The following is a 57671-nucleotide window of genomic DNA, read 5'->3' on the forward strand; positions in this document are numbered from 1 at the left end:
AGTGTGATTACAGACTTAACGTTAACTCGTAATCCAATAACTTTATCGATAGGCCCAGCTGATCCATGTGGAGTTTCTGCTGCAGAACGCCAGGCATTAATTGATTTATACAATAGTACAAATGGAGCAAATTGGACCAATACAACAGCAAATAATCAACCATGGTTGATTAATGATCCTACTTCTAAAGTATGTGATTGGTATGGAGTTACTGTTGCTAATGATGAAGTAAGAGGTTTATCACTTACTAATAATAACTTAAATGGAAGTATACCTACAAGCATTGGTAATATGCCAAATCTATCATCATTATATCTGAATTTTAATAATTTATCAGGAAACATTCCAACAAATATTGGAACTTTATCTAAGTTAAGATATTTGTATTTAAACTCTAATCAATTAACAGGAAACATACCGGCAGAACTAGGTAATCTACCAGATTTACTTGATCTGATGCTCTATAGTAATAAATTAACCGGGAGTATTCCTCCAGAATTAGGAAACTTATCAAGTTTAAGAGATTTGAATTTATTGCGAAACCAATTATCGGGTTCGATACCACCAGAACTAGGACAACTTTCTGCCAGTCTTTTTAGGATTAATATAGCAGAAAACTATAATTTGAGTGGTAAAATCCCATCTTCCCTGAAAAATTTATCAGGTTTAACAACTTTTAGATTTAATACAAATAAGTTTATTTTTTCAGATGTTGAAGCCGATTTTAATGACTTAAACGCAAAAGTGAATATATTTAATTATTCTCCTCAAGCCAAAGTAGATCAAACACAAACCTTATCGGTTATTAAAAACGGAAATATAACCTTAACCAGTACAGTATTAACCAGTACAAATAACAGTTATCAATGGTATAAAGATGGGGTTGCAATTACCGGAGCAACAAACAAAGATTTGATCATTTCTAATGCTACAGATGCAGATGCAGGAGTATATCATTTTACTGCCACCAATAGTGTAGTCACTGGATTAACATTAACTCGTAACCCAATAACCTTATCGATAAGCCCGGCAGATGGTTGTGGAGTTTCTGCAGTAGAAAAACAAGCACTAATTGATTTATACAATAGTACAAATGGAGCCAATTGGACCAATAATTCAAATTGGTTATCTGTTACAGTTCCGGTTTGTGATTGGTATGGTGTTACTGTAATAGATGGTAAAGTTATTGCGGTAGAGTTAGTTAGTAATAATTTGGTGGGTGACATTCCAGCTGGAATAAATGGGCTGGTAAACCTGATCAAGTTAAACCTGGAAACGAATCAACTTACAGGAACAATTCCTGTAGAGATGGGACAGTTAGCAAATCTTGAGTTTTTATCTCTAAATCAAAATGACTTGTATGAGGAGATTCCTACAGAATTAGAATTATTAAGTAAGTTAAGATCCCTGTATTTAGGGCACAATAAATTAACAGGAACTATTCCTGTTTCTTTATCTAAACTTAGTAACCTTAGATATTTACACCTTCAGGGAAATAAACTATCTGGAGAGATTCCCGTAGCATTGGGAATTTTATCTAACCTTACAGATTTAAACCTTTATAGCAATGCTCTTACAGGAAATATTCCGGTAGAATTAGGACAATTGTTAAATCTAAAATCACTGCATTTAGATAATAACCAACTTTCCGGGAGTATTCCGGTAACCTTTGGGGAATTACTTAATTTGGTAGATTTAAATCTATATAACAATAGTCTTTCAGGTAGTATTCCTGAAGAGTTGGGGAATCTATCAAAGTTACAATCTTTATATATTTATAATAATCAACTGTCAGGAGGTATTCCGGTTACATTCGGCCGGTTATCAAATCTAAAAGCATTGGATGCTCACAGTAATGAACTTACAGGTGGGGTTCCAGATGCTATAAGTGAATTGTCAAACCTGGAGTCTTTATGGTTACAGGATAATCAACTTTCAGGAAAAATACCTTCTACCTTAATTACATTACCTAAACTTCAATTAGTATACCTCAACGATAATCAATTTGTGTTTTCTGATCTTGAATCAGAGTTCAATGCATACAATTTAAGATTAGGATCAGGGTTCAAATATTTCCCACAGGGCAAAGTCGATTTGGAAGAAGAACAACCGGTTGTACTAGGTGATGAAATTATTTTAGGAACCAAGGCACTTACCAGTAGTAATAATAGCTATCAATGGTATAAGAATGGAGCAGCAATATCGGGAGCTATAAATAGTACATATAAAATAACAGCAGCCAAACAAAGTGATGCGGGAGTATATCATTTTGAAGCGACCAACTCTATTGTACATGACTTGATTTTAGAACGTAACCCTATTACTTTGAAAGTTACGTCGGATGTGTGCTCAGTATCTGCTCGAGAAAAGCAAGGGCTTATCGATTTTTACACACAAACCGGGGGAGCGGGTTGGACTACAAAAACGAATTGGTTAACAGATACTCCAGTATGTAATTGGTATGGAGTAACCGTAGTAAACGGAAAAGTGACAGAAGTAAAATTAGGGAATAACAATTTGACAGGAAGTTTATCAACTTCTTTGATAGAATTGACTAATTTAAAACAACTCGATCTGTCTAATAATCAATTAGAAGGAAGAATTCCTGTTGAAATTATACAGCTAACAAACTTAGAGCAGATTATATTGTCTGATAATAATTTTATAGGAAACCTACCGAAAGAATTAGGGCAGTTGACACAATTAAAAAACCTACAACTAAATAATAATCAACTTACAGGGAATATCCCGGTTGAGTATACTCAATTAACCAGTTTAGAAGAGTTAGGAATAAGTAATAATCAACTTGCCGGTGGTATCCCTTCAGGATTTGATCAACTAGTTGGATTTACAAAATTTGCTATTTTCGATAATCAATTTGTGTTCTCAGAAATAGAGCCGGCGTTTATAGCTTTACAAACGAAACTAGCAGCTAATTTTGTCTATAGTCCACAAGCCAAAGTAGATCAGGAAGAAATAATATCTGCAGCAGTAGGAGAACCTATTACCTTAACTAGCATTGCCTTGACCAGTACAAATAATACGTATCAATGGTATAAAGACAATGTAGCAATCGCAGGAGCAACAGATAAGAATTTTGTAATCGCTTCTGCCAGTGAAGCAGATGCTGGGATTTATCATTTTACATCAACAAATAGTGTAGTTGCCGGACTAACATTAACACGTCATCAAGTAAAATTAGAAGTAGGTACCTCTTCTTGTGAAATATCGGCAGCAGAACGTCAGGCTTTAATCGATATCTATAATACTACGAATGGAGCTAATTGGGCTAATACTTTGTCAAATAACAAGCCCTGGTTAATCAATGATCCTAATTCTAAAGTATGCGATTGGTATGGAGTAAAGGTGACTAATGGAAAAGTAACCTCATTAAGGTTAGTAAACAATACCCTGGCAGGTAATATTCCTTCTTCTTTGTTTCAATTGGTTGGTCTGCAAGATGTTCAGCTTTCAGATAATCAGCTTACAGGGAAGATTCCTTTAGAATTACTAACCTTAATCAAGTTACAGACATTGAATTTAAGTAACAATCAATTAGAGGGAGAAATCCCCGAAAACATTGATCAATTATCAAATTTAGAGCATTTATTATTATCCAACAATAGTTTTATAGGGGGTATACCAAAATCATTAGGACAATTAATAAAACTCGAAGATCTTCAGTTAAATTCAAATCAACTTACGGGTAGTATTCCAGAAGAGTTAGGAGGGTTGAGTAATTTAAGATCAATAGCAATATCTAATAACCAATTATCAGGTAACATTCCTGTTACATTTACTCAATTAACCAAATTAGAGATATTTAAAATAGATAATAATCTATTTTCTGGTACCATCCCTACCGGATTGGATCAATTTGTTGGATTTAGAAACTTCGCCATTTTTGATAATAAATTTATATTCTCAGAAATAGAACCTACGTTTACTGCTCTAAAAGCTAAACTAGGAGTAGGTTTTATTCATAACCCACAAGCTAAAGTTGATGAAATTGAATCTAGAACTGTTGTTGCTGGTTTGCAAGCAACTTTAACATCGAATATACTTACCAGTACGAATAATAGCTACCAATGGTATAAAGATGGTGTAGCTATTCCGGGAGCTACTAATAAAGAATTAGTATTTAATGCTATTAGTGAAAGTGATGCGGGAGTTTATCATTTTACAGCAACCAATAGTATCGTAACAGAACTAACAATAGAACGTAATTCGATAACCATATCAATAGCTCCGGCTGATTCTTGTGGAGTATCGGCAGCAGAAAAGCAAGGACTAATAGATTTTTATAATACTACAAATGGAGCAGGATGGACCAATAATACAAATTGGTTATCGGCTACAGTTTCGGTTTGTGATTGGTATGGAGTTACCGTTGTAGATGGGAAAGTAACAGCTTTGTCATTACCAAAAAATAATGTAGCAGGAGAAATCCCTGCTTCAATTTCTCAGTTAATTAATCTTACCACATTACGACTAAATGATAATAAATTATCAAGTGATATTCCATCTACTTTAGGAAAAGTATTAAGTCTGGAACATTTATATCTTTCCTGGAATCATTTAACAGGAGAAATCCCATCTGCTTTAGGAAAATTAAAAGGCTTAAAAACCTTAGAAGCAATGGGGAACCAACTTACAGGAAATATACCTGTAGAACTGGGTAATCTTACAAGTCTGGAAAGACTTAGCTTGTATCGTAATCTATTAACAGGAACAATTCCTGTTGAGCTAAGTAACTTATTAAACTTGAGGTATCTTAGTCTAAGTGATAATCAATTATCAGGAAGTATTCCTGCATCATTAGGTAACCTTACTAAATTAGAAGAACTTAGTTTATTTAGAAACCAGCTTACAGAAAGTATTCCTGTTCAATTAGGACAATTAAGCAGTTTAAAACACCTTTATTTAAATCATAATCAACTTACAGGAAGTATACCAGTGGAGTTTGGAGCATTAAGCAATCTTCAATTTTTATGGTTGAGTACTAATGAATTGACCAATACTATTCCTGCAGAATTAGGAAACCTAAGAAAATTACAAGATTTTAAAGCAAATGATAACCAACTCTCAGGAAGCATACCTATTGCTTTAGGAAATGTATCAAGCCTTAAATACCTCGAATTAGCGAGAAACCAATTGTCTGGACCAATCCCAGTTCAATTTGGGCAATTAACAAATTTACAGCAATTATATCTTAGTGATAATCAACTTTCGGGAAGAGTACCTACGGCATTAAGTCAGTTGACTAGTTTAAAACATCTGATGATTGATTCGAACAGATTTGTTTTTTGGAATGTAGAACCAGAATTTAATACTTACGTAACAAATCTTATTAGCTTTTTGTACATTCCTCAGGCAAAAGTTGATCTGGTAGAAAATCATACTATTTACACGGGTAAATCTATAACCTTTACCAGTAATGCACTTACAAGTACTAATAATAGTTATCAGTGGTATAAAAATAATATTGCAATACCAGGAGCAACAAATAAAGATTTAATAATAACCAGTGCAACTGCTGCTGACGCTGGAGTATATCATTTTACAGCTACGAATAGTGTTGTTACAGGATTAACTTTGGTACGTAATTCTATCACCCTTTCTGTACTTGTGCCTAATTGGGATTCGACTCAATCTTTTTGTAGCTCTGAGAAAATTCCAACAATAAGTGATTTAGTATCTCCGATTCCTAATACACCAACAGTTACTTGGTATGAAACGCAAACAGGAGGAACAGCTTTAGTTGGATCTACAGAATTAGAAGCTATAGTATATTGGGCTGAAGGAAATTCAAGTGACCCTAGAGTAGGCGTAAAAGTAAACTTGAATGAAGGTGCTCCGGGAGTTGAAGAAGAAGGTTATCAGGCATTTTCAATAGTATCAAACTCTAAAATAAAAGACCTTAAGATCACAGGAACAAATATTAACTGGTATAGTACACCTACTGGAGGAATGCCTCTTGACATAAATACGGTATTAGAAGACGGAAAATCATATTTTGCGCAGCAAGGCTCTGTTAGCTGTAGATTTGAAGTTGTTGTTGCTGTAAAAGTATTTGAACCAGAAGGAGACGGATGGCAATATTTCTGTAAATCAACGGGTCCTACTATAGCTGATCTTGGGGCTAGATATACAATTTTAAGTGGCCATACATTGGTATGGTACAAAGCAGCTACCGGAACAGAAACATATGTATCTACAGAAGGTTTGGTTGATAAAGGAGTATATTATTTAGTTCAGAGAGATGCATTAAATAATGAAAGTACCAGGAAAAGAATTACCGTTTCTATTTTTGATGTCCCTGCACCAATTGTAACCAATAAAAATCAGATTTTTTATACAAATGATCCAGTATATGTTTCAGATTTGGTAGCTACAGGAAATAATATCCTATGGTATGATGCAGCTTTTGGAGGAACGGCATATAATCCTACAGAAAAACTTGTTGATGGAAGAACTTATTATGCAGCCCAAACAGATATAAACTGTACACCAGGTGATATAGGTTGCTGTACAAGTACATTTAGAGAAGAAGTGACAGTAACAATAAGAGAAGAACTGCCACCTTCATTGATCGGATGCGAAAGATTTCGTCCTCAACCGGGAGAACGTTATGTAATAAGTGCGTGGGTGCGAGAAGATGGATTATTGGCAATTAACCCGGTAACCAGAAACTTTAGTGAAGTAAGTAATGTATTTACAGATTTATTAAATCATATTGTGAAAGACAAGGTTTTGGCCCCGGTAATAGCAGATAGGCATATCCCAGAAGTATATGTTCCAAAACCTGATACTCGCGAATTTGATGTATTAGTTCCTTTTATTAAAAATGCTGTGGATAAAAACTTAACCATATATGATTTTGAATATGTAAAAGAAAGACAGAATGGAGTAGGACCAGAGAGAACGGTGGGATTTGAATTTTCATTGGTTCCGGGTAAAAAACATACACCTCAATTTAAATATAGAACACCAAATGTGAAAGGGTATAACTATCCCTATCCACTTCTAAATAATCCTACTCTTACTTTAAACTTTACTGGAACTTCTGTATGTGGTACTAAATTTTGTATGAATTCGTCTTTTAAAATTGATGGAGGATCATTGTCCTATAACAGAAATAATATTGTAAATACTAGTTATAGAACATCGGGAATGTTTTCTAATATTACTAAATATACCTACACTATAGATCCCGATTATCAGGCTATGGAATATGTAAATTCATTATTGCGATTACGATATCGAAATAAAGATGGAGTTGATATTATTCCTCAAAATAGAACAGATATAGAGTTTAAACCAAAGGGAGAGATAGTAGATGGTTGGCAAAGAGTTTCGGCTGATTTCACAATCCCTATAGACGCTACAAATATGCAGATTCATTTAGAAAGCAATATTCAGGGAGATGGATTAGAGCAGCTAAACGTATATTTTGATGATGTGAGAATACATCCTTTTAAAGGTAATATGAAAACTTTTGTATATGATCCTATTACCCAAAGATTGAAATCAGAATTAGATGAAAACAATTATGCAACTTTTTATGAATATGATCAGGAAGGTGGTCTGATACGTGTCAAAAAAGAGACAGAAAGAGGAGTCTTTACCATTCAGGAAACACGTTCAGGAAACTCTAAACTTAATGGGCAGAAATAATGAGAGCGCGCAGCGATTACACGGGGTCTCAATTTTTAATTGATTGATTTCAAATAATTAAAAATATTAAACGCATGAAAAAAACATATAAATATATTATCATTTTATTATGTTGTATTGGAAGTATACAGCAAAATAATGCGCAAAATATAAACATAAAAAATCTCTTTAAAAAGGTAGCACAATCATACAATGATAAAAAGCAATATCAGATTGATGTCACCTATACTATGTATAGAGGGTTAACAGGAAATACGATTACAGAATCTTACCAGGGAAAAATGGTTAAGAACAATGAGTTTTCTCAAATGACGGTATTAAATTCAGAAATTCTTCAATTTCCAGGAGGGCAATTAAATATTGATCATACTTCAAAAACAGCAACTTACATAGGTTCAAAAGGGACTTCTTCAAAGAATCAGCTATTGGATATTAATAGTTTTCTGGATTTTTATGATAAAGTAAAAGTTACAGAAAAGAATGGAGTTTTGGTCTGCGAGATGGTATCTGCCAAACCAAATATTCAGAATCAATATGGTAAAGTAATACTATATATTAATAAAGAGAAGTATTTGATAGAAAAACAGGAATTGTTCTTCTCTACATTAATACCATTTGTAGACGGTAATACCAAAAAAATGGATTATGGGCGCTTGATAGTTCATTTAAAAAACAGAGAATTAGAGAGTTCTGCTGCACCCGTTCTCAAGGATTATATCCATGTTTTATCAAAACAGAATATCACATTAGCAGAACAATATAAAGAGTATCACTTAACCAATCAGGCACACTAAAAAGAAAATGTATTTATGAAGAATACGAACACATATCTTAAGCTTTTTATCTTATTTTTTGTTATAACTTTTGGTTATAGCCAGGATAGATCAGAATATAATCCATCAGAAATTAGTAGTGCAATTACTTCTAATACTGCACTAGTATTTAGTCCGGATCTTGGATCATTAGCGAATACTACTACAGTTTCTGCAGCTACCAGTATAATTTTGAATGTAAATTCGGATCAGCCTCCATATGGTTGGTTTCGATATACAATACAACTGAATGTAACTCCTAGGTTGGCTAACGGAAATTTTGATGATGCAAATACATATCAGGTAGAATTATCTGTAGAGCATAATGTGATTCCCGGATCAGGAAATAGTGGAGTCGATGTAAGAAAACATATTATAAAAGATAGGTATGGAGCTCGGATAGCTGTACAACAAGGTACTTATGAAGATTTGGGAGCAGGTCAGTCACCAGATATCAATGGGTATATTCCCGAAAATATACGATTAGCGGCACAGTTAGATATAGAAAACTATAAACAACTTTCAGATACAAGCCCTCTTCTTCAAGCAGTACATGATAACGTAAGAAACGAATTGACAGTAAAATGGCCTGTGATTGAAGGAGTGGATAATTATCAATTAGAATGGACATGGATCGATAGTTATGGAGATACTTTTGAAACGACACGTACTCCAGACCTTATTAGGTTTAACACCAGAGATTTTGAACAAAACAGTACACGTGTTCAAACCATAAATAACGAATACAATATTCCGTTGATTTATAGCAAAGGGTATATTATTTATAGAGTAAGAGCTGTAGGCCGCTATCAAGAGAATGTATCTAAATATAAATATGGCAGATGGAGTAGTGGGACTAATGAGAAAACCACTGTTGCGAGTTGGCCAGATGTCTATCAAGTAACAGAAGATCATGAAACTGGAAAAAACTGGCAGTTTCAGGCAAGTTATGCAGAAGAAGGCAAGAAAAAAGAAGTGGTGAGCTATTTTGATGGTACGTTACGAAACCGTCAGACCGTTACAAAAATCAATTCAGACGATAATACTATTATAGGCGAAGTGATTTATGACGCACAAGGTCGTCCTGCAATAGAAGTATTACCAGTTCCCACAACACAAAAACAAATAGGGTATGTTAGAGATTTTAATCAAAGTACCTTACAACCAGGGACACCATATGATTATAAAGATTTTGATCTGAACAGTCAAAATGTTTTGGATCAACCGACTGCAGAAAAAGCAATGGCTACTGCAAATGGAGCAAGTAAATACTATTCTGCAGCAAATGATACTAATGGTGATTTTAGAGATCGGATACCTGATGCAGAGGGACATCCATTCTCTCAGATCGAATATATGCCTGATAACACAGGACGTATACGAAGAAAAAGTGGTGTAGGAGTTACTCATCAATTGGGTAGTGGTCAGGAGATGGAGTATTATTATGGTACCCCAGAGCAGAAAGAATTAAACCGCTTGTTTGGTTATAGTGTAGGGAATAAAGCACATTATAAAAAGAATATGGTAATTGACCCTAATGGCCAGGCGAGTATTAGTTATATCGACCCTCAGGGCAGAACTATTGCTACTGCTTTATCAGGGTATTCACCGCAGAATCTGATAGGACTTCCTGATGAGGCCGATGCTAGCGGATTACATAAAGAGCTAAACGTTGATCTGTTGGGTAAGTTATCCAGAGATGCCAAAGACACTAACACCGATAATAATATAAAAACTGCTACACAAAACTATGGAGCATCAGAAGATGCCTTAGAATATGCAGGAACTAAAGTTTCTCCTTTTGAAGAAAACAGAACGTTTAACTATACAGTTGCTAATGATCCGTTTTTTGAATATGCCTGTACTACCACAAATAATGTACAATATCCGTTAGTATATGACCTGGCTATTAATGTATTAGATATAGATGGGAATTCTCTAATGACGGTGCCGGTAAAAGAAAAAATAGATTTAAGTAAAGGAACTCCAGGAACATTTGTATTACCAGAATTTGTAGCACCAGTAAAGAGAGGAAGTTACAGCATTACCAAAAGTTTGGTGGTGAGTAGAGAAGCTTTAGAAGAGTATGCAGATGCATATGTAAAAAAACTTCAGGATAAAAACGATGCTTGTTATATCAGCCCCGAAGAGGTAACGAATTTACCCGTATTAAGTTTTGAAGGTTGTTTTGTGACTTGCAAAGAATGTGAGGATGCTTTAGTTGCAGATTATGGAGGAAGAGCTTCTTATGTAACTACTCAGGTAGCCAATTATGATTATTCAAAATTGGATTACCTGTCTGCTACAGAATTAGCCAATGAAAAGATAAGATTGGGCGATGTGTTTGGTATCCAATGGGATGCTTTGGTAAGAGCTTGTAATGCACCATGTGCAGATGGTACTATTGATACAGGTGATACCACAGAGGATATCGTAGCCAATTCAATTAGTTGTGGTATAGCAGCATCAGCATTGCTTAATGATATGAAACCATTGGGACAGTATGGTGCATATACAGCAAATATATATAATAACCAAGCTTCAGGAGCATCTACTTCTGCAAATAATGCTAAGCTGAATATTTATAATGAAGCAAATGAATTGTATAGCGCCAAAACTTCTTCGGGAGTATTTAATAGCTGGCGTAATCCTCGCCATGCAAAATATGATGCCGCACCAAGCGGAACAGGAGTATACACAAAAGGACACTATTATAATGAAGAAGGTACCATAAGTTATGTAAAAATAAAACAAACGATTACTATTACCACTACTGATGCTGGAGAGGTGCAAGAAGAGATTAGCTATGCTCCAGCATTACAAGAAGGTGCTGTTATTATAGAAAAGCCAGGCGATCCAGAGTTTGTGTATGTAGAGCCGCAATACCTCGCTAATGTATCAGATTTTCTAAGTGATGACATCTGGCAAGAGCAATGGGCAGAATCATTGATTGTATATCATCCCGAATACTGCTACCTCGAATATGCAAATGCCGTTTGCGAAGTCACAGCAACAGTTAGTGGAGCTAAAATGAATTCTGATGGATTTGATATGTATCTGCAATCAGTTAAAACATTTGCAGATGCAAAAACAGCAGGTTTACTAGGAACTTTAGAAACGTTATCAAGTAGAGACCCTTATTTTTCGAGTGTTATCCCAAGAGTAGAAAACACAACCTCTCAAGGAGCACGAAAGGATATTATTAGAGAATCTCTTACCCAGAATTACAATGGCAGTGATAAGAATGTAATGGAGTTTACTTTGGGAACTCTGGTATGTAACAGTATCTCGAGTTGTGATTTGGGATTAGGAGCCAATCCAACAGCAGGGGCTATTGTAGCTAAGGTAGATACATTTACCGATGTTGCTAAAAAAGATCAGTTCTGGAATACGTATAAAGCTAATTATGCCACTGCCAAGCAAACGATCCAAAGTTTATTTGGTAATATTTATGCTATAAACAAAGGATGTTATAACGGCTGTATAGGTACACAGGCACCACCCACTACTTTGCTTACCGTACTATCCAACTATAGTACTACTGTAAATAATAAAGTAGAAGGATTAATTACAGGTACAGCTAATGGATTGTGTAAAGATGTACATGTAGCACAATATGAGAAAAAAGAAAAACGCTTTAAACCATCTGATAATTTATACAACTCGGGGGATAATTCCAGAGATATTTATGATGACCTGGCAAACTTTACCAATTATGAGTATTATGTAGCAACAGGTGTATGTCCCAAGGCCAGGGATTTAGAGATGTACCTTACCTATTATTTTAAGGAATATAGTTCAGGGATTAGTACCTCCAATGCCTATACAGGTGCTTATCTGAGTCCGGCATTATTTACTGATTTAGGAGGAGAACACCCCACAGATGTTGCTATTACTGTAAAAAATGCAAAGATAAATGGTGATAGAACGTTACAGATTCGATTTAACCAAAATAATCAGGATGTTGGCGATATTCCGATTGAAGTAAACTTACCGTCAGCATCGGTTTTTGGGAAGACATGGAATGACTATCGTGCATCCGACTGGATGATTACCAATATTAAACAAATCTATCCTAGTTATGATAGCACCGCCAAAGTATTTAAATATAGCCTGGTGGCCGAGGTGCGTATAGGTACCGGTAGTACTGCCACTACCCAGGAGATTATTTTAACAGGTACTACTCAGGCTCGAATTTCTAATTGTAGTATTACTGATGCCGATGGAATAGGGGAATATATTGGTGATGGTAGCGGTACAGATATCTCTGGGTGTAATAATACCTCTCGTTTTGAAACAGCATTACGTAACCTGTTATATGAACTCGAAACGAACAATACCATCAATAATGCTAGTGTAGCTCTGAATGGTTTAGAATCCTATACCGGGATGTATCTTGATACATTTTTTGGTGGAGGCACTGCTGTTTGGAAAACAGGCCCTGTAGGCACGTATACGATAGAAGTAGCTGGAGTAACCAAATTTACAATGGTATTGGAGAATGCTTTAGACGCAGCAACCATAAAAATTATTACAGGAGCCAATGTAAACTATACCTATACAGATACGGGAGAGATTAAGGAACAACAATTAAATATTACCTATCGCGAAGCAGATCATTTTCCTAAGGTAGTAACCGCCAAGTTGTATGAATCTTGTGATACCACAACAGGTAAATGCAGATTGATTAACCTGTTATGTTGTGGGGATATTAATGATTTGGTAGGGGATGATCTTACAGAAGTAGTTGCTTGTCCTGATCAGGCAGATGGAGAAAAGTTGTTAGAGAATCATATGTTACAAGTCCTAAATGATGGAATAACTAATGTTGCAGAGAGTACTTCTTTTACCACTTACAGTTCTGCTATCATCAATGAATTTAAAACAGCAGCAAAACTTAAGGATCGTTTTAAAGCAGATATTGCCTCATCGACGAATGCGAATGAGACTTTTGATATTTCGATTACTCAGATCAAACACACGTCTTCTAGTGCAGGAAAATTTGAAATTAGATTCTCTGGTAGCGAAGATGTGTTTGCCAAAGCGGCTATTATTGCAGTTGATTTTTCAACATTTGATACTACATCTTCAGCAATTACAGAAATAGTATCGTTCGATATTCGTGAGTTTAAGGAGATAGGCGGTGGTGGATTAGATCTCCCTACTCCTGTGGCTTTAGTTCGAATAACCTATAAAAATGAGTTAGGTATCATACAAACTAGAGATGTAAGCCTTTCTATTAGATATATAACTCCAGGTTTAGAATTACCAGAATATACCAGAGATTATTGCAAATTCTTTGAAGAACCTCCTGTGGGTCCAGTTTGTATAGATACCGATTCAACTCTACAGCAGTTTATTAAAGATTTCCTTCCATTGGTTAATGAGTTTTTTGCAGAAAACACAGTTTTAGAGAATACCCAAGAACTACTTGTTTCTGCGAAGACTTTACAAAATTACAATCAATTTCTTCAGGAATTCTTTACATTAAATAGTGGAAAATCCTGTTACCATAATAGAAGTTGTATTGATAATGCTGCTGTAGATTTTGCGAATTTGGATCAAATTAAAATTGGTGTTATAAGATCATATAGTTCAGGCAGGATATATCATAGATTTGTTGTGCAGTTTTCTGATATTCATTTCTTTATGTTTAATCTTCTTGATGCTAATGTCATTAATGGTTTGGAAAGAATGATTTCAATGGATCCTATAAAATATAATAATAATAATACCCATCCATTGTATTATTTTTCTACAAAATATATAGTTAACGGTAACGAAGTTACAAGTGATATGTATAATATTCAATCTAGATGGAATATTCATAATTATCAGGGTTCCCCTTACACATATGGTTTACTTTTTAAGTGTTCATTATATGATAATTATGGTAATCTTCCTATACAAGAAAACCCAGAAATGATTGATAATAATGATGCTGATGCCTGTTCGGAAAATATTATTGAAGAGAATACATTTGAAAATCAATTAAAAATTATTTTTAATAGAGCAGTCAGTCAAGTAAAAAATGATGGGATTACTGATGATGTTTTTGAAATAGATTTTAACAATCAAGAAATAACAAACAATTTTGAGATTCAAACTGGTTTTAATAGAAAAATGAAACTATTAAACAGTACTTCAAATACTGATAATTCTTATGGAATTTTTAATGGAAAATTAAAAATCAGTTATAGGAGAGTTCTTGCAACTCAAACCGCGTTTTGGAACCAAAATTTTGGAAACTTTTATTTTGAGTTTATTACGGAAGATACTAACGGTATTGAGACCGGAAGAAATCAAATTCGGATAAGGTTTGAAGATGATTTTCCTTCAATTTTCGAAATTGGATCAATTTCTGAAATAATGATTCTGAGAAATCAATTTATGACTGTTAGATACATCGATAATTTGGGTAATTCGAAAATCGCTAAAAATATTCCAATTCAATTCTTTAGAACAGGTTTTTCAGGAGATGGATTGAGTGAAGATTTTTGTACATTATTTGGATCAGGTGTAGTATCTACTTTGACAAATCAATCAAGAAATACTTTGTTTGCAGAAAAATCCGCCACTGTTATCGCAGACGAAACCATACCTTGTGGTCCTAGCGTTTGTATCCCACCAGTGGTGCCTCCTGTAAGTTGTACAGAGAAGTATACTACCTATACCACAGTAATGAACGGTATCGCAGATAAAGAAGAAGGAGATGTGGTATCAGAAGAGGAATTTTGTAAAAACTCTTTGCAATACCTGGTTGATGATTATAAGTATTACCTCACCAAATTCGGAATTACCTCGACCTTAGATCTGCATTATATGTCTATGGCTCGTTTTGGAGCTACCGAGTTTAATTTTGGATATCCTGGTATGCGACAAGCGTACAAAGGTAAGCCAGCTATTATCGATTTGTATTTTACACATACGAGTGGTAGTGGTACAATAAAAACCTGGGCGGCATTTACCACAGATTATCTTAATCAACCGGGGAACGAAGATATCTGCGTACCTAGAGCATTCCCTACAGATTTTAGTGATGTTACTATAGAGGTGCCAGACGATACAGATTGCGAACAATTTGTAAAAAGTGTACGCGCAGCATATACCAGAGATGCTTACGAAAGTTTTATCACGATCAAACGAGAAGAATTTGTTAAAGGATATATCAAAAAAGCAATCGATGATGCCGTAGAGACCTTTGATATGAAGTATTTTGATAAAGAATATCAATATACCTTGTATTATTACGATCAGTCGGGGAACCTGTTACAAACCGTTCCTCCAGAAGGTGTCGACCGTTTTACCAATGCAGAACTAATGGCAACGAATACATCGGGGATAACACTTAATGATCAGATCAATCAACATCGGGCAAATAACATTGCCACAGAAAGTACAAACCTCTTGCCAAATCATGAGTTGCTTACGCAATATCGTTACAATTCTCTTAACCAGCTGGTATGGCAAAAAACACCAGATGGGGGCATTACACGCTTTGCTTATGATAAATTGGGTAGGATTATAGCTTCTCAAAATGCAAAACAACGTATTAATAACAGATTTAGCTATACTACCTATGATGAGTTGGGTAGAATCACTGAAGCGGGAGAACTCATACCAGATACTGCGATCAGTATTAATGATACTACGGGTAAATTAGTATATACTAGTGGTGGTAACGAAGTTCCTGCACGGGTAGAGGATAATTACCCCGTTAATATAGCTGCAAATCGAGTAGAAGTAACCCGTACACGATATAATGATTTACAAATCGCAGCAACAGAGATTTTTGAGACGGTGCTGGATGCAGATAATTATGCAAGCACGACTCGTAATCGTGTATCTGCAATTTATTACTACGATACCTATGGTTCTGGTACCATAGAGCGCCAATATAACCATGCGATTTTCTATACCTACGATATCCACGGTAATGTAAAAGAACTGGTACAGCATAATAAGCAAATGGCATTAACGCTAGATGATCCTACCTCGGGTATGAAACGCACCCGGTATGCCTATGACTTGATTAGTGGTAACGTAAATACAGTAACCTATCAAAAAGGGAAGCCAGATCAGTTTATCCATAAGTATCAATATGATGCAGATAACCGTATTGTTAATGTACAAACTTCTGATCAAGGAATGATCTGGGAACAGGATGCCAGCTATCAATACTTTGCGCATGGCCCACTGGCCAGGACAGTACTTGGGGATAAGAAAGTACAGGGGATGGATTATGCATACACCTTACAAGGATGGCTAAAAGGAGTGAACTCAGAAAACCTAAGCCCGGATACCGATATGGGAGGAGATGGAGCCAATGGTGCTACCGTAGCCAAAGATGCTATGGGGTATTCTCTAAGTTACTATACCGGTGATTATAAATCTGTAGGTACGACCAATGCGACCTCTTTTGCGTATAGCAATACCTCTGGACTACAAAGCAGTAAAAACCTATATAATGGTAATATCAAGCAGATGGTGACCAGCCTGATTGATAATAATGAGTCTATGCTCGCATCACAGAGCAACCATTATGAGTATGACCAGCTTAACCGTATTAAGGCTATGCAAAGTAATAAGGTGGTTGGTACTACGGCTAGTCCTACCTATAATACCAGTTATAGTTATGACAATAATGGTAATTTAAAAACCTTACAACGATCTGCAGTAAATAGCCAGGGTACGGTAGTAAATATGGATGACCTTACCTATACGTATAAAAAGGTTACTGATCCCGATACGGGGTTACAAAAACGCTCTAACCAGTTAGGGCATGTAGATGATGCCATTACAGGTAGTTCGTTTAATGACCTCGAAGATCAGAATCCTAATAACTATGAGTATGATGCTATAGGACAACTGATTTCTGATAAAAAAGAAGGAATTACCAATATCGAGTGGCGCGTAGATGGCAAAGTAAAACAGATTACTAAAAGTAATGGTACGACCATAAGCTTTGCTTATGATGGTCTGGGAAATCGTATTTCTAAAACAGTACTACCAGAAAACAAAACCACGTTGTATGCACGCGATGCACAGGGGAATACAATGGGCGTATACGAAGCCAATACCAGTGGATCTGTCGCTACCGATATGCGTTTACGCGAGCATCATATCTATGGTAGTAGTCGATTAGGGTTAGAAGAAAAAAACATACTGCTCACAACTACAGATACACCAGCTACCATTACTTTTAGTAATACTGTAGGAGATAAGCGATATGAGTTAAGTAACCATTTAGGTAATATAATGAGTGTAGTAAGCGACCGTAAGAATGCAGTTACTACAGGAAATTTAACTACCTTTACCCCAGACGTTCTTACATTTAGTGATTACTATCCTTTTGGGATGTTATTACCTAATAGGCATGGGAACTCTGGAGATTACAGATATGGTTTCCAGGGACAGGAAATGGATAACGAAGTTAAAGGAGAAGGGAATTCTGTAAACTACAAATATAGAATGCATGATCCAAGGGTTGGTAGGTTCTTTGTGGTGGATCCTTTATTTAAAGAATATCCTTGGAACTCTGTTTATGCCTTTAGCGAGAATAGGGTGATACACATGGTAGAATTAGAAGGTTTAGAATCTGTTTTTTCTGAAGAGTTTTGGTGGAAGGTTGGTACAAAACTTTCAATAATTGATGTTAATCATCCTAAAAATAATCCTCATAGCTTTAGAGCAAGAGATCCTTTGGGGTGGGAACTTGAAAATGCTCCAAGCCACACAGCTAATAGGCCGACAAAAAATATAACAGGTAATTATCTTTTTGATGCAGCTTTGATGTTAGGAGGGTATGATACATTCAGACGAGCATACAAAGGTGACCGTAAAGCTCAAGCACAAGTTATAATGGGAACAATTTTATCTTTTGATGGTATCCCTGAACAGAGTTTTCTTGCTAATGGATTTAGACGTGGTGGTATCAGAAATCGAATAGGGGGAAATCTTGAAAAATACCTTACAAGATCAGAATTCGCATTATCTACTAAAAGAGCTCAAACGTTGAGTAGACAAATAAATAAACTTGGAGGTAAGAGTAACTGTTTGCTTTGCGCTTCAGAAGCCCATGCTTCTGCTTTAGGAGAATTTTTTGAATCCGCCAAAATAGTAAAAAATCCAGCAGGATTAACTTTTGAAGAGGCAAATTCATTCTTGAAAACTAGATTTAAAAATGTGTCAAGTGAAGTAATGAATTTGGGGTCTATGATTAATGATTTGAATAGTTTTATACCAGAGAGTCGAGGAGCTGCAATAATTATTGGAAAATTTAATACACCTTTGCCTGATGGGGCGACTCATCATGCTCTTAATGCAGTTAAAAGAGATGGAAAATGGTATTTTGAAGATTATCAGTCAGGTAAATCTTATACTCAATATTACATTAAAAAGACATTTTCTTCTATGAAGATGATTGATGCACACAATTAATATTAAAAAATGGAAAGAATTAATAATGATTTTTATAGTAAACTTATAAAAAAAGAGTTTCCAGATGAAAACTTTAAATATTATAAAATTTATACTTTAGATGACTCTATATACGTATTCTTCTGTTATCATAAATTATTTTATCCATTAGGTCATGATTTGTTTTGGCATGTTCTTAATCGAGGGCCTATATTGATTGATGATATTAGTACACCAAAATATAAACTTTTAACATATCAGGAATTTATGTCTGATCATTTTGAAATACTCAAGCAAGAATTAGATAATGAGTTTATTTTTTTAGAAAGCTTTGATTTTTCAGATAAAACCTATGAATTTGTTGTTGATGTGATTAAGGAAAGAAGATATATAGATATATCAGATGTTAAACCTATTGCTGTTTTTAACAATTTGGATGAATCTAAAATTAGATTTAACAGTCCAAATTTTAATAAAGAACTCCCTCGCACTTCTGATGATGAATTAACACTGTATCTTTATGATGAGCTTTCGTTGGAATGCTATTTGAAATTAGCAAAAGATGTTGGATTAAGGTATCAGATAGAAAAAAAAGATTTTATTATCTTAAGAATAGATAGACATTTAGAAGATGTAAATCCAGATAATTGCCTTAGCTCATCCTAGTATGCCGTAAAAGCTAGTGCTAGTTTGTGCCTTAAATCGTGCCGTATCAGCTGTCTCGTCTTAAAAAAAGTTTACATATTTATACTTAACCCGATAGCGCGGATTTATAATCCGTGCGGTTAATAAAATCAGAGACATAGATAATGTAAGATAAAAGCTACTTTTTATAGTAGCTTTTGTTGTTTTAAGCAAAGGAGTGATAATGCTCCCGATACATCTTTGGCAAGTAGATTCTGGTATACTAAGAAAATGCTATCCATATCATAGATAAGTGCATACCCTCAAAATACATAATTATTGTAAAAAAATATTTCCCAGTTCCGAAAAATGAAACTGAGAGCTACTATTATTGCATCAGCAATTGTAATAACACGAATTTATAATCGTGCTATTATAATTCGAAGGATATCCACTGTTAGCGCTCGTCTGTGACGGGTGCCATATCAGATTGGTTTATGAGTAAGAGTAATAAAATAGGTAATATAATATAAGAGCTTCCTTATACCATGTGAAAATAAAAAGAAGGAAATATTGAAAACATAAGAAACAAAAGATTCAGGCTAATTATTAGCAAGTTCATGTTAATGTAGTTTCATAAAAATCAGAATAATAATAAAACATGGTCTTTTTTAGGATTATATAAGATAAATATTGTAAAATTTTAAACAACAAATAAGAATAAAAGATGAGTAGAGTATTAAAGTACATAGGAGCAGTATTGATTCAGGTTTTAGTATTTCAATCCTGTAGTAAGGATGATAGCAGTAATGAGCTTGAAAATCAGGACGTACCAACGCTAAGTGTTAAAGATTTTACATTGACGCGTGGGGAGGCCAATTATAGCCCTTCGATAGGTAAGATAGAAACGATCTCTAACCAAAAAGATATAGTGTATAAATTAATATCTCAAGAACCAGAAGGAGCATTGAGTATCGATACAGAAAGTGGAGATTTAAAAGTAGGAGATATATCTTATTTTGATTATGAGTTTTTTCCAGTACTAACAGGAGAAGTTGAAGTGTCCGCAGGGGGTCTTACAAAAAAGGTTTCAGTAACGATTACTTTAACAGACGAAGAGGAATCAGGATCTAAGGTTTTTAGATATCAAAATGAGTCTTATAGTTTAAAAACGTATAAAGAGAGAACTTTTGGAAGAATAGAAATACTGTCTTCAGGTGTTGAATATGGCTCAGGAAGTCAAGGTCTTAGAGGTAAGGGTAATGTATTGCGTTTTTCTATTATTGATAAGCTAAATAATATATCAGAAGGAGTAGTGCATACTTTTACTAAGAAAGATATTGATAATGATTATGTTGGTATTGCAATTGATCACGATTTTGATGCAGATAGTAGTATGCCGAGTTCAGGTACCAAAAACATCACAGAAGCAAAGATACTTTATAAGAAGAAGCATAATGATTTTTATGATCCGAATGCCAATTATTATATATTCAATGTGCATTTTATGTTCAAGTTTTCAGATAATACCACGCTAACAGGAACATATAATGGAGGAGGAAGTGAGGCTCGTTAAAAAGTTGCTTTCAGCTCAGCGAAGAGTGATCACTACTGCTAGTTTGTGCCTAAAATCCGAGAGGAAATAAAAGAAGATAATAAGATAAAAGCTACTGTAACAAGTAGCTTTTGTTGTTTTAATAAAAGTAATGATGATGAGATTTCTTACTACTATCAAGAATCTCAAATTATTCTGTGGCATGATATATGTTATGTTAAAAACAGTAGTCCTATTAAGTCAACTTTTAAAATAATAGCAAATCAATATTGTTAGAGTTTTGAAAACAGCTTATGAAATTATAAATTTGAACACCTAAAATAATTTGCCATGATCTACAAAATAAACATACAGAACCTAAAGAAAATAGTACTTATGCTAGTGATGTCTTGCTTTTTTATGCAAGCGAATGCACAAAATGAACTCATTTCTATACAACCTATTAGTGATCAGGAGTTTGAAGTAAGAAGCCTTAATGGTATACCTTTTACGATAGTTTTGGAAGAAAGTAATAATGATGGACAATTTCATTTAGGAATTAATAACAGTCTTACTTTTAAGACTGGTGATCTGATTGGTAAAAGAAGTACCCTTAGGATTGTATTCGAGGATGAATTATATCACTCTTTAGAGAATAAATTGATTAAGCAATACCAAACAGATTTGCAATGGATTGAAAACTTACTCGGAGTTAAAGAAGGAGAATTTAAAAAATTACCTTCCCGCCCTGTCTTTACTGATAATGGTTTAGAGAAATTAAAAGGGACAGTATTTGAGTATGTTAACACTGATAAAAAAGAAGAAGACTTCTATAAATGGATAGAAAAAATAAACTATTCTGTTGGCGCAGTGAAATATTTTAGAGATTTATATGCTGCATCTAATGGTGAAAATAATGAGCAGAGACGTCATTTTTTACCAATTAATATATACGACGCACTTCAATAAAATAGATAGAGTTATCATACTTATCTAAAAGAGAATCGATACTTTAAAATAAATAAGGTATCGATTTTTTTTGCTTTTTAGTGGCCTCTACATCAAGCTAAAAGGAGAGGTTTGGTTAGAAAGCGAAATAGGCAAGGGTACTACATTCTATTTTACGATTAGCAAATAGATAATCCATTAAAAAAATGGGGCATGTTTAGGTCATTAGTAGGTAAAATAGTAGTACAAATCATCGTGATTTCCTTTAATCAGATCTATGCTATCTATTAAGATATTCTTAACAAAGAGAACCTGCACAACACTTATTTAACTTTATAAGCCCTCCAAACCCACTTGTTATAGTGGGAGGGGAGACTTATATAAGTACCCTGTCTAATAGTTCATGTCAAGTAGGGGTACTTAGTGTAGTAGGGGTGTTATGGTAAATACCTGGCTAGGGGGTACTTCAAATGTAGGGAGGGGGTACTTCAAACAGAGGTAGCACCTGTGTCGAACAGAAGTGTGCCCTGTGTTTAACACAGGGCACACTAGTCTTTGTACTGGGGGGGAGAGTAGTTCTCAAGTAGGGAGGGGGTACTTGCGAAGTACCCTTTAGGGTATCATAACATGTTAATTTTTTAACAAATAAGGCGTGTTTACAACTAGAAAGAACATGATTTAAAAACACATTTAGAGTATGATCCAAAAAAACAGAAAGGCAAGAAATGGTTATAACCATTTCTTGCCTTTCATTTTATCAAATAAAAAACTTATGTCATCCTCAGATCCCATAGTTACTCGTGCCCAATTCGATTTTGTTGGCCAACCCCCGGCAAGTAAAATTTTATTTTTTAACATAAGCTCTTTGTAAGCTTTAAAATTTTTAACATCAAAATATACGAAGTTGGCTTCACTACTAATGTAATTGAAGCCAAGTTTTTCAAGCTCATTGCAAAATGCATTTCGTATTTTGATATTGTTATTCTTTGATGTTTCTAAGAAGGCATCATCTTTTAGTGAAGTAATTGCAGATGCAACACTAAGTGAATTAGGCATGTTACCCGGAAACCCTAAAGTGAATTTTTTCTCCATTTCTGCTATAAGCGATTCTGGCCCTAACATAAAACCAATTCGCAAACCTGCTAAACCGTATATCTTAGAGAAAGTACGAGTAACAAGAACATTTTTTCCTTCTGCAATCAGAGGTGCCATTGACTTATTTCGCCAGGAATTCATAAAATGAATATATGCTTCATCAACAAGTACAGTAGTCTTATCTGATACAAGTCTGCAAAACGATTTTAATTTTTCGGTCTCTATGATAGTCCCCGTAGGGTTATTAGGATTACAGAGTGTTAAAAGGCTGGTTTCAGCACTAATTCTGGACTCCATTTCTGTTAAATTCATTTTGAAATCCGAATCTACTTCAACTGGTGTAACTTTTGCCCCAATCTTTCTGGCAAAAAGTCCAATTACATCAAATGTTGGGCTGGGCACAATTATGTGTTCCCCTTTACTTCCAAAATGAGTCGCAGTCCATATCAACGGCTCAAAAGATCCATGGCCCAGTAGCACATTCTCGGGCTTCAGACCCTCTTGCTTTGCTATCAATTGTTTTAAGGCTTTTGCATCATATTCATAAAAAGTAGAGTATCGATTGCTACGAAATATAACTTCCTTAATTATATGTTCTACATTTTTACTCGGACCAAGATGGTTTTCATTGTAAAGTAATCTTCTTACATCACTTTTGTTAGTATTGTGATCTTTTCTATAATGATCTTCATTATTTTCAGCAAAAGCATTCAAAGGAAATAGACTTAAACCTGCAGATGTTGCCAAAGAATTTTTTAACCATTGTCTTCTATTTATTGTATCCATAATTTTTAAAGTTTTTTCTAAATCAACTAAAAATTAGGCGTACTGTCTATCGAATTCATGAATCCAATAGAGATTTAATAGTAAATATTAAGAAACTATTCGGGTAATATTTTTTAATCGATATTCAGATGGGGTAGATTTTGTAAATGACTTGAATGCTACATTAAAAGAAGAAAGACTGTTGAAACCTGAATCTAAGGCAATAGCTAAGATTTTTGTATCCGGATGGCTGGTACTTAGGAACTCCTTTGCCTTTTTTATTCTATATTCATTGATGAAACTTGAAAAATTCTTGTCGGCGTGTTTATTTATGATCATAGAAATATCTTTGGGAGATAAATTAAGTCGGGGAGATAAGGATGCTAATTTTAAATTAGGATCTAAATAAAGATCATTTTCCTCTATTAACTTTCTGATCCGGTTTAAGTGAATCTCACCATCTTCTATGGTAATATTAGAATTAAGATATTTTTCTTTATAGGTATTATCAAATATTCCTTTTCTATCGAAAGCTAAAAAAAGGATGATAAACATTAGAATAGAGAAAGCAACTACACCTGCAGAGTAGACAGGAATTAGATTCATGAATATTAAAGCATAAACTATCCATACCAGACAAAGCGCAGACACCAATAGAATGTACCATTCTTTTACTTTTTTGTTAACTGTAATTTGTTGTTTCTGAGAGATAAACAAACTTGCTATCACATATGAAAAAGAATGTACTAAAATGAAACTATAACTTAATTTCCAAAAAGCACTATTAATGTCATTAGGGATAACGTTACAAAAAATTGCATAAATAGAACATGGGATAAAATGAAATAGTACTGATCTTAATTGAGGCTTTGTTTTTATGAAGAGTGAACGCCCATAGATATATAATAAGGGACCTACTGCTAAATTGGCTGCCAACCCCAGGTTCTTAATAAAAACAGGAAGTTCTATATAGTTATAAAAAACGGATTTGGTGATCCTTAACGTTAGCGCTATAAGTAATATTCCTAATATTGTGTTCTGTACTTTTTTAAGTCTAAGTAAATAAATTCCAAAAAATAAACTTATTCCAAGTCCAATACCACTTATGATTGCTATTAATAATTTGATTATCATATTTTTCAAAAGCTACCCTTAAAGATAAAATTATCAAGCTACAAAAATTGAATTTCACCACTATTTTTTACTTTTTGTTAACTATTTGTAATAAGTAAAGTTTTTTAAGTAATTGATTGTCAGGTTTATTGTTGCTTAAATAATGTCAGGTTAATGTTCTATATAATATGAAATTTTGAAAAAATAGTTGTACAAAAAAGTTTTGGTGTTACTTTTTTATTACATTTGATATTATCAATAATGAGTTTGTACAATCAAACACATTGCCTAAACAAAATGGAATCTTTTTTCAGATTCGGGCTTAGGAGAATAAAGAAGTCTACTCCAAAAGCTGCCCTAGGGATAGGGAACCGAATTCTCAGGCTGACTTCTAAAAAGTATACGATTGCTCTTCAATTCTTTGAACGGATAAAATTCGTTCCTCACACTATATCAATTATTCGGATATGAGAATAGATTGATCCGAATGGCTTAGCCATTTGTCTTATCAATTTATAATTTTTTAAATCTCGTATTATGAAATGATCCATAGGACTTTCAGGCTGTATACGTCTGTGTTTTTATTGGTGAATTTCATCTGTAAAACAAAACCGAATAGATGAAAACTAAATATATCGATCTTATCGACCAAACCTTTTATTTTCCCCAAGAAGAATTTAGTTTGGAAAATAACCAGTTACAATTTCATGGCATCAACTTAATGGCATTGATAGCTCAGTATGGAGCACCTTTAAAATTTACCTACCTCCCTAAAATATCTGAAAATATTAATAAAGCCAAAACGTGGTTCGACAACGCCATTAAAGCAAATAACTATGCAGGTACTTATAACTATTGTTATTGTACCAAAAGCTCTCATTTTCAGCATGTATTAAATGAAGCATTAAAAAATGATATACATATCGAAACGTCTTCTGCCTTTGATATGGATATCGTTGAAAATCTAAAAGCTCAGGGTAAAATTAATGACGATACTTATGTGATCTGTAATGGTTTTAAAAGAGATCAATACATCCAAAATATTGCCCGATTAATTAACTATGGGCATCAAAAGTGTATTCCTATTATTGATAACTATGAAGAATTATCGTTATTAAGCGACACAATTGATGGTAAATTTCAAGTAGGTATTCGTATAGCTTCAGAAGAAGAACCAAAGTTTGAGTTTTATACCTCTCGTTTAGGAATCGGATATCGTAATATTGTTCCTTTTTATAATAATCAAATTAAAGAAAATTCCAAGGTAGAGTTAAAGATGCTGCATTTCTTTATCAATACAGGTATTCGTGATACTGCCTATTATTGGAATGAACTCTTAAAATGTTTAAAGGTTTATATCAACCTAAAGAAAATATGTCCATCTCTGGATAGCTTAAATATCGGTGGTGGTTTCCCAATTAAAAACTCATTAGCATTCAATTATGACTATGAGTATATGATTAATGAGATTGTAAACCAAATCCAAATTGCCTGTGAAGAAGCTCAGGTAGATGTCCCTAATATATTCACAGAATTTGGAAGCTTTACCGTAGGTGAAAGTGGAGGAGCTATTTATGAAGTATTGTATCAAAAACAACAAAATGACCGTGAAAAATGGAATATGATCAACTCTTCTTTTATTACTACTCTTCCTGATACCTGGGCCATCAACAAACGATTTATAATGCTGGCGGTGAATAGATGGGATGATGAATATGAGCGTGTATTACTTGGCGGTCTTACTTGCGATAGCGATGATTATTATAATTCTGAGCAACATATGAATGCCATTTATCTACCCAAGTATAAAAAAGAAAAACCATTATATATCGGATTTTTTAATACAGGCGCCTATCAGGAAACCATCGGAGGATTTGGTGGATTACAACATTGCCTTATACCACAACCTAAGCATATTATTATTGATAGAGATAAAGAAGGTAATTTGATTACTTCTGTTTTTTCAGAACAACAAACCTCAGAACAATTGCTATCGATTCTGGGATACCGAAAACAATACCCAGAGATTATGAAATCTTTTGAGAGTAATGAACAAGAGTTAATAACCATTTTATAAAACAACATTTAATTTTTTCGAAATGAAAAATAAAACCTATGCAGGGATACCTGAAGAATATGGAAAATTGGAAACCGCTAAGATCGTTTTAATACCAGTTCCTTATGACAGAACAAGTACTTGGCAAAAAGGAGCTGATAAGGGACCTGAGGCTTTTTTAGAAGCTTCAGAAAATATGGAATTGTATGATATAGAAACAGACTCAGAGGTATATAAAAATGGGATTTATCTTGCCGAACCAGTGACTGTAGACGCAACTCCCGAGGCAATGGTAGATGCTGTTCATCAAGAAACTAAAAGATTTATAAAAAAGAAAAAGTTTGTAACTGTTTTTGGGGGCGAGCATTCGGTGTCAATTGGTACCATTAGAGCTTTTAATGAAGTTTTTGATAACCTAACGGTATTGCATATAGATGCTCACGCCGATTTAAGAAAATCGTATGAAGGTAGTAGCTGCAATCATGCTTGTGCAATGTATGAAGCGAGTCAAAATACCAATTTAATTCAAGTCGGGATTCGTTCTATGGATATACAGGAAAAACCTGTAATGGATTATGACAAGGTTTATTTTGCTCATGAAATGGCAATAGATGATAACTGGATGGATTCGGTTATTGAGCAAATGACAGATAATGTATTTATTACGTTTGACTTAGATGCTTTAGATCCTTCAATTTTACCAAGTACAGGAACACCAGAACCAGGTGGTCTGTTTTGGTATGAAACTTTAGACTTTTTAAAGCTGGTATTTAATGAGAAAAATGTGGTTGGTTTTGATATTGTTGAATTATGCCCTAATAAAAATGATAAATCTTCTGATTTTCTTGCGGCTAAATTATACTACAAGATGTTAAGTTATAAGTTTCAGGACAATACAGAGGAGTTGGAAGATGAATATAACATTATAGAAAACGAAACTTTAAAAAAATTCAAATCTAATTACGAAGAATACGATGAAAGGTAAAGGTGAAATTTCAAAATTTATAGAAAAGTATTTTCTTCATTTCAATGCAGCTACACTTGTTGATGCGGCAAAAGCATATGAATCTCAATTAGCAAATGGTGGGAAAATGTTGGTTTCCCTTGCAGGTGCAATGAGTACAGCAGAACTCGGAAAAATCTTTGCCGAAATGATTCGTCAAGATAAAATACATATTATTTCCTGTACTGGTGCCAATCTCGAAGAAGATATTATGAATCTGGTAGCGCACAGTCATTATAAAAGAGTACCTAATTATAGAGATTTAACCCCCCAACAAGAGTGGGAATTATTAGAAAAAGGATTAAATCGGGTAACCGATACATGTATTCCAGAGGAAGAAGCTTTTAGAAGGTTACAAAAACACATTTTCAAAATCTGGAAAGATGCCGAAGAAGCCGAAGAACGTTATTTCCCACATGAGTTTATGTATAAACTATTGCTATCAGGAGTTCTTGAAGAATACTATGAGATTGATATTAAAGATTCGTGGATGTATGCAGCTGCTCAAGCAAATTTGCCAATGGTAGTCCCTGGCTGGGAAGATAGTACAATGGGAAACATTTTTGCAAGCTACGTAATGAAAGGAGAGCTTAAGGCGAGTACAATGAAATCGGGTATCGAGTATATGACTTTTTTAGCTGACTGGTATACTGAAAATTCTGAAAAAGGTATAGGGTTCTTTCAAATTGGAGGTGGTATTGCCGGTGACTTTCCTATTTGCGTTGTTCCAATGCTGTATCAGGATTTAGAGAGAACAGATACTCCTTTTTGGAATTATTTCTGCCAAATAAGTGACTCTACTACAAGTTATGGATCTTATTCTGGCGCAGTGCCTAATGAAAAGATTACCTGGGGTAAATTGGATATAGATACTCCCAAGTTTGTTATAGAAAGCGATGCAACCATTGTAGCTCCATTAGTATTTGGCTACTTATTAGATATGTAAAAAATGAAAACACGACGAAACTCAAATTTGAAAAAAATTATTGTTGATTATAAAAAGCTTAACAACGATATTCTTGATCTCCTGGTGACTAAATATCCTGATGGATACGAAGATGAACATATTATCAAGTTCAAAAATGCTAAAAATGAAATCGTTGAATGTGTCGAAGTAGAAACTGAAGATACATTATATCTTGTAAAAGTAAGCAAACGTCTCGTTACAGCTATGGAAGATTTTGACGAAACGAACGATAGCAAGATTGAAAGAGAACAGGATCTCCCAGGTGAACCAGAAATTGATGAAGATTAAAATTTAAAAAAATGAGAAAAGCAGAATTTCATCTTGCTCTTCCATGCGAAGATCTCGATAAAGTAAAGGATTTTTATGTAAATATTCTTGGCGCAGAATTAGGTAGAAGCACGGATACTTGGATCGATATTAATCTATATCAGAACCAAATTACTTTTACCAGATCAGGTAGTTTTAACTTTGATTTTAAAAATTATAGATTGGGAGATAAGATTCTGCCATCCTTTCATTTTGGAGTAATTATCGATGTAGAATTATGGGGTGTATTGTATGCTAAACTCTTCAAAATGGATCTTGAGGTTACTACAGAAGCAGTATTTATGGAGAAAAAAGTTGGGGAACACTTGTCTTTTTTTATTAAGGACCCTAATGGATATATGGTAGAGTTTAAAAGCTTTAAAGATCACGGAGAGATATTTACCGTGTAGGGAAATGACAAAGGAGGTATATGCCGTACAAATTGCTGATGCAATTTCTATCAAAAATTGTAAAAACAATTTCGAAGAGGAGTTATTATTTCATGATAGTGATGAATTGTTTTATGAACGATTTCAGGGACAATATATTTATATTTTTAAATATGGAGTAGTTTGTTTTTATAACATAAATAGAGATGAAATAGAACAAATTTGTAATGAAATATTGATGTACGCTAAGAATATTGTTATGACAGATATTTCAGAGAATGTTAATATTGTTCTGGGGAAAACTACCAATAAAGTATCTTTTGGAACTATTACGTTAAGGGAGTTTGATGTAGAATCTTTACGGTTAGTAATGCTTAATACTTCACAATCGGTGGCACTAGACAATTATACTAATATTTCAGAACAGATTTTGGAAGATACTAAATCCCATACTTCCTATCTTGAAGAAAATGGGAGGTTAGATATTAGTGGTAAAAAACTAAAGAAGTATATCGGACGAGTACTAAACATCAAGAATAAAATTTCGGAAAACCTTTACATCTTTGACTCTCCTGATATTACCTGGGATGATGAAAATTTAAATAAATTAAATCAAGATCTTAAACGAATATTTGATTTAAAAGATCGCTATCGTAGCGTTCATGATCAGGTAGAAATCATTAAAGAAAACCTGGAACTTTTTAAAGACATCATGTTTCATAAAGAAAGTAGTAAACTAGAATGGATTATTATCATTCTAATTCTGGTAGAAGTGATGGATCTTTTTATTCAAAAATTAACATAATAAAGAAAACCAATTAAGTGATTGAAAATATAACAAATAACGAACTAGAAGTAATTGGAAGCGAAGAATGGTGTGTCTTTGATGAATTTGGTATTCCTGCTATTAAAGCAAGGGTAGATTCTGGAGCTAAGACCTCTTCTATTCAGGCTAATAACATCAAATTAATCCATAAAGGAACCGAAGAATGGGTACGCTTTGAGGTAAATCCTATTCAGGATAATAGAAGTATCGTCATAAGATGCGAAACCAAACTTCACGATAAGCGTGTGGTAAAGAGTTCATCAGGAATTGCAGAAGAACGATTTGTAATCAAAACACCTGTCACTATTGGAGATAAAACCTTTGCTATTGAACTTACATTAGCTAATCGTGATGCAATGGAATATAGAATGCTTCTGGGACGAGAGGCGTTAATTAATAGATATATTGTAAATCCATCGGTAAGTTTTGCTCAACAGGATTTTACAAAAGATGAGATTCAAACAAAATATAAACCGTTTCTTAAAGAAAAATCAGGATTAAAAATTGCATTACTAGCTAGTAACCCCAATTTATATAGTAACAAGCGTATACTAGAAGCTGGTATTGCCAGAGGTCACGAGATGGTATTTCTTAATGTAGAACAAGCTTATATGAAACTGGATGCTGCAGAACCAGAAATACGCTATCGAGGAGGAAATATCATTGACGAGTTCGATGCGATTATTCCTAGAATAAAACCTTCAATGACGTTCTATGCATGTGCATTGATAAGACAATTTGATTCTATGGGTGCATATTGCCTGAACTCATCTGAAGCCATTAAACAATCCAGAGATAAGCTATTGGCTACTCAGCTTTTTGCAAAAAACGATATTCATATCCCTATTACCGGATTTGCAAAATCTCCCTTAGATACTAAGGACCTAATTAAAATGGTTAATGGAGCTCCTTTAATCATTAAATTACTAGAAAGTACACAAGGAAAAGGTGTGGTACTGGCAGAAACCAATAAAGCTGCAGAGAGTGTAATCAATGCTTTCAAAAGTGTACAGACCAACATTCTGGTACAAGAGTTTATTAAAGAAGCTAATGGGCAAGATATCAGATGTTTTGTTGTAAATGGAAAAGTAGTAGCATCAATGCAAAGACAAGCTGCAAAAGGAGAATTTAGAGCAAACATTCATCAAGGTGGATCTGCTTCTAAGATTAAAATTACTTCTGAAGAGCGAAAACTGGCGATCAAAGCCGCCAAAATATTGAATTTACCTGTTGCTGGTGTAGATCTTATTCGATCTAATAAAGGACCCCTTTTGTTAGAAGTGAATTCATCACCAGGCCTTGAAGGTATCGAAAATGCTACAGGGTTGGATATTGCTAATATTATGATTGAAGCTATAGAAAAGAAGCTAAAATTTAAACGATGATACATCCCTATACCGAAATAAGGTTTATAAGTGATGAAGTTGGCTATGGTGTTGTAGCCAAAGAATTAATTCCTAAAGGAACAATCACCTGGGTATTAGATAAATTTGATCGTGAGTTTACTCCAGATCAATATGAAATATTAGAACCCATTTATAAAAACATTTTAGAAACATATGCTTATAAAAACAATCTGGGTAATCTGGTGTTATGTTGGGATAATGGACGTTTTGTGAACCATAGCTTTAATGCTAATTGCCTTACTACTGCATATAATTTTGAGTTAGCTGTGCGAGATATTCGTCCTGGAGAACAGTTAACAGATGATTACGGCTACCTCAATATTGATACTCCTTTTAGAGGAATTGATGAAGGAACCAAAAGAAAAATCGTATATCCAAATGATTTATTAAAGTATCACAAATCCTGGGATAAAAAATTAATAAAAGCTTTTAAATATGTATCCAAGGTAAAACAACCTTTAATTGGATTGCTGGAAGAAGAGCTATGGCAATTAGTAGTACAGATTGAAAAAGGAGAAAAAGAGATGGCTTCGATATTAGAAAATTACCACCAAAGGGCATAAAAAGAGTAATAAAGAAACATGTGTTGTTTAATTTAATAGCAACTGCCTATGAAAATCAAAAAACATAAAGAAAAATCTCGACTAATCGTTTATCAGGGAGATGAGCTTTTAGTGCTTCAAAAACATACTAAAGATCTTGAGTATGGACTTATAGGAGGATTTCTTGAAAAAGGAGAGTCTCCTGAAACCGCATTGATACGAGAAGCTTTTGAAGAAGCCGAAATTCAACTATGTGAACAAGATATGGAGTATCAATGTTCAATAACCATAGAGTTAAAAAATAAACAAAAGCTTTCTAAACATTATTTTGTATGTAGTGATTATACAAAGCCATTTGCACTGGCAGAACCACACAAGTTTAGAAAAATTGAATGGGTATACTGGAAAGATACCTTAGATTTTTTAAGTAAGTCAGATAAAAAAGTAGTGAAATCTCTTTTTAAACCGTGTAAACTTAACTATTAAAATGAATAAAGATGAATGGTAATATTATTAATCAAAATGTAGAGCACGGAGTATTTAAAAAATACTATGATGGGTACTATCAATTTGAAATGGAAAACGGCGAGACTATTGTATTTGAAGAAGTATCTCATTCTGTGGTCAAAAAATTCGATCTTAAATCTGATACATGTATAGGTAAAAGTTTTGAAATTACTTATTCAGAATATGTCGAAGATGATGATGAAGACTTCGTATCCTTTAAAATTGAAAAATTGAAACTTTTGTAAACGAAGTCTAACAAAGAATGATAAAAGCATGTTAAAAGGAAAATATAATTACTTCCCAATACAAAAATTAGCAAAGATATTTCCTAGTAAATCATCACTGGTAATTTCTCCTGTAATTTCACCAAAATGATATAACGCCTGGCGAATATCTATTGCCATTAGATCTCCAGAAAGCCCGGTATCTAATCCATATTGTACTTTCTGTATTTCTTCTAAAGCTTTTAATAAAGCATCATAGTGACGAGAGTTGGTTACAATAGTCTCATTATTGCGCAGAGCTCCAGTGTTTACATACTCAAGGAGTTTGTTTTGTAAGGCTTCGACACCTATATTTTGCTTTGCAGAAAGTAAGTGGATATTTTCGATTTCAGATGTTAGTGTCGAAGTTTGATCATCATCTAGTTTATCTACTTTATTAGCAACAATAATCAGAGGTTTTTGAGGATACTTATTTTTTATCTTTCCTATTTCAGTTTTTAACTCCTGTAAACTATCAGCAGTCAATATAGAACTATCAACCAAATAGATAACTACCTGTGCCTGTTCGATTTTTTCGAATGTTTTTTGTATCCCGATACTTTCGACTACATCTTTGGTTTCCCGTATACCTGCTGTATCAATAAATCGAAATCCAATACCGCCAATAGTAATTTCATCTTCTATAGTATCGCGAGTTGTTCCTGCTATATCCGATACGATGGCTCTTTCTTCGTTTAGTAATGCATTAAGCAACGTAGATTTTCCAACATTAGGTTCCCCGACAATGGCTACCGGAATTCCGTTTTTGATAACATTACCTACGGCAAAAGAATCAATAAGGCGTTTTAATACATTTGTAATTCTGGCGATTAGATCTTTAAACTGAGTGCGATCTGCAAATTCTACATCTTCTTCGGCAAAATCTAACTCTAACTCTATCAAAGAAGCAAAATTAAGGAGTTCATCTCTCAGCTTTTGAATCTCATTAGAAAAACCACCTCGCATTTGTTGCATTGCAATTTGATGAGAAGCTTCAGAATCAGACGCAATAAGATCGGCTACAGCTTCGGCTTGAGAAAGATCTAGTTTTCCATTAATAAATGCACGTAGTGTAAACTCTCCGGCATTAGCCATTCTACAACCTTTCCGTAGTAGTAACTGAATAATTTCTTGTTGGATATATACAGAACCGTGACAGGAAATCTCTATAGTGGGTTCTCCGGTGTATGAATTAGAACCTTTAAAAATAGAAATCAAAACTTCATCCAGTATTCTGTTTTCGTCAACAATATGTCCCAGGTGTATAGTATGACTTTTTTGAGCACTTAATTCTTTTCCGCTCACAGATCGAAATAAAGGAGAACAGATCGTAATAGCTTCTTTTCCAGATACGCGAATGACCGCTATAGCCCCGGCTCCTGATGGGGTTGCTAATGCTACTATGGTATCTTGTGCGATCATATATTTTATCTATAAAAGAGCAAAAATAGGTATTAATACATGTATTTTAAATTTTGATTGCATACTTTTTTGAGGAGTTGATTTTCTTTTCTATCTTGTAGCAGGAAGAAGAAGAAATACTTCAGTATTAACCAACTTATTTCCTTCGGAAAAAAAGAATAGGAAAAAAACCGCTGGTTTTTGATTAATTAAAAATTAGATGACCAGTTAGTGGAATACAATTTTGTAGCAATTAAAGATGCTGCAAGAGTTTTTGTACTAACTAAATTTAATGTCTAATCTAATAAATTTTTTTAATCTTATTCTTATGAACTCAAACAACACAAACTCAATTCACATTTACAGGTATCCTGTACATCGAATATGTATGCTGCTATGCATCATTTTTATGTTGATACCCTATATTAATTTTGCTCAGGATGAACTGCCACGACATTATACGAAGTATAATATGGAGATAAAACCTGATGGCAATCAGAGTAAAAATAGTTCACAAATTGTTACAGAAACCATATCAGAAAAAGGAGCTACTTGGTTACGTTTATTTCTTAAAGATGTAAATCTTGGAAACAAGAGTACGTTAACCATTACATCAGCGTTAGACGGAGCTACCCAAACATTAACATCAAAGACCATCAAGGAGTGGAAGAATAGTACAGCGTATTTTAATGGTGATAAAATAACGCTAAAACTAACGGTAGCACCAGGAGAAGCAGCTATAGGTTTTACTATTCATGAAGTAGGAGTTGGTGAAAATGATCCGGGATCAAAATCCCAATGTGGTTCGACTGATGATAGAGTCGATTCTACTGATGATGCGATCGGACGAATAGTACCTATCGGATGTACGGGTTGGATTATTACTAATGGTAGATTAGTTACTGCCGGGCATTGCGTAGGGAACAGGGCGCAACTTATAGAATTTAATGTACCTAAGTCTAATCCTGATCGTACCATTGTACATCCTGGACCAGAAGATCAGTATCCAATAGGTAATTTTGTAACTAACTTTGTAAGAGGGAGACCCGAGACTGATTGGGCGGTATTTACTGCAAGTGCCAATTCGCAAACGGGTCAAACACCTATACAGGCGCAGGGTAAATCATTTAATGTAGTACGAAGCGCTCCCGGAAATAATATAACCATAACAGGCTTTGGTACAGATACTGGTATTGATAATCAAACGCAGCAAACACATACTGGGCCATTATCATCGGTTGATAATACGTTTGTAAGATATAGAACAGATACGACAGGAGGAAACTCTGGAAGTCCGATAATAGACGCCGCAACAGGAAATGCGGTTGGGGTTCATGCCTATGGTGGATGCTCGGGATCGGGAGGTTCTAACTTTGGAGAAAGAGCAACCATACCCGATTTTTGGGATGCTATGGGGCTGGATGGAAACCCACCACCAACCGATGAATGTACAGGTGATATTGCTTCTTTCCCTTACAACGAAAGTTTTGAAGGTAATATAGGAGATTGGAAACAAGCTAGCGGAGATGATTTGGATTGGACTGTAAATTCTAATGGTACTCCTTCTAATGGTACCGGGCCAAGTGGCGCAGTAGATGGTAATTCATATATATATGTAGAAGCATCTGGAAACGGAACAGGATTCCCTTCTAAAAGAGCGATCTTAAATTCTCCTTGCTTAAATTTTACAAGTCTTACAACGCCTAAACTAAGTTTTCAATATCATATGATAGGTAACGCAGTGGGAACATTAACTGTAGAAGCCAGAACAAATAATACAGGAAGCTGGTCAAGTGTGTTTACCAAATCAGGAGCGCAAGGAACAGATTGGAACGCAGCCGATATAGATCTCTCTTCATATGCCGGTAATGCAAGCGTGCAGTTAAGATTAAATGTCGTGACAGGAAGCAGTTGGCAAGGAGATATTACTATCGATGCCCTAAACATATCTAATGGTACGGTAACACCCCCTGTATGTACAGCTTTAGATTTTAATGATTTTACAATCACAGCATTCTCTAATCAGGATTCTGCAGGTAATTTCTCTATCCAAAGCGGGGGAGCTGCACTTTCTTTACAAAATAATACATGGAAATATATTGCTATGAATTATACAGTAACTGCAAATACAGTAATAGAATTTGATTTTAGCAGTACTTCTGAAGGCGAAATTCACGGAGTTGGTTTTGAAAATGATAATACATTAACCTCTACCAGGTACTTTAAAGTTCATGGTACTCAAAATTATGGAGTAACCAATTTTGATGATTATGCTAGCGGGACAAAAAAGTATGTCATTCCGGTAGGGAATTTCTATACTGGTAGTATGGATAGACTGGTTTTTATAAATGATAATGATGCTGGTAGTGGTAATACCTCTGTTTTTAGTAATGTGAAAATATATGAAGGTTCTTGTGGGCGATCAGCAACTTCAGAAAGTTTAATAGCTCAGTTAGAATCAGTTTCACCAATTCTTGGAGACGAGAATGAAGGTGATCTTGCAGGGCTAAGTATTAAGCCAAACCCTGCAAAAGATGTCTTTTCGTTGCATCTAAATCAATATATAAAAGGAAATGTAACTGCAACGATTTATACGATTCTGGGAAGTAAAAAAGCCAGAATAAATATGCAACCAGGTATCAATACAATTTCTGCCCGAAACCTATCATTGGGTAAAGGGATTTATCTAATTAAAATTGATAGTAGTACCGGGGAATCTGCTACCAAGAAACTAATCGTGAATTAATACTTTATATAGAAGACATTAAATTTAGTAATTAGTAAACACCTTGGCTTTGTGTCGAGGTGTTTTTTTTGATCAAATAATAAGATGTTAGTACCGTTACTGTAACAAAATGCTATTTTTATCGTCATATAAATATAGATTGCTAATATTTTTAGCAACTCAATCAATCATCAACCAAAAAACGTAGAAATCATGAAACAGGACAGATCATTATTAGTTATTACCCATTTATCACAATTATTAGACCTTATCACAGGGTTTGGAGGATTTATAGTACCCTTAATATTGTGGTTAACCCAGAGAGAAAGAGTTTTGGCAATGGATGAGCATGGAAAATCAATTATGAATTTTCAGATAAGTATGTTTATTTATGCAATCGTATGTGTTCCTTTAATCTTATTATTTGGACTGGGATTATTAGGATTAGCTCTTATTGCACTTTTATGCTTTGTATTTCCTATCATTAATGCTGTAAAAGCAAATAATGGAGAAGAACCTTCATATCCTTTATCTATGCAAATCATTAAATAATTGCTAATATGAAGTAATTATAATATTATACGCAGAAGCTGCATCAATAGATTGCCTGAATATTTATTCAGGCTTTTTTTATGCAATTTTTTGACTCTTCAGGAATGATAAAACCCTAAAAAATAACAGGATAACATAATTTTTTTAAGAGTTAATGATAAAAATATGTTGTTTTTGTACTGGAAAACCGTAAAATAATATAGAAATAAGCAGATATTGTTTTATATTGTTGTAATGGTTTTTTTGATAATATGGGGTATGTGTGTGAAATTTTTTAAAATAAATATAATTATTTTGTTAATTTTTTGGAGTATTGATAGTCTTGCCCAAAAAAAAGAAATGGTTGAGAAATCAACTTTAGAAATTGATAATACCATTTATCGTTTGATAAGGAATGATAGTATTGTCGAGGCCAGAATTTTTTTAGATACAATTTTTAATCATAAGAAATCAGAATCTGATGATGAGTTTTTGTTGTCCTATAATTATAACTACGGACTGATTTTTATGACTTCGGGAAAACCTAATGCAGCAGCAAATTACATATTTAAAGCCAAGGAAATTTCAAAAAGGATACCAGGTAATTCTTATGAGTCAAAAATCAAAGTAGTTGTACTAAGATTGTTTAGAGAAACAAATAGGTATAAAGAGCTAGATAGTTTATATCAGAAGTATATCGATTATAATAAGAAGAGTAAAAACGGTATTATATTCTTTCATCATCTGGATTATATTATAAGTGAAATGAATAGAAGTAACTTTAAACAAGTGATTTCTATTTCCAGAAAGGTACTATCCGATCTTGATGATTATGATTATACAAAGATGTCAAAGGAAAGTATACATGTCATTAATGATGTTGTGAGAAACGAGCTAAAGATATATTTCGCAATGGCATTAATGGAAAAAGGTATAGATTATGAGAAATCGTATCGGTTACTAAATGAAACAGAAAGAGATTCTCTCTTTTTTGTACAAAGAGAACGGGATGAATACTTAAGATTGATACAACAATACAAAGCACGCTATTTTTATGAGTATGATAAAAACATGGACTCGGTGTCTTATTACCAGGCGTTATCAAATAAATATCAGGAGACCTATATTAAAAAACTAAAAAGACGCGCTTCTAATGCTGATATTTTTATTTATGAAATTGCTAAGAATAAAAAGGATATCGAGCAACTTTCTATTATCAATGAAAAAAATATTCAGATTCAAAAAAGTTATTTTCAGGTTAGTTTTTTGACAGGGTTTTTGTTGTTGTTGGCAATTATTTTTAGTGTCTATGTATATAGATCTAACAATCATAAGCATAGAATTAATCAAGAGTTGAAAGAAAAAAACGCCGAGCTATTAACGGTTGATGAAGAACGTAATCAGTTTTTTTCTATAATGAGTCATGAATTAAGAACCCCCATTTATACCATACAAGGATTGGTAGAAATCATAGAAAATACAAAGAACCAAAAACAGAGGAAAGAATTTTTAAGTACACTAAAATTTTCGAATAATCATTTATCAGGATTGGTAAATAATGCTTTAGAATATTCTAAGTTCCGCCTGGGAAATGTGAGGTTAAATAAAGATGCTTTTTCCTTAGATGAAATGCTAACGAATATTTGTAATTCGTTTTCATATCAATTACGTAAGAGTAATACAAAATTGCATATCAATATAGCAGAAGGTGTAGAAACCAATGTTCTGGATGATCGTTTAAAGCTTTCTCAGATTTTTATCAACCTTATTTCTAATGCTATTAAATTTACTACAGATGGAAATATCTGGATAGAACTTGTGCAAATTGCAAGTTTCGAAAATATGATCAGGCTCCGTTTTACTGTGAGAGATGACGGGATAGGAATTAAAAAAGAATTGATATCAGATGTATTTGACGGATTTAAGGGGATACATCATATAGATAAACACAAAGGAGGCTCTGGGTTAGGGTTGTATATCGTAAAACGGTTTATAGAAGATTTGTATAAATCCTCAATAGTTGTAGAATCTGAAGAGGGGAAAGGAACTTCGTTTTCTTTCGAGATTGAAATGGAACGAAACCTAAAGAATACAAAAGTACCGATTGTAAATGATGAAGATTATGCCAATGTATTAGACGGTTATAACATGCTGGTTGTAGATGATAATACAATTAATCTAATGATTACAAAAAAGATTTTAGAAAGTGCGGGAGCGATATGTACAACAGTAGATAATGGTTTTGATGCTGTGTTATTGACACAAAAAAATGACTACGATGTGGTTTTTATGGATATTCATATGCCAGAACAGGATGGTTTTGAAACGACCCAAAAAATAAGAGAGTTTAATAAAGATGTTATTATTATGGCATTAACAGCCGTTGATTTAGAAAGGGTGATCACAAAGGTTCATCAATCTGGTATGGATGGAATTGTTGCTAAACCATACAAACGAAGTGATTTATTTCAAAAGATCTTATCCTTTTCTCTAAAGAAAGATTAAAAAATGAGCTTTCTAAATACGATCAGAAAGCTCATTGATTAAAAAGCAGTTTGGATCTTTACTGTTTTTTAATGTTGGTTAATTCTAAAGTCAGGATAAGCATCCATACCATGTTCGTGATTGTCTAATCCGTCAATTTCTTCTTTTTCTGAAACTCGGATTCCTATAGTTTTTTTAAGTATAAATATGATGACAAAAGCGGTTATTAAGCAAAATGCTCCTACAATAAGAACGCCAAGTCCTTGAACCATGAATTGATCAAACCCAGCTTTCGTTCCAAAAATCCCTACAGCTATAGTTCCCCAGATGCCACAGATTAAATGAACAGCTATGGCACCTACAGGATCGTCTAGTTTTAATTTGTCTACCAATGCTACACCGAGTACGATAATAATACCTGCACATAAACCAATAATTACAGCTTCGTTCGGGGACATGAGATCAGCTCCGGCCGTTATCCCTACCAATCCTCCCAGAATACCATTTAAGAACATCGTAAGATCATAGTTTTTGTATAAGATGGTAGAAAGTACAAATGCCCCAACACCACCTGCTGCCGCTGCAAGACAGGTAGTTACTAATACTAATGAAGTGCCGGCAGGATCTGCAGAGAGTACAGATCCACCATTAAAACCAAACCATCCTAGCCAAAGAATAAGCACACCAGCAGCAGCTATAGGGATATTGTGTCCAGGGATAGCTTGTGGTTTTCCTTCAGAGCTATATTTGCCTATTCTTGCACCTAATAGAATAATGGCTACCATGGCAGCCCATCCACCAACAGAGTGTACAAGTGTAGAACCCGCAAAGTCATAAAACCCTTCAGCTTCACCAATTTTAAAAGTAGATAAAAATCCGCTTCCCCATTGCCAGGAACCTACTATAGGATATACCAAACCTACATAAAGTATAGTAAATATCATAAATGCTCCTAACTTAATACGTTCTGCTACCGCACCAGAAACTATAGTAGCGGCTGTAGCGGCAAACATTCCCTGAAATAGGAAATCTGTCCACCAGGTATAGCCTCCGCTGGCGTATTCCGGAGTCATTCCATTCTCGGGGGCAGCGATGCCAAACCCTGCAAATTTTAGAAAACCGATATCTCCATCCTCGAATCCCGGATACATAAGGTTGAAACCACCGATATAGTATAATAATAAACCTATACAGATGATAAATACATTTTTAAATAATATGTTAATTGTGTTTTTTTGACGAGTTAGTCCTATTTCTAAAAAGGAAAATCCTAAGTGCATGAAAAATACAAGTGCTGTACACACCATCATCCATACATTATTTGTGGTTAAAAGTTCCATAGTTTAATTACTATTAAAGTTGTTTTTAGTTTTTGATTGGTTAATTTTTTTGAGTAATAGGAAATATTAGTTTAATGTTTCTGCACCTTTTTCCGAAGTGCGAATTCTATACGCTTCTTTGATGTCTGAAACAAAGATTTTTCCGTCACCAACCTCTCCTGTTTTTGCAGCTTCTAGAATTGCAGAGATTGCAACTTCTTCAAAATCATCATTTACAACAATCGATAAATATCTTCTCTGAATATCTGTGGTACTATAAGAAATCCCTCTATAAACACTTCCTTTTTGTTCATGCCCCACTCCGGTAACATCCCAATAGGAGAAAAACATAACACCTTTATTGTGTAAAGCCTCTTTTACAACCCGGTATTTTGATCTCCTGATAATTGCTTCTATTTTCTTCATAAAGAATAAAAGTTAAAATTAATATTGAATTACATTCAAAAATATACTATTTTGAAATATACTATATAAAAAATAGGGTATTTATGTATGTTTTTATCATTTATTGTTTTTTAACCCTATTAAAATTAGGGTTAAGTGTTTTTTATGTTGAAAAAATAATGATTTAATACTCGGGAGGGGCGAAATATTTTCGAAAACGTTTTCGTTAAAATTGGTTGATAATCAGTTGTCTGTGATTTGGTGCTAATTCTTGATTTATTTAGTTTTTTTGCCTGAAAACGCATTGTCAAATTCATAATTAGAAGCTCTTATTTTGTGATTATTTTATTCTGAAGGGGCTTTTTTTATGTAGCTCAGAAAAGTGATTGCGAAAGCAGTTTTTTTCTTTCTCTGTACTTAATGATTTGTTAATTTCATCTGCTTGAAACACTTTTAGATCAGAAAATATGATGAAGAAACAAGGAATGTATCTACCAGAATTTGAGCATGACGCATGTGGTGCAGGATTCATTTGTAGCTTAGAAGGAAAGAAATCAAACGATATTATTCATAAAGCATTAGAGATTCTTGAAAAGCTAGAGCATAGAGGTGCTGTAAGTGCTGATGGAAAAACAGGAGATGGCGCCGGAATCCTAATTGATATACCACATGATTTTTTTACTGAGCATTGTGATTTTAAATTACCAGCTGCTGGAGAATATGCGGTAAGCAATGTTTTCTTACCTAAGAAAGAAAATCAAAGGCAGTTTTGTATAGATACCTTCGAACAAAATATTATTGATCAGGGGCTTGTTTTATTAGGATGGAGAGATGTTCCCGTGGATCATATTCATATTGGTGAAATTGCAGCCACAACAGAGCCATTTATAAAACAAATATTTATAGGTAAAGGAAATGAAAATCAAAGCTATTTTGATTTTAACCTAAAACTATTTATAGCAAGGAAGGTGACAGAACATACTATATATGAATCTAAATTGTCAGAAAGCAAGTTTTTCTATCTACCTAGTTTGTCTACAAAAACCTTGATATTTAAAGGTTTATTGATGCCAGAAGATATTAAGTTGTATTATAAAGATTTATTGAATCCAAAAGTAGTCACCCGATTGGCTTTGGTGCATCAGCGCTTCTCGACCAATACATTTCCAACCTGGGATCTGGCACAGCCTTTTCGGTATATGTGTCATAATGGTGAGATTAATACCCTAAGAGGGAATGTAACCAGGATGCGATCTAGAGAAGAGTTGTTAGAAAGTGATTGGTTTGGGGAGGATATCAAAAAAGTACTTCCGGTGGTATTGAAGGGTAAATCAGATTCAGCCTCTATGGATATGGTAGTAGAACTGTTATTAATGACAGGTAGATCTTTGCCAGAGGTGATGATGATGATGGTGCCAGAGGCCTGGGAGAAAAATCCTGAAATGTCTGAAGCTAAGAAAGCTTTTTATGAATATAATTCTTGTGCTATGGAACCATGGGATGGCCCTGCTTCGATCCCTTTTACAGATGGTAATTATATTGGGGCGGTACTAGATAGAAATGGATTAAGACCTTCTCGTTATAGCGTAACCAAAGATGGTTATGTAATCATGTCTTCAGAAACGGGAGTAGTAGACATTAAACCAGATAATATCGAATATCACGGAAGATTAGAACCAGGGAAAATGTTTCTGGTTAATATGGATGAAGGTAGAATTATAAATGATGAAGAAATTAAAGAGGAAATTGCAGCAAAGCATCCTTATCGAGAATGGTTGGATGATAATCTGGTGCACTTAAAAGATATACCATATAATGATTGCCCTTTGTTTTTGGGAGAAGAAACTGTTGCTAAACGAAAAGAAGTATTTGGATATACTCAAGAAGATATAGATACTATTATTTCTCCTATGGGGCAATTGGGTAAAGAACCTATTGGTTCTATGGGTTCTGATACTCCAATTGCAATACTTTCTGAGCGTCCGCAATTGATCTATAACTATTTTAAACAATTATTTGCACAGGTAACAAACCCACCATTAGATGGTATTCGTGAAGAACTGATTACCGATATAAGTTTAACTCTGGGGTCTGATCATAATATATTTGATATTAATGAGAAACATTGTAATAAACTAAAAATCCAAAACCCTGTAATATCAAAAGAAGATCTGGATAAGATTAAAACCTACACAGGTAAAGGGTTTAAATCTACTTCTGTGCCGATGTTGTATAACATTAATAGAGGATTAAATGGTCTTGAAGATGCATTAGAAATACTACTCAAAAATGTGTCAGAAGCTATTGATGAAGGAACGAATATCATCATACTTTCTGATAGAAATGTGAGTAAACACAGAGCGCCAATTCCTGCTTTATTAGCATGCTCCTATGTTAATAGTGGATTACAAAAACTAGGAAAACGATCCAAAGTCAGTACTATTATCGAATCTGCAGAACCAAGAGAAGTACATCACTTTGCTTTGTTATTTGGGTACGGAGCTAGTGCAATTAATCCATATATGGTAAATGAGATTATAGGAGAAGAAATTAAAGAAAATAATATTTCGGGACTCACTTTTGAAAATGCCATATATAACTATAATAAGGCTGTAGGTAAAGGAGTCTTGAAAGTGATGAATAAAATAGGGATTTCTACCTTAAACTCTTACAGAAGTTCTCAACTGTTCGAATGTATAGGTATTAATACCAAAGTTGTTGATCAATATTTTCCAAATACTGCTACACGTATAGAAGGAATAGGGTTATATGAAATCGAAAAAGAGATCTCTAAACGCCATAAAAGAGCTTATATAGGGCAAGAAGTAGCTGCAAATTTAAGCTTAGAGATAGGAGGACAATACCGATGGAGGCGTAATGGGGAAAAACACCAGTTTAATCCTTTATCGGTAGCTAAACTACAAAAATCGGTTCGGGATAATGATCCCGAAACGTATGCAGAATATGCCAAATTGATCAACGAGCAATCAAAGGCACTGATGACCATTAGAGGAATGCTGGAGTTTTCTAATTATGATCCTATTTCGATAGATGAGGTAGAACCTTGGACAGAGATCGTAAAACGTTTTAAAACAGGAGCTATGTCATACGGGTCTATTAGCCAGGAAGCACATGAAAACCTTGCTGTAGCAATGAACCGTATAGGAGGAAAAAGTAACTCTGGGGAAGGAGGAGAAAATCCACTTCGCTTCTATAAAGATGTAAATGGTGATTGGAAAAACAGTGCAATTAAGCAAGTAGCTTCTGGTCGATTTGGAGTGTCTTCTAACTATTTAACGAATGCTGCCGAGATTCAAATTAAAATGGCTCAGGGCGCTAAACCAGGAGAAGGAGGACAGTTACCAGGGCCAAAAGTAAATCCCGAAATAGCCAAAACCCGTAATTCTACACCTTATGTGGGATTAATTTCACCACCACCACATCACGATATTTATTCTATCGAAGATTTGTCACAGTTAATTTATGATCTAAAATCTGCAAATAGGAATGCCAGAATAAATGTAAAATTAGTATCAGAAGTTGGTGTAGGAACTGTTGCAGCAGGAGTAGCCAAAGCAAAAGCAGATGTGGTGCTAATTTCTGGATTTGATGGAGGTACCGGAGCATCACCATTAACATCGCTAAAACATGCTGGACTCCCATGGGAACTTGGTATTGCTGAAGCGCAGCAAACATTAGTAGGTAATAACCTGCGCAGTCGTATTGTGCTAGAGTGTGACGGACAGTTAAAAACCGGTCGGGATGTTGCGATAGCATGCCTCCTGGGAGCAGAAGAATTTGGTTTTGCAACAGCACCTCTGGTAGCATCAGGGTGTGTAATGATGCGTGTATGTCACTTAAATACCTGCCCGGTTGGTATAGCTACGCAAAACCCAGAACTGCGCAAAAAATTTAAAGGAAAACCAGAACATGTCGTAAATTATATGTATTTCGTAGCTCAGGAGTTGCGAGAGATTATGGCACAACTAGGATTTCGTACCATCAATGAAATGATAGGACAGGTAAGTAAGTTGGATCATAAAAAAGCGATTGATCATTATAAAGCTGCAGGAGTAGATCTTACACCTATTCTTCATCAGGTAGAGACGCCTTCGGGAGTAGATATCTATAATACCGAAAATCAGGATCATGGTTTAGAGAAGTCTATAGATTTTGAAATCATAGAACAAGCACATCCGGCACTTTTCCGTAAAGAAAAAACCGCATTAGATTTTGATATTTGTAATACCGATCGAGCAGTAGGCGCTATCTTAAGTAATGAAATATCAAAAATATATGGCGCACAAGGATTGCCCGATAATACCTTGAAACTAAACTTTACCGGGGCAGCCGGGCAAAGTTTTGGAGCATTTGCTACCAAAGGATTGACTATGGTCGTAAATGGGAACACCAATGACTACCTCGGAAAAGGGCTTTCGGGAGCAAAACTCATTATTAAAGTACCCGAAGAAGCTACTATAATTCCCGAAAATAATGTGATCACAGGTAATGTAACCCTGTATGGAGCTACAGCAGGAGAAGTGTATATTAATGGTAAAGCGGGAGAGCGATTCTGTGTGCGTAACTCTGGAGCAAAAGCTGTAGTTGAAGGAATTGGTGATCATGGATGTGAATATATGACCGGAGGTATTGCTGTAATTCTGGGAGAAGTAGGAAGAAATTTTGGAGCAGGGATGTCTGGTGGAATTGCGTATATCTATGATGAGAAAAAGACATTTGAAATGCATTGTAATAAAGAGGCGTTAAATCTAGATCCTGTGATAGAGGAGAAAGATATTGAAGAGTTAAAAGCCTTAATAGAGAACCATTACAATACTACTTTAAGTCCTTTGGCTCAAAGAATTTTGGAAAACTGGGGGAGCGAATTACCAAAATTTATCAAAATTTTCCCTGAAGAATATAAGCAAGCATTAAAACGATTAAAAGAAGAAAAACTAGCACAAGTATAAAACGATATTGAACATGGGAAAGATAACTGGATTTTTAGAATTTGAAAGAGAGATAGAAGGGTACCAACCAGTAAAAGATCGTATCAAAGGGTATAAAGAGTTTACTGTAGAAATGCCCGAAGGAAAACTCAAAAATCAAGGAGCACGTTGTATGGATTGTGGAATACCATTTTGTCATAGCGGGTGCCCATTAGGTAACTTGATTCCTGATTTTAATGATGCTGTGTATCGCGGTCGATGGAAAAAAGCAGCAGACATTTTGCATTCAACTAATAATTTTCCTGAGTTTACAGGTAGATTATGCCCTGCACCATGCGAAGAAGCTTGTGTATTAGGTATAAACGAAAACCCGGTGACTATTGAGAATATTGAAAAAAATATCGTAGAACAAGCTTTTCAAAATGATTGGATTAAACCTAATCCTCCAAAAGAAAGAACGGGTAAAACGGTGGCTGTGATTGGATCTGGCCCTGCTGGATTAGCAACTGCACAACAATTAAATCGTGTAGGGCATTTGGTGACCGTTTTTGAAAGAGATGAAAAAGTAGGAGGATTATTGCGCTATGGTATTCCTGATTTTAAAATGGAAAAATATGTGATCGATCGTCGTGTCGCTATTTTAGAAAAAGAAGGTATTATCTTTAAAACAAATACGCATATCGGAAAAGAGATCAAAGCAGATACGTTAAAAGCTGATTTTGATGCAGTAGTATTGTGTACAGGAGCTACAGTTCGTCGCAATTTGCCTGTTAAAGGGGCTGATCTTAAAGGAGTAGTACAGGCTATGGATTTTTTACCTCAAAATAATAGAAGAGTCGATGGTATAAAAGATTTGGGAGAAGAAATTCTGGCTACAGAAAAAGATGTGATCGTAATTGGAGGAGGAGATACAGGATCAGATTGTATTGGTACTTCTGTACGACAGGGAGCAACTTCTGTAACTAATTTTGAGATTATGGGTAAAGGAACCATAGATCGCCCTGCACATCAACCCTGGCCATTTTGGCCAATGCGTTTGCGTACAAGCTCATCTCATCAAGAAGGAGTAACTCGTAATTGGAGTATCTCTACCAAAGAGTTTTTGGGGGATAAAAACGGAAATCTAAAAGGTTTAATCACTACAGAAGTAGAATGGGTAAAAGAAAATGGTCGTTTTACACTAAAAGAAATTCTGGGTACAGAGAAAGAATGGAAATGTGAATTAGCATTGTTGGCTTTAGGGTTTACAGGATCAGAGCCTACTATTGCAGAACAGTTAGGGGTGGATATGGATGCAAGAACCAATATTAAAGCAAGTGAGCAAAATTATGCAACCAATGTAAAAGGGGTTTTTGCAGCAGGTGATACTCGTAGAGGGCAATCTTTGATTGTATGGGCAATTGCAGAAGGTAGGCAAGCTGCATATCATGTTGATGCCTATTTAATGGGAAGTTCTAATCTACCGCTTAAAGGGGAGGGGGATTTACCTAGGGTATAAAAGATAATTGAAATTTAGTATTTGATTGTTTTTTAACATTTTAAATTAAATATTAGCAAGTTTGGTATTGTTATGTGGTAATATAATGTAATTATAAAGTTAAATAATTATATAATTTTCAATGGTAATTTTAAACTATATAATTATGTTAACACACAAATTCAAACTCAGTATTTTTTTGGCCACTATTTTATTATGTACAAGTTGTCAAAATGATGGTTTAGATCAGGACGATTTAAATCAAGAACGACCATTATCTAAAGAGGCTACAGCAACTTTGGATTATTTGATTGAAAAAGGATTTTCTAAAGAAGATCTTAAACCAAATTTTGAGGATGAAGCTTTCATGCATGGTGACATGATGATTCCTTTTACATTAAAAAGTAATAAAGATGCAAACCCACCTAAAGAAGGAAGCATTCAGGAGAAAAACAGATGGTTTTTTGGCGGAGTTGGAGTATACTATAGTAACTCTAGAGATGTTAGATATTACGTAGAAAATAACTATCCAAGAAACTTAGAGTATGCACTTTCGTGGGCTGCTTGGCATTGGAGTGTTTCAAGTCGTAATATTAATATAAGTAGAACGTATAATAGATCGAGTGCAGATATTTTGGTAGGATCCTGGTATAACTCTAATGAAGGTGCATGGGCAAGAGCACTGTTGCCTGATGGTAGAGGGAATGTTGGTGCTTGGATGAGGGTTAATACAGCTAAACCCCATCCAGGTGACGAATCTACAATGGCTTTGTTAATACATGAGTTAGGACATAATCTTGGTTATCACCACTCTGATCAGACTTATGGAGGTCATATACCAGGTACTAATGGTGTAGCTTATCATCAAAGCAATAATTGTGGATCTGTCATGAAAAGTTCAATATATACATGCAATTGGAGATTCAGCTCAACACCAGGATGGTCGAGAGATGATAGAACGGCTATCACGTGGGCGTATGGGAATTAGCAAGTTAATTTATAGGATATTTATTATTTAAATACCTTTATAATTTTAATTAAGATGGCTCTATGATCATAATCATAGAGCCATCCCGTTTTTTGATTGATTGAATTTTGGCTAGTGTATCCTATATATTTAAAAATGAATTTTGATTCTAATGGCTTGCTCTAGCGAAACATCTTTGTCCTGTTCTTTTAAGGACTTAATAAACTCTGGTGTAACATTATGAATCTTAAGGCTTTTTGCCTGATCAGCAGTTATATTTTTAAATCCAATATCTTTAAAAGATTGTACAAACTCTGGTGTAACCCTATGAATTTTAAAACTCATGATATCATCTAGAGGAAGGTCTCCGAATTCTGTCTTTTTGAACTCTTTAATATACTCGGGAGTTACATTATGAATCTTTAGAGATATTAACTTACTCAAAGAAATATTAGAATATCCTATTTTTGAATAGTCTGAAGCAGTACTGGGAGACACGTTATGTATCTTTAATGATTTAGCTTCGTCTAAAGAGATATTTTTATACCCAGCTTTTTTAAACGAATCAATAAAATCCGGAGTTACGTTATGGATTTTTAAAGCTACAACATCATCAAGAGGAATGTTGTTGTATCCAGCTTTATTGAACATTTTGATAAATTCTGGTGTAACATTATGTATTTTTAATTTGATGATATCATCAATTGGTACATTATCATAACCAAGTTGTTTAAATTGTTTTATAAAATCATTTGGCGTTTGTTGATCATCTTGCGAGACACCACGACTATTGGTAGAACTCGATAAAGTATTTTGATCTCTTTTGCTTTTTGAGGAAGAAAAACCTTTGGCTGTTTTTACCTGACCCGGTGTGATATCATGAATCTTTAGTTTTATAGCTTCTTGTAATGAAATGTTATTTTGCCCAGCTTTTTTATAAGCTTGTATAAGCTCTGGAGTTACTCCGTGAATTTTTAATTTTTTAGCTTCCTGTAAAGTGATATTAGGATATCCAGCTTTCTTAAAATTATTTATGTAAACAGGAGTAACGTTATGAATTTTAAGATTTTTAGCTTCTCGTACAGTGATATTAGTATGCCCGGCCTTTTTGAATGACTCAATAAAATCTGGAGTCACATCATGAATCTTTAATTTCATATAATCATCAAGAGACAGGTTGCCATAACCATTATTTCGATATGATGTAACGAATTCAGAAGATACATTATGGATTTTAGCTTTTGTAATCTTTTTTAATGATGTTTTATTTCCATTTAAGGTGTTGATAAATGAGATATAAGCAACATCAACATTAAATAAATTAAGCTTACTTATCTCTTCTATTGTATAATTCTCATAACCTAATCGAGTAAGTTCTTTTCTGTACATTTTTAATTTATCAAGCGGAAGTGATTTATGAATAATATCTTCAAAATCATCTTGATCGATTTTTAGATTTTCACGTTTTAAATAACTAAGGTAATTGTTGTCAAAACCAGTAAGGAAACAATGCACCAAATCTTTATTGTCGACATGTAAACCATAGGCCTTGAGCGATTTAATAAACGACTCATTGGGAGTAAATTCATATCTTCCATCACCTATTTTGTTATCAAACTGACCTACATAAGTCATAGTCCCGGCATCTTTGGTGATTTTAAACTGTTGTCGATCTCCGCTAGGAAAATCTTTAAAGTATATAGGGTTATAGCATCTGGTCATAGACCAGAAATTTCGCTTAAGTGGCTCTGCACTTCTATACATGATACATAATTTACCTCCTCCAACTTCGGCATCCCATACTCCTTTGGTAAAATTATTCTGAGCACTAGATGATATAGATTCTTTTCTCGAATCTATAGTCGTATCTATAAGGTCTTTATCATGATCGACTAATGTTTCATTGGGTTTTACCGGATTAAAAGAAAATACGGTGATAGCTAGTAGTGGAATAATGATTAGGTATTTCCACCCTGATTTTGATGTTGATTTTTTAGAATTCATCATAAGGATTCGTTTTTTGAGAAATGATTGATTGTAACTTGTGGCCAAACCTGTTGGCATATTTGGGGTGGAGACTTTTAGGAGATTCATTTGATAAATTTCTCTGTCTTCACCTATATTAAGCATATTATTGTCGGTTAGGTATTCTAGATTATTATCGATAGCTCTGCGATATAACCAGGCAAAAGGATTAAACCATTGCATCATCACTAATAATTCTACTAATAACATATCGATACTATGCCTACCTTTGATATGTACCTGTTCGTGTTTTAGGATTTGTAAATATGTATCAGGATTATATTGACTGGGGTTCATAAATATTCGATTCCAGAACGAATAGGGGGCATGTTTTTTATCGGTTTCTACAATTTTATAATCATCAACTTCTATGGTTGGGTATTTAGAAATTCGATATAATAAAACTCCTAATTGGATGATAAAATGAATACCAAATACCAATATACCTAATACATAAATGTATAACAGAACTGTTTCCCAGTCTAAAGATTTGCTAACAGAAGTTGTATTGATGCCAGAAGTATCGGTGGTTGATATATTTTCAATTTGTGTAGCTGTTTCTGGTATTGTATAATCTGTAACAACAGCGTTTGAAGGTTGTATTTCTACTTCTTGAAATAAAGCACTTTTAAATGATAAACTTTCGGGAACCGTAATAAAGGGTAAAGTGAATGAAAGTACAACTAATGATAACAATACCCATCTGTTTAAATGGTAAAAAGTCTCTTTGGAAAGAAAAAATCTATAAATAATGTAAGATAATCCTATTAATGCCGAGCTATGTATGATATAGTTCATTATTTCTTGTTTTTTATTAGTTGAATTATTTCTTCTAATTCGTCGGTATTTATCTTTTCTTCCTTGGCAAAAAATTTAACCAAAGCCAAAGGAGAATTGTCAAAATAGTTGTTTACTACCTCGCCTAATACTTCCTTTTGATACTCATCTTTTGATACTAAAGGGTAATATTGAAAACTGTTGCCATACGCTACGTGACTAATAAAACCTTTTTCTTCTAAAATTTTTACAATCGTAGCAGTAGTATTATAATGTGGTTTAGGATCAGAAAGCTCTTCGATGATTTCTTTTATAAATGCCTTTTCCAATTTCCACAGACTTTGCATAATCTGTTCTTCTCTTTTGGCTAATTTCTGCATAGTATTAATTTTATAAAACAAACTTACTACTAATCTTTTAGTTTTGCAACTAATTTATTAGTAGTGCAACTAATTAGTTAGTAGTTTTGTTGTGTAAACTGTTGATTTTAAAAGGTTTTTAGAGGGTGTTAAAAAAATGATAATGTATTTTAGAAAAATAAATTTCTAAGAAGTGCATTACGAATTTAAAAAATAATGATTGCTTTTTTTAGGATATTAGAGTACATATACCCGTTGTGTATTTTGATAAAATTCTGTCAATTCGAGTGAGTTTTACGATTGAAAATGAGTAAAATTTGTATCGAGAATAAGAATTTTAACTTTTAAAGGGTTCTCGATACAATTTTTTTATCAAAAAACCACTCGAACTAACATTTTAAAAACTGTTTTAGCTCTAAATGCATAACAGGTTATTATCTACTCTAATAATAACCGCAATTCATCACGATTGAGTAGTTCAGGAGTATACTCTGTTATAATACCATAATTAAAAAATGCACTTTTCATTTTTGTGCTATCTTCAATCAGGTCAAATATATTGGTATAAAAATGTTCAACCTTATCATCTTTGGTATGCATAATAAGTGATGAAGCAGTAGTGATATATTCATCTTCCTGATATTCTTTTAACTTTAATAGTTTAAAATCGATCTTGGATGCAATTGATGTGATATTGGCTAACTCAATTGGTTTAGTATATGAAGTACAGTCAAAACAAACGATTAATTTTTTCTGATTCGATTTTAACCGATAGGTGATGGTGATTTCTTTATTGACTAATTTTTCAAAACCATCCATATCTACAAATACCAGGGTATCATTAGTTTTTGTTTTAACAGTGAGGACTGTCGTGAGGTAGTCATCAGGCATGATTAATATCTCTTCAACCGACAAAACTGTTGCTTTTATAGTATTAATTTTGTCATCCTGACTACGAGTCGTAACCCCTTGTGTAGGCATTTTTAAGTTACTACTACTTTCTTTTGAATTTTTATTACTGTTACATGAGATACAACAAATCAAAATAATTGATAAAAGGGATGTAGGTATTTTCACAGTATTGTTTTATATAATTGGTTGTAAATGTAATACATAAAAGCAATACGGGATTACACTGTTTTCTGGGAAAATGATGTTATCATATTTTATGGGTAGGAAAAACAGAATATTACTAAGATCTATATTATTTCAGATTAAGAGTGCATTGAATTTGTAAAAATATACTATAGTTTTTTCTTTCCGATTAATAACGTGTTGGTACCTTGAACTTGATCGTGTTGTGAAAATTCGATATCGGGTTTAACTATAGATATAAGGGATTCGATTTTTATGTTTTCCTTCAAATTAATTCCGGCATTAAACACGATTTGTCCACCTGGTTTTAATAAGGGAATAAGGTTTTTCCAGAATTGATTTTCATAAAACTTTTTGGGAACTTGATTATCAATAAAAATATCGATGATTATAATTTCAAATTGTGATACACAATGATCGACATAGAAAAAAGCATCTTCACAAATGATTTCGAGATTGTGATTACTGGTTATATTAAATTCATTTTTAGCAATTTCAATAATTACTTTATCAATTTCTACAGCGGTAATTTTTCCTTGATGACCAAATGTATTTCTAAGGGGAGCTATTATACTCCCACCGCCAAGCCCTAGTAAAAGAATATTGCTATTGGCAGAAATATCTAGTAGTGAAAGTCCGTAACTAAGTAATTTTTGTAGCGACCCGTAGGAGTAATTTGCATTTTGACTATCCAGTACTTTTTTACCATTCATCCATGTGAGTTCTAATGTTCCATTAATTTGTGAGGGAACTTCTTTGGTGAACGGCCACAGATAGCTTAATAATCTCTTCATGTATTTCTGGGCATAAAATCTGGTTATTTAATGCTTTGTAATCAATGTTTTCTTTAGTTAGGCAAATATACTTAGCGCTGTAGCACCAGCTTCGGCCACAGCATGATCGTTTTCTATGCTGCTACCACTTACCCCAATAGCACCTATTATAGTTCCCGAATTGTTTTTAATAGGAACACCACCAGGAAAAGTAATCAGTCCGCCATTAGAATGTTCTATATTATATAAAGGCCCTCCAGGTTGTGACAGTTCTCCGATAACACCAGTATTTTTACCAAAAAGACAAGCCGTTCTGGCTTTTTTAATGGAAATATCAATAGAACCTATCCAGGCCTGATCCATACGTGCAAAGGCAATAAGGTTTGCACCAGAATCTACTATTGCGATATTCATTTGAGTATGTATAGCTATTGCTTTTTCTTTTGCAGCGGTAATGATTTTTTCTGCTTGTTCTAGAGTGATGTTCATTATTTCTTGGTGTGTAATGATTCTAATTCAAAAGTAAAGTTAAAATGTATAATTTCTTGATGTTTTTTATACTAATCTGTAAAATTTTATGATTGTAAAAAGAAAGGATTATTCGGCTTAAATATGAGTAGCATTGATAAGAAATGCTGCTTGATTACTTTTTTATTCATAAAGCTTAAGACTATTTCTCTTTTGATACTGCTCTCGTTTTTTAAGAATGTATACTGGTGTTTTAGATAGTTTTAACCCTGTATAAATCATACAAAACCTCAATTTGTTTGTGTAATTCGCGTATTTAGTTATCAGTAATTTACATTAAATTTAGATGATATAAATTTAAATATATACACAATGAAAAGTATTCTTAATTTAGCTGGAGTCACAAAACTCAGTAAAGAACAACAGCAAACTATTACAGGATCAAGTATGAGATGGGCTAGATGCTGCCCAACCGGGAGAGGTTGTCGAGTTGGCCCTCCAGGAGGAGGGTTCTGTGAACCGGGCTACTGTCGTCCTAATGGCTACTGCATCTTTGCATAGTACATACAAAGAGGGTAAACAGTATCGTTTGCCCTCTTTTTTTCTAATATTTGATTTACCCTTTTAGAATTAGTAGTAAGACTATATGATCAGTAAAGAAAAATCAATATAAGAATTATGCAGAATGGATGGCTCTATATAGCATCAAACCAGATTAAAGTTTTTGCCCAGAGGGTATGCTTAAATTTTCTGCTAAAAAAACCAAAATGTCCTATTTTGTCTGTTGGGATTTCATGTAGTTGTATCATTTTGATTTTTTTATCAGATTTTTTAAACAGATCATGTATTCGGCTAATTGCCGGTTCTGTTCCTATAGGATCATCTTCTACACCTAGAGTAAGAAGTTTTGAGGTACACGTATTGTAATAAAAAGTTATACCAATAGCTTCCATTTGTGTTTTCATATCGGCATGTCGCTTTCTGTTGTTCCACTGTTTGATTACACCTTTAGGAACGTCTTCTAATAACCCTAGCTTTTTTCCGGGGAAATAACCAAATAGATATGTAATCATAGGAAAAACAATATGCCATAAAAAATAGATTTTGGTTCTCTGTTTCTTAGACCAATCTTTGTAATATGCTGTCTGTGCTCCAATATTAATAATTCCACTAATTTCATTACTCTTTTCGGTCATTCCGATAATTGTTCCTCCAATGCTATGACCAAGAGTTACTATTTTATGATCCGGAAACTTTTTTTTGGCATAATCGAGTACTCCAGAAAAATCTTTTTGCCCCCAATCAGTAAAAGAGGCTTTAAAACCACTAAGTTTTTTTGGCCTAGAACCCGCAATTCCTCTATAATCATAGGTAATTACCTGGTATCCATTTTTTGCCATGTAAGCAGCGTAGTGATGATATAATTTTTTGTCTACAGCTGTAGCCGAATTAATAATCAATACTTTGTTCTTATCAACGATTCCCTCACAAGGGTATACCTTTCCTGATAAGGAATAATTATCTATGGTAGGAATACTAATCATATAAAGTATTTGATTATTGTAGTGTTACAGTTTTTGTGTTAATATTGCTGTAATTGTTTTAATACCGTCGATATAATTGCCTAGTCTAATATTTTCATTAGGGCTATGTTGGTTGTTATCTTTGTTTACAGTAGGGACAATAACAGCGGGAATATTTAGAGTATTTACAAATGGTGAAATGGGAATAGATCCTCCTCCGGTACGGATCTGCACAGGAAGTTTACCAAAGGCTCTTGTCATTGCCTTTCTTAACCATTTCCCTATCTCCGTATCAAAATCGGTTCTAAAGGCATCATAGGCGATTTGATAATTAAAACGGATAATTTTTGGATATTTCATTCGCTCTTCTTCAGTAGGAGTGCTATCTATAATATGATACCCCTGATCCAAAATATGTTGTTTTATCATATCTACCATATGCTGTGCGTTAGTTTCTTTAACCAGTCTGATATTCATTTCGGCGATAGCACTAGAGGGGATTATTGTTCTTGTTTTGTTGCCTACCCAACCCGATTGTAGTCCCAGAATTCCTAAAGAAGGATATTGTATAGATTCTTGATACGTATTTGCTATATTATCTATTGAAGCAATCCCAAGTTTTTTTCTAATTATTTTTTCATCATCCGGTACCTGGCTTAAGATTTTTTTTGTTTCCTCAGATATTTCAATTCCATCGTACCAACCAGGTATGGCAACTTTTCCGTCTTCTTGCATCATCGAACCTAATAGTTGAGAAAGCCGTAATGCAGGATTAGGAACATAATTACCATAATGACCACTATGTTGTGGTGCTTTGGGGCCAAAAACCTCGAGAGATAATGTTGTGATTCCTCTTGCTCCGTATACCAAAGTGGGTTGATTAGAAATATGCCTTGGACCATCAAAAATGACAAGCATATCCGAGGCCAATTCTTCTTTATAATCTAATACAGCTTTGGGTAACCTGGGAGAACTAATTTCTTCCTCAAAATCCATAATGACTTTAATGTTATAATTAGGCTCGTACTCAAATTTATTAATAATATCCATCGCTTTTAGAAACATAACAACAGGCCCTTTGGCATCAGATGTTGATCTGGCAAAGATTCTCCAGTCGGGATTAATCTCACCAGTTAATTTA

Annotated in this window: 35 protein-coding genes (1 of these 35 running past the window's edge); 23 read left to right on the top strand and 12 right to left on the bottom strand. The window is 34.0% G+C overall.

The genetic code is table 11. The features are described from left to right. From ATO12_RS22870 to ATO12_RS22895, 6 genes are all read left to right on the top strand, one after another. The coding region (locus ATO12_RS22870) for a leucine-rich repeat domain-containing protein (RefSeq protein WP_034247117.1) at positions 1-7677 on the top strand (7677 nt) is incomplete at its 5' end. A gap of 74 nt (positions 7678-7751) precedes the next feature. Continuing rightward, positions 7752-8471, top strand: a complete 720-nt coding sequence (locus ATO12_RS22875) for a hypothetical protein (protein WP_034247119.1) — start codon at positions 7752-7754, stop codon at positions 8469-8471. A gap of 15 nt (positions 8472-8486) precedes the next feature. Then, entirely contained in the window at positions 8487-18929 is a 10443-nt protein-coding gene (locus ATO12_RS22880) for an RHS repeat-associated core domain-containing protein (RefSeq protein ID WP_034247121.1), read from the top strand. Positions 18930-18938: 9 nt separating this feature from the next. Continuing rightward, the gene (locus tag ATO12_RS22885) at positions 18939-19574 is read left to right on the top strand and encodes a hypothetical protein (protein ID WP_034247123.1); all 636 of its coding nucleotides are present in this window, start codon (positions 18939-18941) and stop codon (positions 19572-19574) included. 685 nt (positions 19575-20259) lie between these two features. Beyond that, positions 20260-21108, top strand: a complete 849-nt coding sequence (locus ATO12_RS22890) for a cadherin repeat domain-containing protein (RefSeq protein ID WP_034247124.1) — start codon at positions 20260-20262, stop codon at positions 21106-21108. 309 nt (positions 21109-21417) lie between these two features. Then, the gene (locus tag ATO12_RS22895) at positions 21418-22035 is read left to right on the top strand and encodes a hypothetical protein (protein ID WP_131248886.1); all 618 of its coding nucleotides are present in this window, start codon (positions 21418-21420) and stop codon (positions 22033-22035) included. Between the two features lie 708 nt (positions 22036-22743). On the opposite strand, the gene ATO12_RS22900 is transcribed toward ATO12_RS22895, so the two are convergent. Both ATO12_RS22900 and ATO12_RS22905 read right to left on the bottom strand, forming a co-directional pair. Next, positions 22744-23895 carry a pyridoxal phosphate-dependent aminotransferase gene (locus tag ATO12_RS22900; protein ID WP_034247127.1) on the bottom strand — a complete coding sequence of 384 codons (1152 nt, stop codon included), beginning with the start codon at positions 23893-23895 and terminating at the stop codon, positions 22744-22746. Positions 23896-23982: 87 nt separating this feature from the next. Next, positions 23983-25008, bottom strand: coding sequence for a helix-turn-helix domain-containing protein (locus ATO12_RS22905; RefSeq protein WP_034247128.1), 1026 nt, complete (start codon positions 25006-25008; stop codon positions 23983-23985). 598 nt (positions 25009-25606) lie between these two features. On the opposite strand from ATO12_RS22905, the gene ATO12_RS22910 reads away from it, so the two are divergent. Genes ATO12_RS22910 through ATO12_RS22955 form a run of 10 tightly spaced genes read left to right on the top strand, consistent with a single transcriptional unit; the run spans position 25607 to position 33234 of the window. Next, on the top strand, positions 25607-27064 hold the full coding sequence (locus ATO12_RS22910) for an arginine decarboxylase (protein WP_034247130.1): 1458 nt from the start codon (positions 25607-25609) through the stop codon (positions 27062-27064). 22 nt (positions 27065-27086) lie between these two features. Beyond that, positions 27087-28028 (top strand): agmatinase, encoded by a 942-nt coding sequence (gene speB, locus ATO12_RS22915; protein ID WP_034247132.1) that lies wholly within the window; start codon positions 27087-27089, stop codon positions 28026-28028. Continuing rightward, complete coding sequence (locus ATO12_RS22920) at positions 28018-28992, top strand: deoxyhypusine synthase family protein (RefSeq protein ID WP_034247134.1); 975 nt, start codon at positions 28018-28020, stop codon at positions 28990-28992. Before speB ends, ATO12_RS22920 begins: the two co-directional genes overlap by 11 nt. Positions 28993-28995: 3 nt before the next feature. Then, a complete protein-coding gene (locus ATO12_RS22925) occupies positions 28996-29301 on the top strand; it encodes a hypothetical protein (RefSeq protein ID WP_240486175.1) in 306 nt (101 codons plus the stop codon). An 11-nt stretch (positions 29302-29312) separates the two neighbouring features. Beyond that, positions 29313-29729 (top strand): VOC family protein, encoded by a 417-nt coding sequence (locus tag ATO12_RS22930; RefSeq protein ID WP_034247135.1) that lies wholly within the window; start codon positions 29313-29315, stop codon positions 29727-29729. A 4-nt stretch (positions 29730-29733) separates the two neighbouring features. After that, positions 29734-30513 carry an RMD1 family protein gene (locus tag ATO12_RS22935; protein WP_034247138.1) on the top strand — a complete coding sequence of 260 codons (780 nt, stop codon included), beginning with the start codon at positions 29734-29736 and terminating at the stop codon, positions 30511-30513. Between the two features lie 17 nt (positions 30514-30530). Next, positions 30531-31919 (top strand): 30S ribosomal protein S6--L-glutamate ligase, encoded by a 1389-nt coding sequence (rimK, locus tag ATO12_RS22940; RefSeq protein WP_240486176.1) that lies wholly within the window; start codon positions 30531-30533, stop codon positions 31917-31919. Beyond that, positions 31916-32503, top strand: coding sequence for an SET domain-containing protein (locus ATO12_RS22945; RefSeq protein ID WP_034247139.1), 588 nt, complete (start codon positions 31916-31918; stop codon positions 32501-32503). The genes rimK and ATO12_RS22945 overlap by 4 nt, the downstream gene beginning before the upstream one ends. Before the next feature lie 48 nt (positions 32504-32551). Then, a complete protein-coding gene (locus ATO12_RS22950) occupies positions 32552-32968 on the top strand; it encodes an NUDIX hydrolase (protein ID WP_034247141.1) in 417 nt (138 codons plus the stop codon). Positions 32969-32979: 11 nt separating this feature from the next. After that, positions 32980-33234 carry a hypothetical protein gene (locus tag ATO12_RS22955; RefSeq protein ID WP_051576046.1) on the top strand — a complete coding sequence of 85 codons (255 nt, stop codon included), beginning with the start codon at positions 32980-32982 and terminating at the stop codon, positions 33232-33234. 48 nt (positions 33235-33282) lie between these two features. Here ATO12_RS22955 and mnmE read toward each other — a convergent pair whose 3' ends face one another. Next, on the bottom strand, positions 33283-34674 hold the full coding sequence (gene mnmE, locus ATO12_RS22960) for a tRNA uridine-5-carboxymethylaminomethyl(34) synthesis GTPase MnmE (RefSeq protein ID WP_034247143.1): 1392 nt from the start codon (positions 34672-34674) through the stop codon (positions 33283-33285). 451 nt (positions 34675-35125) lie between these two features. Between mnmE and ATO12_RS22965 the strand changes: the two genes are divergently transcribed. The 3 genes from ATO12_RS22965 to ATO12_RS22975 all read left to right on the top strand — a co-directional run bounded on the left by ATO12_RS22965 (position 35126) and on the right by ATO12_RS22975 (position 40414). After that, positions 35126-37399 carry a trypsin-like peptidase domain-containing protein gene (locus tag ATO12_RS22965; RefSeq protein ID WP_165583442.1) on the top strand — a complete coding sequence of 758 codons (2274 nt, stop codon included), beginning with the start codon at positions 35126-35128 and terminating at the stop codon, positions 37397-37399. A 192-nt stretch (positions 37400-37591) separates the two neighbouring features. Beyond that, positions 37592-37930, top strand: coding sequence for a DUF4870 domain-containing protein (locus ATO12_RS22970; RefSeq protein WP_034247147.1), 339 nt, complete (start codon positions 37592-37594; stop codon positions 37928-37930). Positions 37931-38269: 339 nt separating this feature from the next. Further along, a complete protein-coding gene (locus ATO12_RS22975; protein ID WP_165583443.1) occupies positions 38270-40414 on the top strand; it encodes a hybrid sensor histidine kinase/response regulator in 2145 nt (714 codons plus the stop codon). 68 nt (positions 40415-40482) lie between these two features. On the opposite strand, the gene ATO12_RS22980 is transcribed toward ATO12_RS22975, so the two are convergent. Together ATO12_RS22980 and ATO12_RS22985 are read right to left on the bottom strand one after the other, a co-directional pair. Next, positions 40483-41733: an ammonium transporter gene (locus tag ATO12_RS22980; RefSeq protein ID WP_034247150.1), complete on the bottom strand. Its 1251-nt coding sequence runs from the start codon at positions 41731-41733 to the stop codon at positions 40483-40485. A gap of 66 nt (positions 41734-41799) precedes the next feature. Further along, a complete protein-coding gene (locus tag ATO12_RS22985) occupies positions 41800-42138 on the bottom strand; it encodes a P-II family nitrogen regulator (RefSeq protein ID WP_034247151.1) in 339 nt (112 codons plus the stop codon). A gap of 446 nt (positions 42139-42584) precedes the next feature. Here ATO12_RS22985 and gltB point away from each other — a divergent pair, with 446 nt between their 5' ends. The 3 genes from gltB (at position 42585) to ATO12_RS23000 (ending at position 49531) form a co-directional block, all read left to right on the top strand. Next, positions 42585-47087, top strand: coding sequence for a glutamate synthase large subunit (gene gltB / locus ATO12_RS22990; protein ID WP_240486177.1), 4503 nt, complete (start codon positions 42585-42587; stop codon positions 47085-47087). A gap of 13 nt (positions 47088-47100) precedes the next feature. Beyond that, positions 47101-48564 (top strand): glutamate synthase subunit beta, encoded by a 1464-nt coding sequence (locus ATO12_RS22995; protein ID WP_034247154.1) that lies wholly within the window; start codon positions 47101-47103, stop codon positions 48562-48564. A 145-nt stretch (positions 48565-48709) separates the two neighbouring features. Next, complete coding sequence (locus tag ATO12_RS23000; protein WP_034247156.1) at positions 48710-49531, top strand: zinc metalloprotease; 822 nt, start codon at positions 48710-48712, stop codon at positions 49529-49531. 129 nt (positions 49532-49660) lie between these two features. Here ATO12_RS23000 and ATO12_RS23005 read toward each other — a convergent pair whose 3' ends face one another. The 5 genes from ATO12_RS23005 to ATO12_RS23025 form a co-directional block, all read right to left on the bottom strand. Further along, a complete protein-coding gene (locus tag ATO12_RS23005) occupies positions 49661-52333 on the bottom strand; it encodes a M56 family metallopeptidase (protein ID WP_034247158.1) in 2673 nt (890 codons plus the stop codon). Further along, the gene (locus ATO12_RS23010) at positions 52333-52692 is read right to left on the bottom strand and encodes a BlaI/MecI/CopY family transcriptional regulator (RefSeq protein WP_034247160.1); all 360 of its coding nucleotides are present in this window, start codon (positions 52690-52692) and stop codon (positions 52333-52335) included. The genes ATO12_RS23005 and ATO12_RS23010 overlap by 1 nt, the downstream gene beginning before the upstream one ends. A 417-nt stretch (positions 52693-53109) precedes the next feature. Further along, the gene (locus ATO12_RS23015; RefSeq protein WP_034247162.1) at positions 53110-53652 is read right to left on the bottom strand and encodes a hypothetical protein; all 543 of its coding nucleotides are present in this window, start codon (positions 53650-53652) and stop codon (positions 53110-53112) included. A 263-nt stretch (positions 53653-53915) separates the two neighbouring features. Further along, positions 53916-54560 carry a fused MFS/spermidine synthase gene (locus ATO12_RS23020; RefSeq protein ID WP_034247164.1) on the bottom strand — a complete coding sequence of 215 codons (645 nt, stop codon included), beginning with the start codon at positions 54558-54560 and terminating at the stop codon, positions 53916-53918. Positions 54561-54617: 57 nt separating this feature from the next. After that, complete coding sequence (locus tag ATO12_RS23025; protein WP_034247166.1) at positions 54618-55028, bottom strand: GlcG/HbpS family heme-binding protein; 411 nt, start codon at positions 55026-55028, stop codon at positions 54618-54620. A 351-nt stretch (positions 55029-55379) separates the two neighbouring features. Between ATO12_RS23025 and ATO12_RS23030 the strand changes: the two genes are divergently transcribed. Then, on the top strand, positions 55380-55568 hold the full coding sequence (locus tag ATO12_RS23030; protein ID WP_034247168.1) for a hypothetical protein: 189 nt from the start codon (positions 55380-55382) through the stop codon (positions 55566-55568). A gap of 134 nt (positions 55569-55702) precedes the next feature. On the opposite strand, the gene ATO12_RS23035 is transcribed toward ATO12_RS23030, so the two are convergent. Together ATO12_RS23035 and ATO12_RS23040 are read right to left on the bottom strand one after the other, a co-directional pair. Continuing rightward, positions 55703-56551: an alpha/beta hydrolase family protein gene (locus tag ATO12_RS23035; protein ID WP_051576047.1), complete on the bottom strand. Its 849-nt coding sequence runs from the start codon at positions 56549-56551 to the stop codon at positions 55703-55705. Positions 56552-56575: 24 nt separating this feature from the next. Continuing rightward, positions 56576-57671, bottom strand: the 3' portion of a protein-coding gene (locus ATO12_RS23040) for a M20/M25/M40 family metallo-hydrolase (protein WP_051576048.1). The gene runs 428 nt beyond the window's last position; only the last 1096 of its 1524 coding nucleotides appear in the window; its start codon lies off the right edge, out of view; it ends in the stop codon at positions 56576-56578.

Origin of the sequence: Aquimarina atlantica (genome assembly GCF_000626715.1) — a bacterium.
Taxonomy (GTDB): domain Bacteria; phylum Bacteroidota; class Bacteroidia; order Flavobacteriales; family Flavobacteriaceae; genus Aquimarina; species Aquimarina atlantica.

Excerpts from the sequence above, each read along its gene's own strand:
- ATO12_RS22875 (WP_034247119.1), top strand. The coding sequence starts at position 7,752 with ATGAAAAAAACATATAAATATATTATCATTTTATTATGTTGTATTGGA.
- ATO12_RS22880 (WP_034247121.1), top strand. The coding sequence starts at position 8,487 with ATGAAGAATACGAACACATATCTTAAGCTTTTTATCTTATTTTTTGTT.
- ATO12_RS22885 (WP_034247123.1), top strand. The coding sequence starts at position 18,939 with ATGGAAAGAATTAATAATGATTTTTATAGTAAACTTATAAAAAAAGAG.
- ATO12_RS22890 (WP_034247124.1), top strand. The coding sequence starts at position 20,260 with ATGAGTAGAGTATTAAAGTACATAGGAGCAGTATTGATTCAGGTTTTA.
- ATO12_RS22895 (WP_131248886.1), top strand. The coding sequence starts at position 21,418 with ATGATCTACAAAATAAACATACAGAACCTAAAGAAAATAGTACTTATG.
- ATO12_RS22900 (WP_034247127.1), bottom strand. The coding sequence starts at position 23,895 with ATGGATACAATAAATAGAAGACAATGGTTAAAAAATTCTTTGGCAACA.
- ATO12_RS22905 (WP_034247128.1), bottom strand. The coding sequence starts at position 25,008 with ATGATAATCAAATTATTAATAGCAATCATAAGTGGTATTGGACTTGGA.
- ATO12_RS22910 (WP_034247130.1), top strand. The coding sequence starts at position 25,607 with ATGAAAACTAAATATATCGATCTTATCGACCAAACCTTTTATTTTCCC.
- speB (WP_034247132.1), top strand. The coding sequence starts at position 27,087 with ATGAAAAATAAAACCTATGCAGGGATACCTGAAGAATATGGAAAATTG.
- ATO12_RS22920 (WP_034247134.1), top strand. The coding sequence starts at position 28,018 with ATGAAAGGTAAAGGTGAAATTTCAAAATTTATAGAAAAGTATTTTCTT.
- ATO12_RS22925 (WP_240486175.1), top strand. The coding sequence starts at position 28,996 with ATGAAAACACGACGAAACTCAAATTTGAAAAAAATTATTGTTGATTAT.
- ATO12_RS22930 (WP_034247135.1), top strand. The coding sequence starts at position 29,313 with ATGAGAAAAGCAGAATTTCATCTTGCTCTTCCATGCGAAGATCTCGAT.
- ATO12_RS22935 (WP_034247138.1), top strand. The coding sequence starts at position 29,734 with ATGACAAAGGAGGTATATGCCGTACAAATTGCTGATGCAATTTCTATC.
- ATO12_RS22945 (WP_034247139.1), top strand. The coding sequence starts at position 31,916 with ATGATACATCCCTATACCGAAATAAGGTTTATAAGTGATGAAGTTGGC.
- ATO12_RS22950 (WP_034247141.1), top strand. The coding sequence starts at position 32,552 with ATGAAAATCAAAAAACATAAAGAAAAATCTCGACTAATCGTTTATCAG.
- ATO12_RS22955 (WP_051576046.1), top strand. The coding sequence starts at position 32,980 with ATGAATGGTAATATTATTAATCAAAATGTAGAGCACGGAGTATTTAAA.
- mnmE (WP_034247143.1), bottom strand. The coding sequence starts at position 34,674 with ATGATCGCACAAGATACCATAGTAGCATTAGCAACCCCATCAGGAGCC.
- ATO12_RS22965 (WP_165583442.1), top strand. The coding sequence starts at position 35,126 with ATGGAGATAAAACCTGATGGCAATCAGAGTAAAAATAGTTCACAAATT.
- ATO12_RS22970 (WP_034247147.1), top strand. The coding sequence starts at position 37,592 with ATGAAACAGGACAGATCATTATTAGTTATTACCCATTTATCACAATTA.
- ATO12_RS22975 (WP_165583443.1), top strand. The coding sequence starts at position 38,270 with ATGGTTGAGAAATCAACTTTAGAAATTGATAATACCATTTATCGTTTG.
- ATO12_RS22980 (WP_034247150.1), bottom strand. The coding sequence starts at position 41,733 with ATGGAACTTTTAACCACAAATAATGTATGGATGATGGTGTGTACAGCA.
- ATO12_RS22985 (WP_034247151.1), bottom strand. The coding sequence starts at position 42,138 with ATGAAGAAAATAGAAGCAATTATCAGGAGATCAAAATACCGGGTTGTA.
- gltB (WP_240486177.1), top strand. The coding sequence starts at position 42,585 with ATGATGAAGAAACAAGGAATGTATCTACCAGAATTTGAGCATGACGCA.
- ATO12_RS22995 (WP_034247154.1), top strand. The coding sequence starts at position 47,101 with ATGGGAAAGATAACTGGATTTTTAGAATTTGAAAGAGAGATAGAAGGG.
- ATO12_RS23000 (WP_034247156.1), top strand. The coding sequence starts at position 48,710 with ATGTTAACACACAAATTCAAACTCAGTATTTTTTTGGCCACTATTTTA.
- ATO12_RS23005 (WP_034247158.1), bottom strand. The coding sequence starts at position 52,333 with ATGAACTATATCATACATAGCTCGGCATTAATAGGATTATCTTACATT.
- ATO12_RS23010 (WP_034247160.1), bottom strand. The coding sequence starts at position 52,692 with ATGCAGAAATTAGCCAAAAGAGAAGAACAGATTATGCAAAGTCTGTGG.
- ATO12_RS23015 (WP_034247162.1), bottom strand. The coding sequence starts at position 53,652 with ATGCCTACACAAGGGGTTACGACTCGTAGTCAGGATGACAAAATTAAT.
- ATO12_RS23020 (WP_034247164.1), bottom strand. The coding sequence starts at position 54,560 with ATGAAGAGATTATTAAGCTATCTGTGGCCGTTCACCAAAGAAGTTCCC.
- ATO12_RS23025 (WP_034247166.1), bottom strand. The coding sequence starts at position 55,028 with ATGAACATCACTCTAGAACAAGCAGAAAAAATCATTACCGCTGCAAAA.
- ATO12_RS23030 (WP_034247168.1), top strand. The coding sequence starts at position 55,380 with ATGAAAAGTATTCTTAATTTAGCTGGAGTCACAAAACTCAGTAAAGAA.
- ATO12_RS23035 (WP_051576047.1), bottom strand. The coding sequence starts at position 56,551 with ATGATTAGTATTCCTACCATAGATAATTATTCCTTATCAGGAAAGGTA.